41 protein-coding genes and 1 pseudogene are annotated in these 47,486 nt (G+C 43.0%); 7 read left to right on the forward strand and 35 right to left on the reverse strand.

The features are described from left to right. Positions 1 to 701 precede the first annotated feature (701 nt). The 12 genes from Q4486_RS14540 to urtA form a co-directional block, all read right to left on the reverse strand. A complete protein-coding gene (locus Q4486_RS14540; protein ID WP_067987828.1) occupies positions 702 to 902 on the reverse strand; it encodes a hypothetical protein in 201 nt (66 codons plus the stop codon). A gap of 40 nt (positions 903 to 942) precedes the next feature. Next, positions 943 to 1,590 carry an urease accessory protein UreG gene (ureG, locus tag Q4486_RS14545; RefSeq protein ID WP_303418461.1) on the reverse strand — a complete coding sequence of 216 codons (648 nt, stop codon included), beginning with the start codon at positions 1,588 to 1,590 and terminating at the stop codon, positions 943 to 945. Positions 1,591 to 1,653: 63 nt separating this feature from the next. After that, positions 1,654 to 2,379, reverse strand: a complete 726-nt coding sequence (locus tag Q4486_RS14550; protein WP_303519940.1) for an urease accessory protein UreF — start codon at positions 2,377 to 2,379, stop codon at positions 1,654 to 1,656. A 25-nt stretch (positions 2,380 to 2,404) separates the two neighbouring features. Further along, a complete protein-coding gene (locus tag Q4486_RS14555) occupies positions 2,405 to 2,848 on the reverse strand; it encodes an urease accessory protein UreE (RefSeq protein ID WP_303418463.1) in 444 nt (147 codons plus the stop codon). A gap of 44 nt (positions 2,849 to 2,892) precedes the next feature. Continuing rightward, the gene (ureC, locus tag Q4486_RS14560; protein ID WP_303519916.1) at positions 2,893 to 4,944 is read right to left on the reverse strand and encodes an urease subunit alpha; all 2,052 of its coding nucleotides are present in this window, start codon (positions 4,942 to 4,944) and stop codon (positions 2,893 to 2,895) included. A 28-nt stretch (positions 4,945 to 4,972) separates the two neighbouring features. Continuing rightward, positions 4,973 to 5,275 carry an urease subunit gamma gene (locus Q4486_RS14565; RefSeq protein ID WP_067869238.1) on the reverse strand — a complete coding sequence of 101 codons (303 nt, stop codon included), beginning with the start codon at positions 5,273 to 5,275 and terminating at the stop codon, positions 4,973 to 4,975. A 76-nt stretch (positions 5,276 to 5,351) separates the two neighbouring features. Then, complete coding sequence (locus tag Q4486_RS14570) at positions 5,352 to 6,272, reverse strand: urease accessory protein UreD (RefSeq protein ID WP_067869235.1); 921 nt, start codon at positions 6,270 to 6,272, stop codon at positions 5,352 to 5,354. A gap of 31 nt (positions 6,273 to 6,303) precedes the next feature. After that, entirely contained in the window at positions 6,304 to 6,999 is a 696-nt protein-coding gene (gene urtE, locus Q4486_RS14575; protein WP_303418474.1) for an urea ABC transporter ATP-binding subunit UrtE, read from the reverse strand. Next, positions 6,996 to 7,829, reverse strand: coding sequence for an urea ABC transporter ATP-binding protein UrtD (urtD, locus tag Q4486_RS14580; protein WP_303418476.1), 834 nt, complete (start codon positions 7,827 to 7,829; stop codon positions 6,996 to 6,998). The genes urtE and urtD overlap by 4 nt, the downstream gene beginning before the upstream one ends. Then, positions 7,826 to 9,004, reverse strand: a complete 1,179-nt coding sequence (gene urtC, locus Q4486_RS14585) for an urea ABC transporter permease subunit UrtC (RefSeq protein ID WP_303418479.1) — start codon at positions 9,002 to 9,004, stop codon at positions 7,826 to 7,828. The genes urtD and urtC overlap by 4 nt, the downstream gene beginning before the upstream one ends. Then, entirely contained in the window at positions 9,001 to 10,548 is a 1,548-nt protein-coding gene (gene urtB, locus Q4486_RS14590; RefSeq protein ID WP_303519942.1) for an urea ABC transporter permease subunit UrtB, read from the reverse strand. Before urtB ends, urtC begins: the two co-directional genes overlap by 4 nt. Before the next feature lie 354 nt (positions 10,549 to 10,902). Beyond that, complete coding sequence (gene urtA, locus Q4486_RS14595; protein ID WP_303418485.1) at positions 10,903 to 12,183, reverse strand: urea ABC transporter substrate-binding protein; 1,281 nt, start codon at positions 12,181 to 12,183, stop codon at positions 10,903 to 10,905. A gap of 501 nt (positions 12,184 to 12,684) precedes the next feature. Between urtA and Q4486_RS14600 the strand changes: the two genes are divergently transcribed. Continuing rightward, the gene (locus tag Q4486_RS14600) at positions 12,685 to 14,109 is read left to right on the forward strand and encodes a DEAD/DEAH box helicase (RefSeq protein ID WP_303418487.1); all 1,425 of its coding nucleotides are present in this window, start codon (positions 12,685 to 12,687) and stop codon (positions 14,107 to 14,109) included. 193 nt (positions 14,110 to 14,302) lie between these two features. Here Q4486_RS14600 and Q4486_RS14605 read toward each other — a convergent pair whose 3' ends face one another. The 3 genes from Q4486_RS14605 to Q4486_RS14615 form a co-directional block, all read right to left on the reverse strand. Next, positions 14,303 to 15,214, reverse strand: coding sequence for a response regulator transcription factor (locus tag Q4486_RS14605; RefSeq protein WP_303418490.1), 912 nt, complete (start codon positions 15,212 to 15,214; stop codon positions 14,303 to 14,305). Continuing rightward, positions 15,211 to 18,681: an ATP-binding protein gene (locus Q4486_RS14610; RefSeq protein ID WP_303519919.1), complete on the reverse strand. Its 3,471-nt coding sequence runs from the start codon at positions 18,679 to 18,681 to the stop codon at positions 15,211 to 15,213. Before Q4486_RS14610 ends, Q4486_RS14605 begins: the two co-directional genes overlap by 4 nt. 242 nt (positions 18,682 to 18,923) lie before the next feature. Next, on the reverse strand, positions 18,924 to 19,856 hold the full coding sequence (locus Q4486_RS14615; protein WP_303519921.1) for a LysR substrate-binding domain-containing protein: 933 nt from the start codon (positions 19,854 to 19,856) through the stop codon (positions 18,924 to 18,926). Between the two features lie 110 nt (positions 19,857 to 19,966). On the opposite strand from Q4486_RS14615, the gene Q4486_RS15775 reads away from it, so the two are divergent. The 3 genes from Q4486_RS15775 (at position 19,967) to Q4486_RS14625 (ending at position 21,844) form a co-directional block, all read left to right on the forward strand. Beyond that, positions 19,967 to 20,194, forward strand: coding sequence for a DUF1127 domain-containing protein (locus tag Q4486_RS15775; protein ID WP_368500066.1), 228 nt, complete (start codon positions 19,967 to 19,969; stop codon positions 20,192 to 20,194). Between the two features lie 97 nt (positions 20,195 to 20,291). Next, positions 20,292 to 20,867, forward strand: a complete 576-nt coding sequence (phnN, locus tag Q4486_RS14620; protein ID WP_303519923.1) for a phosphonate metabolism protein/1,5-bisphosphokinase (PRPP-forming) PhnN — start codon at positions 20,292 to 20,294, stop codon at positions 20,865 to 20,867. A 185-nt stretch (positions 20,868 to 21,052) separates the two neighbouring features. Beyond that, positions 21,053 to 21,844, forward strand: a complete 792-nt coding sequence (locus Q4486_RS14625; protein WP_303519924.1) for a sulfite exporter TauE/SafE family protein — start codon at positions 21,053 to 21,055, stop codon at positions 21,842 to 21,844. A gap of 80 nt (positions 21,845 to 21,924) precedes the next feature. On the opposite strand, the gene Q4486_RS14630 is transcribed toward Q4486_RS14625, so the two are convergent. The 12 genes from Q4486_RS14630 to Q4486_RS14685 all read right to left on the reverse strand — a co-directional run bounded on the left by Q4486_RS14630 (position 21,925) and on the right by Q4486_RS14685 (position 37,670). Next, positions 21,925 to 23,466 (reverse strand): PAS domain-containing methyl-accepting chemotaxis protein, encoded by a 1,542-nt coding sequence (locus Q4486_RS14630; RefSeq protein WP_303519925.1) that lies wholly within the window; start codon positions 23,464 to 23,466, stop codon positions 21,925 to 21,927. A gap of 527 nt (positions 23,467 to 23,993) precedes the next feature. Further along, positions 23,994 to 25,742, reverse strand: coding sequence for a BatD family protein (locus Q4486_RS14635; RefSeq protein WP_303519927.1), 1,749 nt, complete (start codon positions 25,740 to 25,742; stop codon positions 23,994 to 23,996). Beyond that, a complete protein-coding gene (locus Q4486_RS14640) occupies positions 25,739 to 27,778 on the reverse strand; it encodes a VWA domain-containing protein (RefSeq protein WP_303519929.1) in 2,040 nt (679 codons plus the stop codon). The genes Q4486_RS14635 and Q4486_RS14640 overlap by 4 nt, the downstream gene beginning before the upstream one ends. A 19-nt stretch (positions 27,779 to 27,797) precedes the next feature. Further along, on the reverse strand, positions 27,798 to 28,814 hold the full coding sequence (locus Q4486_RS14645) for a VWA domain-containing protein (RefSeq protein ID WP_303418512.1): 1,017 nt from the start codon (positions 28,812 to 28,814) through the stop codon (positions 27,798 to 27,800). Then, positions 28,807 to 29,283 carry a DUF4381 domain-containing protein gene (locus tag Q4486_RS14650; RefSeq protein ID WP_303519932.1) on the reverse strand — a complete coding sequence of 159 codons (477 nt, stop codon included), beginning with the start codon at positions 29,281 to 29,283 and terminating at the stop codon, positions 28,807 to 28,809. Before Q4486_RS14650 ends, Q4486_RS14645 begins: the two co-directional genes overlap by 8 nt. Next, positions 29,273 to 30,199 carry a DUF58 domain-containing protein gene (locus Q4486_RS14655; RefSeq protein ID WP_303519934.1) on the reverse strand — a complete coding sequence of 309 codons (927 nt, stop codon included), beginning with the start codon at positions 30,197 to 30,199 and terminating at the stop codon, positions 29,273 to 29,275. Before Q4486_RS14655 ends, Q4486_RS14650 begins: the two co-directional genes overlap by 11 nt. 19 nt (positions 30,200 to 30,218) lie before the next feature. Further along, positions 30,219 to 31,178 carry a MoxR family ATPase gene (locus tag Q4486_RS14660; RefSeq protein ID WP_303519943.1) on the reverse strand — a complete coding sequence of 320 codons (960 nt, stop codon included), beginning with the start codon at positions 31,176 to 31,178 and terminating at the stop codon, positions 30,219 to 30,221. Positions 31,179 to 31,438: 260 nt separating this feature from the next. Then, positions 31,439 to 33,439 carry a sigma-54-dependent Fis family transcriptional regulator gene (locus tag Q4486_RS14665; RefSeq protein WP_303519935.1) on the reverse strand — a complete coding sequence of 667 codons (2,001 nt, stop codon included), beginning with the start codon at positions 33,437 to 33,439 and terminating at the stop codon, positions 31,439 to 31,441. Between the two features lie 194 nt (positions 33,440 to 33,633). Beyond that, positions 33,634 to 34,602: a lipoyl synthase gene (lipA, locus tag Q4486_RS14670; protein ID WP_303519936.1), complete on the reverse strand. Its 969-nt coding sequence runs from the start codon at positions 34,600 to 34,602 to the stop codon at positions 33,634 to 33,636. A 106-nt stretch (positions 34,603 to 34,708) separates the two neighbouring features. Beyond that, the gene (locus tag Q4486_RS14675; protein WP_303418525.1) at positions 34,709 to 35,470 is read right to left on the reverse strand and encodes an ABC transporter substrate-binding protein; all 762 of its coding nucleotides are present in this window, start codon (positions 35,468 to 35,470) and stop codon (positions 34,709 to 34,711) included. Between the two features lie 15 nt (positions 35,471 to 35,485). Beyond that, positions 35,486 to 35,914 (reverse strand): cytochrome c, encoded by a 429-nt coding sequence (locus tag Q4486_RS14680; protein ID WP_303418528.1) that lies wholly within the window; start codon positions 35,912 to 35,914, stop codon positions 35,486 to 35,488. Between the two features lie 82 nt (positions 35,915 to 35,996). Further along, positions 35,997 to 37,670: a PQQ-binding-like beta-propeller repeat protein gene (locus Q4486_RS14685; RefSeq protein WP_303418530.1), complete on the reverse strand. Its 1,674-nt coding sequence runs from the start codon at positions 37,668 to 37,670 to the stop codon at positions 35,997 to 35,999. Positions 37,671 to 38,143: 473 nt separating this feature from the next. Between Q4486_RS14685 and pqqA the strand changes: the two genes are divergently transcribed. From pqqA to Q4486_RS14700, 3 genes are all read left to right on the forward strand, one after another. Beyond that, positions 38,144 to 38,218: a pyrroloquinoline quinone precursor peptide PqqA gene (gene pqqA, locus Q4486_RS14690; protein ID WP_303418570.1), complete on the forward strand. Its 75-nt coding sequence runs from the start codon at positions 38,144 to 38,146 to the stop codon at positions 38,216 to 38,218. Positions 38,219 to 38,507: 289 nt separating this feature from the next. Further along, on the forward strand, positions 38,508 to 39,095 hold the full coding sequence (locus tag Q4486_RS14695; protein WP_303418533.1) for a VOC family protein: 588 nt from the start codon (positions 38,508 to 38,510) through the stop codon (positions 39,093 to 39,095). Positions 39,096 to 39,178: 83 nt separating this feature from the next. Beyond that, positions 39,179 to 40,408 (forward strand): HupE/UreJ family protein, encoded by a 1,230-nt coding sequence (locus tag Q4486_RS14700; protein ID WP_303519937.1) that lies wholly within the window; start codon positions 39,179 to 39,181, stop codon positions 40,406 to 40,408. 86 nt (positions 40,409 to 40,494) lie between these two features. Here Q4486_RS14700 and Q4486_RS14705 read toward each other — a convergent pair whose 3' ends face one another. The 8 genes and pseudogenes from Q4486_RS14705 to Q4486_RS14740 all read right to left on the reverse strand — a co-directional run. Continuing rightward, complete coding sequence (locus tag Q4486_RS14705) at positions 40,495 to 41,298, reverse strand: ABC transporter permease (RefSeq protein WP_303418539.1); 804 nt, start codon at positions 41,296 to 41,298, stop codon at positions 40,495 to 40,497. Further along, positions 41,298 to 42,518, reverse strand: coding sequence for an amino acid ABC transporter substrate-binding protein (locus Q4486_RS14710; protein ID WP_303418542.1), 1,221 nt, complete (start codon positions 42,516 to 42,518; stop codon positions 41,298 to 41,300). Before Q4486_RS14710 ends, Q4486_RS14705 begins: the two co-directional genes overlap by 1 nt. Positions 42,519 to 42,538: 20 nt before the next feature. Then, complete coding sequence (locus tag Q4486_RS14715) at positions 42,539 to 43,534, reverse strand: PQQ-dependent catabolism-associated beta-propeller protein (RefSeq protein ID WP_303418544.1); 996 nt, start codon at positions 43,532 to 43,534, stop codon at positions 42,539 to 42,541. Then, on the reverse strand, positions 43,527 to 44,291 hold the full coding sequence (locus tag Q4486_RS14720; protein ID WP_303418546.1) for an ABC transporter ATP-binding protein: 765 nt from the start codon (positions 44,289 to 44,291) through the stop codon (positions 43,527 to 43,529). The genes Q4486_RS14715 and Q4486_RS14720 overlap by 8 nt, the downstream gene beginning before the upstream one ends. Further along, positions 44,288 to 45,067, reverse strand: a complete 780-nt coding sequence (locus Q4486_RS14725) for an ABC transporter ATP-binding protein (RefSeq protein WP_303519938.1) — start codon at positions 45,065 to 45,067, stop codon at positions 44,288 to 44,290. Before Q4486_RS14725 ends, Q4486_RS14720 begins: the two co-directional genes overlap by 4 nt. After that, complete coding sequence (locus tag Q4486_RS14730) at positions 45,067 to 45,954, reverse strand: ABC transporter permease (protein ID WP_303418552.1); 888 nt, start codon at positions 45,952 to 45,954, stop codon at positions 45,067 to 45,069. Before Q4486_RS14730 ends, Q4486_RS14725 begins: the two co-directional genes overlap by 1 nt. Next, positions 45,954 to 46,961 (reverse strand): ABC transporter substrate-binding protein, encoded by a 1,008-nt coding sequence (locus Q4486_RS14735; RefSeq protein WP_303519939.1) that lies wholly within the window; start codon positions 46,959 to 46,961, stop codon positions 45,954 to 45,956. The genes Q4486_RS14730 and Q4486_RS14735 overlap by 1 nt, the downstream gene beginning before the upstream one ends. A gap of 327 nt (positions 46,962 to 47,288) precedes the next feature. Continuing rightward, positions 47,289 to 47,486: pseudogene (locus Q4486_RS14740) on the reverse strand (pyrroloquinoline quinone biosynthesis protein PqqE); the annotation flags it as partial.

Raw genomic sequence — 47,486 nt, forward strand, 5'->3', positions numbered from 1 at the left:
ACGATGGTGAAAAACGGAACATACTGGGATGAAAAAATGGTCTAAATACTTGACTGGGAACCATAGTCACTTGTTAGGCTAGTGACTTTACCTAGAAATACCAATATAAGTGATTGTACTATATTGCTTTCCTTTGAACGAAACCACCCAACTTAAGACCCAACGACATACACTAGCTGACTATTTCCCTTTGTCTTTTTCTCTTTTTTGTCTTTTTCTCTTTTTTGCCTTTTTATCTTTCACCGACTAGGCGAGTTAACCTTTAGTATAAATACTCAGCGCTTAAAATACCGCTAGTATTTTATGAAGTTTCATTTCTTTTTCAGAGCTTTTAACTTTCTCTCTTTTTTTGCGCCTAACATTTGTATATACGGGGGTCCGTGTATCTACCCACACCGCTATTAATTAAAAATAGATGTAATTATTTGAAAAGGAAGGAGAAACTAAAGAATCAAATCGTACTCTTCCGTGACAAATCAAGCATGCGTATTAACAATTGATATACGGGGGTCCGTATATCTATCCATGCCAGGCATCCATCTCTCTGATTTATAACTATTTTTAACCTAAGCACGGTGACAATACAAGTTCCTTTCGCTCACGGGGTGAGCTCCTACATCAGCGTATTTCTGTAGGAGGCCAACCTTTGACCGAAGCCCTATTGAAGGTTGGCACCTCTTTTACTCGTTGGCGGGGATGCCTTAGACCTTTTTCTTGCCCATTCGACGAACGATAAAAATTAAGGCTAGAGACACTAAACCAGAGATCGCTAGGTGATCCGGCTCTGTCATAAAATGAACAATACCACTCATAATGCTGGCGTGTTCTGAGTGCGCCAGTGCAGGTAGTGATGTCGTTAATGCAGCGGCGCCAGTCAATGTGCTAATCGCTATTTTTTTCATTTTCTAATCCTTTCTTTCTTTAAATTTTTTGGCGGTTTATTTAAACAACAGCAACGGCAGGTGGTAAGGTTTTAGCCGTTAGCATGCCTTCGCTAATAATAAATTGGATAATATCATCTAAACCTTTCGCTTGTTTTAGATTAGCAAATACAAATGGACGTTCACCACGCATTCGCTTTGCATCGGTATCCATCACTTCAAGAGATGCACCAACAAGAGGAGCTAAGTCGATTTTATTGATAATAAGTAGATCCGATTTGGTAATACCCGGCCCACCTTTGCGTGGGATTTTATCACCTGCTGATACATCAATCACATAGATAGTAAGGTCCGACAGTTCAGGACTAAAGGTCGCGCTTAGGTTATCACCACCGCTTTCGACAAAGACGACATCTAGATCCCCATGACGTTCGATTAGTTGATCGATTGCGGCGAGGTTCATTGAGGCATCTTCACGTATAGCAGTATGGGGACAACCGCCCGTTTCTACACCGATAATTCTGTCTGCACTTAGTGCTTCGTGTTCGGTGAGAAACTTAGCATCTTCTTGGGTGTAAATATCATTAGTGACGACCGCTATATCATAATGATCTTTCATAGCGGCACAGAGTGATCTCAACAGTGCCGTCTTACCGGATCCGACGGGGCCACCTACGCCAACTCGTAGTGTTTGCTTTGGTTTACTCATCTATTGTTTACCTCTGTTGTCATTCTGTCGTTATTCCGTAGTTATTTTCTGTTTGTATAAATATTAAGAACGAAATAACCGTGAATATTGTTGTTCATGTAAGGCACTCGCGATAGCTAATGCGGGTAAGCCAGCGCCGATCTGTTCTTCTTCTATTGGCGCAGCTATTTTTAAGGCGCGGCTTAGTATAGGTTGCAGATCACCTAATAAGATCTGAGCTTGGGTCTGCCCTAGTGGTACTAGCTTAGTGGCCGCTGCCACTTGGTTTTCTAACCAAGACCATGCAAAACCTAAGGCTGCACTGGCGTAGTTGATCTTCCAATGGGCGGCGGCGATAGCAAATAGCGTTATAAAGCTAACCTCTTCAGGAATGCTGCCTCGGCCATGGGCAAAAGGCTGCTCTATATTTAAGCTATTGAGTAAGCGAACTAAGGCTTCGCCCATTGCGGTATCGGTTAGCCTAAGTTCTTTGCTTTCGCGACAAGCTAATACCAGATCATTTAAGCGTTTAACCTCGTCCCAATCTTTGCGGTTTGCTGCATCCATCAATAATCTAAGCGCTGGGAGATCTACTTGGGCGACCGCGTGCAATAACTGCATCTCCAACCATTCATGGACATCCATCTGTTTACCAAGCCAACCGCAATCAATGGCGTACTCCAAACCTTGAGAAAAGGAGTACCCCCCCACAGGTAAACTCGCACTACTAAGCTGCATTAAACGGAACAAGGCACGATCATTAGTTAAAATGGCCTCTGCGTCCTCAACAGACTTAGTCGTTGGCGTCATAGGTTCTGGCTGCAGCATCCTCGCCTTAGTGATGGGAGTGACCATGACTATAAGCTCCAGATTCAGGAACAAAGATCGCTTCTTCATGCGTAACGACTAAACCTAACTGTACTAGCATCTCCTCTAGTACATGATCGGGCTTAATTCTTAACCAACGCTCACCCACCTCTATTTTTGTATGACGGTTCCCTAAGTGGTAACAAGCACGGGAAAATTGGTGCCAATCATCACTCGATGCTAAGGCAACCGATTCAACAGCGCCCGCCACTTTGATATAACGTCCGCAGGTGGTTTTTAGATATTCGCCCACCAGCAAAGGTTTGCCGCGCTCAAGAAAAACACGCACCTCTTCACCTTGATCACTGATCAATTTAAGGCGGCCTCGATCACGCTGCTCATGGGTTAGCACTACACGGCTATCCGCTTGATGATGGCAGTGTGTGCCTAAACGTTCATAAACTTCTAACATCTAACGTCTCACTCTTTATTAAATCTCGCGCTTATAAAACAACCTTAAAACAGGGTATATAGCTGCGCTAAAGGCAGCTCTTCTGCCGGTTCACAGGTTAGCATTTCACCATCTGCGCGGACTTCATAGGTTTGTGGGTCAACCGTAATATCAGGCATCCAGTCATTGAGTACCATATCGGATTTGCTGATATTTCGTGTGTTTGCGCAGGCAGATAAACGACGCTGCAAGCCTAAGCTCTCGGCAATATTATTATCTAAAGCGGCCTGACTGACGAAAGTTACGCTGGTTTTAGCGGGTGCTGAACCACAAGAACCAAACATAGGACGATAGTGCACAGGTTGTGGAGTCGGAATTGAAGCATTTGGATCCCCCATCGGCGCGGCGGCAATCATACCGCCTTTAATAATCATGGAGGGTTTTACACCAAAGAACGCCGGTTTCCACAACACTAAATCCGCCAACTTGCCCGGTTCGATAGAACCTACTTCATGCGAAATACCGTGGGTAATAGCCGGGTTAATCGTGTATTTAGCGATATAACGTTTGGCTCTAAAATTGTCAGTACCTCCGGCTAGATCTTCTGCCAATAAGCCAAACTGCGTTTTCATTTTATGGGCTGTTTGCCAAGTACGGGTGATCACTTCACCAACACGTCCCATCGCTTGGGAGTCGGAGGAGATCATGCTGAAGGCACCTCGATCGTGGAAGATATCTTCGGCGGCTATGGTTTCTTTACGAATACGGGAATCGGCAAAGGCCACATCTTCAGGGATATTGCTATCTAGATGATGACAAACCATCAACATATCCAGATGCTCATCCACAGTATTTACCGTAAACGGACGTGTAGGGTTAGTGGATGATGGCATCACATTAGGATAGGAACAGGCCCGAATAATATCAGGCGCATGGCCACCGCCCGCTCCTTCTGTGTGGTAGGTATGGATAACACGGCCTTTAAACGCACCTATAGTGTCATCAACAAACCCCGATTCATTCAGCGTATCGGTATGAATCGCTACTTGTACATCGTACTTATCAGCAACGGTTAAACAGTTATCTATTGACGCGGGGGTCGTTCCCCAGTCTTCATGTAGTTTTAAACCACAAACACCGGCCTCAAGTTGTTCTTCTAACGCCTCAGGTAAACTTGCATTCCCTTTACCTAAAAAGCCTAAGTTCATCGGCATATTGTCGGTTGCTTGTAGCATTTTGCCAATATTCCACGGGCCGGGTGTACAGGTTGTTGCATTAGTGCCGGTTGCTGGCCCTGTACCACCGCCAATCATCGTAGTTACACCCGACATCAAGGCTTCATCAATCTGCTGAGGGCAGATAAAGTGAATATGCGCATCGATACCACCCGCGGTAAGGATAGAACCCTCCCCGGCGATAATTTCGGTTCCGGGGCCGATCACTATATCCACATTATCTTGTATATCCGGGTTCCCCGCTTTGCCTACTTTGGCAATGCGCCCCTCTTTAATGCCCACATCCGCTTTAACTACACCCCAATGATCAAGTATGAGTGCATTGGTAATAACCAGATCCATGGCGATATCGTTGGTAAGCTGGCTTTGTCCCATGCCATCACGAATCACTTTACCACCACCAAACTTTACTTCGTCGCCATAGGTGGTAAAGTCTTTCTCAACCTGAATCCAGAGATCTGTATTACCTAAACGAACCTTATCCCCGGTTGTTGGACCAAACATCTGCGCATAACTAGTGCGATCCATTGTTTTTGATGAGGTTTTTAATGAGCCGCCTGAAGATGACTCGTCGAGCTCAAGCGTTCCCATTACATCGCCGCGGAATCCATAGATCGTTTTACTGCCCGCATACTCAACCAATTCAACTTCACGGCCTTGGCCCGGCTCAAACCTTACCGCAGTACCCGACGCTATGTTCAGGCGATAACCTTTCGTCGCTTCACGATCAAATTCTAATGCGGGGTTAACCTCAAAAAAGTGATAGTGAGAGCCTACCTGTACTGGACGGTCGCCACTGTTTTCAACTCGGATGGTTTGCGTTTTACGGCCAGCATTAAGCGCTATGCTTCCCTCTGCTGCCTGAATCTCGCCTGGAATCATGGTTCTATCCTCTTCGCGCCATCAACATTTAGTTAATTGGGTTATGAACGGTGACTAATTTAGTGCCGTCGGGAAATGTCGCTTCCACTTGTACTTCGTGGATCAATTCCGGTACGCCGTCCATCACCTGCTCAGCTGTTAAAAGGCTTTTACCGTAGCTCATCAATTCAGCCACTGTTTTTCCATCACGTGCGCCCTCTATTATTTCCATACTGATATAGGCCATCGCTTCGGGGTAGTTCAGTTTCAAGCCACGGTTAAGACGTCGCTCTGCCAGTAATGCTGCCGTAAACACCAGCAGCTTATCTTTCTCTCTTGGTAACAGTTCCATTACTCACCTCTTTGGCCAGGTGTAATTAAATTTGGATGTTTCATTACAATTCATTGTTATGTTTTATAGCGGGCTTTTAGGTTGCCCAAATTCTTGGTTCGCACGCCTCCCGTTCGATCAACGCAGGTCGTAATAAACGCCAGCAACGAGTAAACAATAAGCGTGCCTGTTCCGAGCAATCACCTAAATACCTTATCTGCATAAATTCGCCGTTCAAGCTAACCGCAGCCAGTGCAGGCGGCGGGTTATTCGCTGCTTTTACCTTTGTTAATTCAGTACATTGCGTCTGCAAAGCGCTAAGTAGCTCATCGACTTGATTCTCACCTGAAAACGGGCCAGCAATGAGCAAGGCATTTACCGATCGGTTCGCTAAACCTGCACGGCTATGCATAAAATGATGCTGTTCTGGATTAAGTGATAAGGCTTCGCGTACTTTTAAACGTCCCGCTTGGAAGATCTGCAAACGCTGTGCTAATTGGCCATGGTTAAAGGGTTGCTGGCTGGCTTTTAGACCAAAACAGCTAATCTCCCAACCAATAAAGCGACTATTTTCAGCAAGATGAATATCTGTATGCAACTGAGTATGTGCGCCGGGGTAGATGATATTTTCTAAAGGTAACCATTCTAAGCTACTGCCGGATGCTAAACGCAATTGAATATGCTGAGTTTGCAGTGTTTTATCAGCACGGGCTTTATAAACCCGCCCCGCACCGGGAGTAGTGATAAGCCCATGGGCATTAGGTGACATATCTACATTGATACGTAGATCATCACCCGACACCATACCGCCGGGCGGATGAAGAAGGTAAAGATGAGCAAGATCTCTACCTTCTGGATAAAACGCCTTCTGCACATAAAGTGGGCCTTTATGAGCACAGGTTTTAAGAACTGACCCGCGGGTGGTTTTGCTTAACCCAAGGCTAAGTTCGGCTTCCCACTTTGACTCTTTACCTGTGTTAGGCAATCGTTCTGTTATAGGGTTTACCCAATTATTCATCTATATTCGAACCTAATTCCAAGGCTAATGCTTATACAGCAAGGTACTGTTTTATCAGTTCCTCACTTAGATTAGCCATCTGATCACTGGCAACCACACGGCCTTTTTCCATTAAGCGAAACTCTTTGCCTACCCTACGCGCAAATCCTAACTTTTGCTCGACTAAGATAACGGTTAGTCCCTCCTCCTGATTAAGTTTGAGGATAACATCACCTATCTGTTGCACAATATTAGGCTGAATACCTTCATTAGGTTCATCCAAGATCAACACTTTAGGTTCAATCACTAAGGCACGGCCTATCGCCAACTGCTGTTGCTGGCCCCCTGATAGATCACCACCGCGGCGATGAAGCATCTCCTTTAATACAGGAAAGAGTTCAAAGATCTTCTCCGGTATCTGTTTCGCTTTATCTTTACGTATAGGTAAGCCAATTCTAAGATTCTCTTCCACTGTTAAGGTTGGGAAAATATCTCGACCTTGAGGCACATAACCTATACCTGCCGGCGCTCTAAACTGAGCGGGTTTTGTATGCAGAGGCTCACCTTCAAGTAGAATTTCACCACTCTCGACCGGTAGCAAACCCATAAGGCATTTTAACAGCGTCGTTTTACCCACCCCATTACGTCCCATAATACAGGTACACGAGCCTGGTTTAATATCCAAATCCAAATCCCAAAGGATTTGAGTTCCACCATAACGTTGATTAACTTTTGAGATCTCTATCATGGTGCTTCTCCCAGATAAACTTCAATAACATCAGGGTTATTTTGAACTTGATCCATCGTACCTTCTGCTAGTACAGAGCCTTGATGCAGCACAGTAACAGTACGGGCGATACTGCGCACAAATTCCATATCATGCTCTACCACAATCACGGTACGCTCGCCGGCTAATGAGGTAAGTAACTCGGCGGTCCGTTCTGTCTCTTGGGCTGTCATACCTGCTACAGGTTCATCAATTAATAACAATCGAGGCTCAGCAACCAGTAACATACCGATCTCTAACCATTGCTTCTGCCCGTGCGATAAAGCCCCTGCTTGCATAAAGCATTGCTCTTTTAAACCAATCACATTGAGTACTTCATCAATACGATCAATTTCCGTTGGTGTTAATCGAGCAAATAACATAGGAATAACTGATTTTTGCTGTTTGAGCGATAACTCTAAGTTATCAAATACGCTATGGGCCTCAAACACGGTTGGTTTTTGGAACTTACGTCCTATACCTAACTGTGCAATATCGGCCTCATCATGCTGTAAAAGGTTAATGCTCTGGCCAAAATAAACACTGCCGGAATCGGGTGTTGTCTTACCGGTAATCACATCCATCAAGGTTGTTTTACCCGCGCCGTTGGCACCAATTAGGCAGCGTAACTCGCCATCATTTACATAGAGGTTCAGATCATTTAGTGCTTTAAAACCATCAAAGCTCAGATTAAGCCCTTCAACGTAAAGAATAACGTCATGGGAAACATCAACCGGCTTTTGCTCATCTTTTAAAAATGACCACACTTGGTCTCTACGCATTATTTCGCGTACATCAGTTAATGTACTCATGCGTCACCCCCTTTAATTGCAGGTGCGGTATCCACCTTATCATCTGTTGGCCTAGCATCATTATCGCCACCACCAGAACGGCGCTTGTTGACCATCTTTTGGTATAGACCCATTAATCCTTGAGGTAGATAAAGGGTGACAAAGACAAACAGCGCACCTAAAGCAAACAACCAACCATCAGGCATAATGGCGGTAAATTTAGTTTTCGCAAAGTTGACAAGCAGCGCACCAACAATCGCACCAATCAATGTGCCACGACCACCCACAGCAACCCAGATCACCATCTCAATTGAGTTAAGTGGTGAGAACTCACCGGGGTTGATAATCCCCACTTGAGGTACATACAGCGCACCGGCAATACCCGCAATCAATGCAGAGTAAACAAACAACCAGACTTTAAAACGCTCGGTACGGTAACCAATAAAACGTGCTCGACTCTCACCATCACGAATGGCAACAATCACTTTACCCATACGGGATTGTAGAATTTTGTGGCTCACCACTAAGATCACAGCTAAGAGCAGCGCAGTTATGGCGAAAAGCGTGACACGGGTTGTATCTGCTTGCAGATCAAAGCCTAAAATATCTTTAAAGTCGGTTAAGCCATTATTACCCCCAAAACCCATCTCATTACGGAAGAAGGCAAGCAATAACGCATAAGTTAACGCTTGGGTCATAATGGATAGATAAACACCCGTTACACGGGAACGAAATGCTAACCAACCAAAGACAAAGGCTAAAATACCAGGGACAAGCAAGACCATCAGCATCGCAAACCAGAACTGATCCATCCCCTGCCAGAACCAAGGCAGCTCAGTCCAGTTAAGGAAGACCATAAAGTCAGGCAGCTCTGGATTACCATAAACACCGCGATCACCGATCTGGCGCATAAGGTACATACCCATAGCGTAACCACCTAAAGCAAAGAATGCCCCATGGCCTAAACTTAATATTCCGCAGTAACCCCAAATCACATCAACCGCTAAGGCCAACATGGCATAACATAGGTATTTGCCTAATAAAGTGATGGTATAGGTGCTGACATAAAACGCTGAGTCTTCAGGCATCAATAGATTACCCATAGACGCTAACAACGTTAAGATAACTAAGATCGCGACAAATGGCGCAACTTTACTGTCACCATGTAAACGGCTAAAACGCATTAACTGGTTCATTCTGCAGCCCTCCCTTTCTGGGGGAATAAGCCCTTAGGACGTTTTTGGATAAAGAGAATAATAAAGATAAGTACAAAAATACTCGCAAGCACTGCACCGGTAACCGGCTCTAAGAACTTGTTCGCTATCCCTAACGAGAACGCAGCGACAAGGGTCCCCCACAAGTTACCCACCCCGCCAAATACAACGACCATAAACGAATCGATAATATAAGCTTGGCCTAAGTTAGGGCCTACGTTGGTCAACTGACTTAAAGCAACACCGGCGATACCGGCTATACCTGAACCTAAACCAAAGGTCATAGCATCGACCCAATCGGTACGAATACCCATGGCTTTTGCCATATCACGGTTCTGGGACACTGCCCGTACATTAAGTCCTAAGGAGGTTTTACGTAAGATAATCAGCAATAAACCAAAAACCAGAAGCGCAAAGGCCAAAATATATAAGCGGTTCAAGGTTAAGCTCAAAATAGGGTTAATTTCTAATGAACCACTCATCCACTCTGGTGATGCCACTTGACGGTTGAGGGGAGAAAAAACAGTACGGACTAGCTGCTGTAAAATTAAGCTAATACCAAAGGTCGCAAGTAAAGTTTCCAATGGGCGACCATGTAAATGACGAATAACACCACGTTCAATCAGAATACCGACACAACCAGACACAACAAACGCAAGGGGTATCGCAACCCATAGTGAATATTCAATCGCATTTGGCATCATTAACTGCACAACATAAGTCGTGTAGGCACCCAACATGATCATCTCACCATGGGCCATATTGATAACACCCATCACCCCAAAGGTAATGGCTAAACCAATTGCAGCTAATAGAAGAACCGAACCTAAACTTAAACCAAAGAAGAGCTGATCAATAAAACCATAAAACTCTATCTTCTCATTAATCTGTTTTAGTGCTTTGGCTGCGGCTACTTTAACTTGTGTATCAGTATCATTTTCAGCAAGTTTTACGAGTTTATTTCTCGCATCACTTTCGAGGCTATCGGCCATAATATTAACGGCGATCAATCGTTCGGCTGGATCTTTCGAGTCCGCTTGATATAAAGCCAATGCCAAATCAATCATAGCCTGCACATCTTCATCCGCTTCATTTACACGGGCGGCTGTTAAGGTAGCGATAGTGTCATCTGACAGATGTGTTAACAGGGCTTGCACCGCAGCTAAGCGCTTATCGGCGTCAGGATGAGAGATATGTAAACGTGCTATAGCTTGCTTTAAAAAGCCACGAAGCTTGTTGTTTACACGAATTTTTTTGAGCTGGCTCTTACTTACATCGGCCAACTGCTTTTTGCTTAAAACACCTTGCGCCGTTAATTCGCCATCAACCGTAGAGATGATAACTACCTCTTTACTGGCTTTAACAAAATACAAATCACCTTCTAGCATGCCTTTAAACATCGGCAGCATATCTAAGCCGCCTAGTGTTTCTAGTTGCTTAAGTACAGGCAGCGCTTTACTTAGCTTGACCTCTGTTAAATTTGTTAAAAGCCCAGCAACAGAAACTGGCTCTTCAGTTTCTACCATTGTTGCTGAAAGTGGGGGGGAGGAAACTGCCGCGACAGTTGCGGGATCAGCATCGACCTCTATTGGCTCATTTGCATAAACCGATGTTAGGGACGCAGCAACATAGCAGCACAGTGTGGCAAACAGACGTCTCACGTGAATTCTCCTGTATAGACCGCTGAGTCCGATTTGTGGGTAAAAAGTAACCGTAGTATCAGCGAATCAGGAATGGGAAGTGGCTACACTTAATCAAAGAGAACCACTTATTAACGTAGTTAAAGCTTATATTTACTTGGCAAACAGGCTTCGTAAAACTTGTGGAGGTATCCGTCACTTTTCATGAACGAGATACCTCCACTACTTACTACTGGTCGTTTATTTAGAACCAGAACACTCTTTAGTTACGGTGTTGTAGTTACCGCACTTAATAGGGCTAGTCCAATCAGAGATCAGATCTTTAGAACCTGGTAGGAAATCAGACCATGCATCACCGGCAACAACACCATCCGTTTCCCAAACGACTTCAAGCTGACCATCATCCTGAATTTCACCGATCAGAACTGGTTTGCTCAAGTGGTGGTTTTTGTTCATTACAGCCATACCACCGGTAAGGTTAGGGGTTTCCTGACCGATCATCGCCTGCTCTACTGCGTCAACATCTGTTGTGCCCGCTTTAGTAACCGCGTTAGCCCACATGTTGAAACCTATATAGGTTGCTTCCATTGGGTCGTTAGTTACACGTTCTTCACTTGTAAATGCTTTCCACTGTTTAATAAATGCAGCGTTCGCATCATTTTCAACACTCTGGAAATAGTTCCAAGCAGCTAGATGGCCCACAAGCGGTGTAGTATCTAGACCTGAAAGCTCTTCCTCACCTACGGAGAAAGCCACGACAGGAATATCTTCAGAAGAGATACCTTGGTTACCTAGCTCTTTATAGAAAGGAACGTTTGCATCACCGTTGATCGTAGAAACCACGGCTGTTTTCTTACCTTCACCACCAAACTTTTTGATATCCGATACAATTGACTGCCAATCAGAATGACCAAAAGGCGTGTAGTTAATCATGATATCTTCAGCCGCTACGCCTTTAGCTTTAAGGTAAGCTTCAAGAATCTTATTGGTTGTACGTGGATAAACATAGTCGGTACCTGCTAGAACCCAACGTTCAACACCAAGGTCATTAGCAAGATAATCAACCGCTGGAATAGCCTGCTGGTTTGGCGCTGCACCTGTATAAAATACATTTTTAGATGACTCTTCACCTTCATACTGAACAGGATAGAACATCAATCCGTTTAGCTCTTCTAACACAGGTAGTGCAGATTTACGTGATACAGATGTCCAGCAACCGAAGATTACATCTACTTCTTCTTTTGTTAGTAGTTCACGTGTCTTTTCTGCAAATAGAGGCCAATTAGAGGCAGGGTCAACAACAACGGCTTCTAGCTGTTTTCCTAACAAACCACCCTTTTTGTTTTGCTCTTCAACCATCATTAGGACAGTGTCTTTCAGTGTTGTTTCACTAATAGCCATAGTGCCTGATAGCGAATGTAATACACCTACTTTGATCGTTTCAGCCGCGATAGCGCTAATACTGATCACTGAAGCACCTAATGAAAGTGCAACCCCTGCCGCAATACTTTTAAGTTTCATATCTGCCCTTCCCCTGATTATAAAATTAGCTACACTAGTCAAACCGCTTTCAATAAAACGGCTTCTTTGTGCGATGCAATAAGGCTATTCCATATAAGTCCGAACAGGTATGAGGTGATTGACGCACACCTATACGTCATTTGACGTATATAGTATGAGAATACGCCGTCAGCCGTGCTTTTTCGCAGCTCAAATTGAAGTTTTATCAATCCTTGCTACGCCTAAGCGCCGATCAGTGCTATAATTGTGCGGTTCCGAAGATCAAAGCGAACGAGTCTTAAAGCTTTAATTACTCTAAAAGACCTGTTGGCACCGTGTTTCAAGCACTTCCTAGCATTTATGCAGGGGCCTTCAGAGAGCTTTAGATAGAGTGAATCCTTCCTTTCACATCGATTCTAGATAACAAACAAATAGAATTAACACTGCGATAGCACTTATTTCGAACTGCGCGTTCGATTAAGTTTTAATGCAATTCTGTAAATACCATATAGAGAGCAACAAATGAGTTTTGCCGACCTGGGCCTTTCACGCCCAATTTTGGATGCCGTTTCCGCTAAAGGATACGACACCCCATCCCCTATTCAAGCAGCAGCCATTCCTGCCGTCATTCAGGGTAGAGATTTAATGGCTGCCGCACAGACCGGCACAGGAAAAACAGCAGGCTTTACGTTGCCTCTTTTAGAACGTTTAAGTACGGGCACGCCAGCACAAGGGAATCAGATTAGAGCGTTAATATTAACGCCAACCCGCGAACTGGCAGCGCAAGTTGCTGAAAGCGTAAGTGATTATTCAAAGAATTTACCATTACGCTCTGCCGTTGTATTCGGTGGCGTAAAGATCAACCCGCAGATCGCTAAACTGCGCGGCGGTGTAGATATTCTTGTTGCGACCCCTGGGCGTTTACTTGATCTATACAACCAACGCATTATTAAGTTTTCTCAGTTGGAAGTTCTTGTGCTTGATGAAGCCGACCGTATGCTAGATATGGGCTTCATTAATGACATTAAAAAGATCTTAGCGGTCCTACCAAAGCAGCGCCAAAATCTTCTTTTTTCCGCAACCTTTTCTGCAGAAATACGAAAGTTAGCAAAAGGATTAGTTAATGATCCTGTAGAGATTTCAGTAACACCGGTCAACTCTACAGCGACAACGGTAACGCAGTGGATTTCACCCGTTGATAAAAACAAGAAAGCACCCGCACTTATTGAGCTGATTACAGCTAATGGCTGGGAACAAGTGCTTGTTTTCTCACGTACTAAACATGGTGCAAACCGCCTAGCTAAGCAGTTAGATGCAGCTAACATTACCGCCGCAGCTATTCATGGCAATAAAAGCCAAGGCGCACGCACAAAAGCCTTATCTGAATTTAAAAGCGGCGCAATTAAGGTCTTAGTAGCTACAGATATTGCAGCCCGCGGTTTAGATATTGATCAACTACCCCATGTAGTGAACTTTGATCTACCGAATGTGCCTGAAGATTATGTCCATCGTATCGGTCGTACTGGCCGTGCCGGTGCATCAGGTGAAGCGGTATCTTTAGTTTGCGCTGATGAGTTTGAACACTTAGCCGCAGTCGAACATTTGATTGGTAAGATACTTGAGCGTAAAGAACTGAATGGTTTCTCTCCGGTACATCCGCTACCTGAATCAGATCTAAGCAAGAAACCAAGCAAAAGAAAGCCAAGCCAGAAACGCGGCGGCAGTGGACATAAAGATGGACAGCGTTCAGCAGATAATGCACGCGGCCATAAACCACAAGGTAAAAACAAAACCCATCGTTCTAGTACATCGAAACCAAGAACCGCTAAAGGCAGCGATTCTAGCTCAAACAGAAGCTCTCAAGGTGCAGCAAACACGAGTGCACCAGCGAATAATCGTCCTACTCGACGCGTTAGAAAAAGACCTGCAACCCAGTCTGCTCGTTAATTAACGCCAGAAAAGCCTTAGTTTATATCTGAGGTTTACTATAAAGCACTTAGCCTGATCGCGTTAGACTTGGCTAGTGCTTTATTATTTAGGGCCTGAATAGTTTAGATTCCGTTGTGTGATGAAGGCCAGATCAACCATAAACCTTAACCATCAAACTTCCCTTCTCTCTTAGCGCTACCTCTCAATATTTCTACTCTGTCGCTAAAACCCTTAACGCAACACCTGCCGCAGCGGTTCTATTCTCTACCCCTAATTTAGGGAAGATCTGCTCAAGATGTTTATTCACCGTTCTAGGACTCATCTCAAGAATCTCAGCAATCTCACGGTTCGTTTTGCCATTAGCAATCCAATGCAGCACTTCCGATTCCCGTTCCGTAATGGATAGCTTACTTTTTAAAAGTGTTGAACCTGTAGGCCGATTTCCATCAATCAGCCTAACCAATATCTGATCGTTATTTTGATAAGCGACAAGTTTAAGCTCTAAAGGATAACTAAGGTTTTTCACCTTTAATGTTTGATTTTGAGCAAGTTCAGGCTGCTCAAGCCAGCGCTGTATTTGTGGGGTCAGCTCTTTAGCTTGTCGCAGTGAGTCGATTCCCGCCTTAGCTAGTAAAGCGTGAGCTTGTGGCGTTCCCCATAACATTAGACCTTGCAGATCCACAGTAACTAAGTGCTGCCCACTACTATCAAGGGCTGATTCGACACTGACCGCCTGACGCGCATTAGCCAAATGGACACGCATGCGAGCCAATAATTCACTTGGATTAATAGGTTTTGTAAGGTAATCAACCCCTCCCGCCTCTAGCCCTCGAACAACATCACAGGTATCTGTTAAACCTGTCATAAAAATCACGGGGATTGAAGCTAGTGAAGGGTCAGCTTTAAGCGCTAAGCAGGTTTCAAAACCATCCATATTAGGCATAATCGCATCTAATAAGATAATATCAGGCCGTATCCTTTTTGCGATCGTCAGCGCTTGGCGTCCCTCTAGAGCAACCAACACATCCATACCCGCGTGCTCTAGAGCATCATTAATAAGGCTCAGTGCGTCAGGTGAATCATCAACCACCAGCACGATCTCTTTCCCTAGAGCGGTATTCATAGCGTATATGCCTCGATGTGTTGTGCGAGTTTTTCAAATTGAAATGCTTGAGATAAACCTTGTAGGTGCCCAAATGCTTCAGCGTTCAAAATGCCCTCTTCATCAATCTGCTGTAATATATTATTAACACCTTTTTGATAACCCATTTCAGCATAGGCTTTAAGCTCTAACAACAGACTATGTTTAGGAAGGTTTTTAACCGGCGGCCTTTCCGCTAAACCGGTCTGATTCTTCAAGTTATCAGTTGAAGCTCCTCCATTAGCTTCTAAATCAACTTGCAAGCTACTTGGAACAACAATTTCTAGAGATTCAGTACGGTACACCCAATCCAAATCAAGGTGCTGAGCAAGCTTATCAAGCAGGAGATGATTACCAACAGGTTTGACCAGATAGTCATCATAAACCGCTTGGTAGTTTGCTTGTTGATTATATTCTTGCGCATCGGCAGAGAGCATTATTATCGGCTGTTTATACCCTTCCTCTCTTAACTGACTTGCAAGCTCTAAGCCACTCATTCCAGGCATTGAGATATCAAGCAAGAATAGATCAGGCCTCATCTGCTTAACCAACTGCAAACAGCTGTAAGCATCATGGGCTTCAACAGTATTAAACCCTAAGGGAACCAGTAAATCTGATAATAAACCTCGCAGCACAGGATCATCATCCACTAAACAGATCGTTCTTTGAAAACCTTCATAGCCTATGGCTTTGCGTAATTTAGGCTCATCCACATGCGCACTATCAACCCAAGGTAATAATAAGCTAACCCTAAATTCGGACCCTTTATTAAGCTTACTATCAACCTGAAGATCTCCCCCCATAATCTCCGCTAGAAGTTTTACAATTGTAAGCCCTAATCCTGTACCCGGAAGGCTTGCCGTATCTCTATTGCGAACCCTTTCAAAAGGATCAAAAATACGTTGTAGATGGTCTTCATCTATTCCCGGGCCTGTATCACGGATACAGAATTCCGCTACTTGGTTGCGGTAGTTTATTTCAAAATCGATGTTACCTTGGGGCGTGTATTTAATCGCATTTGAGAGAAGGTTAATTAAGATCTGTCGTAACCGCTTTTCATCGGTAATAACAACATCAGGTAAAGGATTATTGATTCGACAGGTAAATTTTAGATGCTTTTGTTCCGCTTGTACGCCAAACATTTGTGCCAATTGATCAATAAGTTCAGGTAGTTTCACTTGATTACGGTATAGATCTAATCGGCCTGCTTCTATCTTTGATATATCAAGTAAACCTTCAATTAAATCAGTCAAATACTGCCCACTACGATGAATAATCTTTAAGCCTCGTTTATGCTCATCTGCAATACTTTCTTTCTCTCCCAGTAACTGCGCATAACCTAAAATTGATTGCAAAGGAGTACGAAGTTCATGACTGATACCTGTTAGATAACGACTTTTAGCAGCATTTGCTCGCTCAGCATGTTCTTTAGCCTGCTGTAGCTCTTTATCCGTCTGCTCATGGGCATCGATCTCACGGGTTAGCTTTAAGCTTTGACGATTAGATTCTTTTTGCGCTGTGACTCTACTCTCATGGGCTAATAGAAAAACCCATGTAGCAACGCCTGAAGCGATAAACAAGGTAATAAATAAAGAGATAAAGGTTTTTTCAAGCAGCATAATTTCTGCTGCGTTGGCAGGCTTCATCTGAATATAGATCAGCAACAGCAACCCGCCCAAAACGAGGTTCACACTAAACACCCAAGTGATAAACCGCCCTAATCTAGAGTAGATTGAGCGTACAGCCATAGGGGGAAGATAACGGTATAAATTTTTTAATACACTTTGTGAAAAACCTGTTTTTGGCTTACAGCCATCTAAACAACGCACATCCAATGAGCAACATAATGAGCAGATCGGCTGCTCATAAGCGGGGCAATAAGCCATATCCTCCAATTCAAATTTGTTCTCACAAATACCGCAGGTCAATGTTGTTAATGCTGCCGGATGTATACGCTTTTCTTTGCTCAAGAAATGGCTCAGATTGCTTGATTCTCTAGCGATGTAATAACGTCCCTTGGTCAGCCATGCGATCAACGGCACACAGATAAAGCAGGAGAGCAAAGTAACAAAATGACATAAAGGCTTAGCCAGCTCCCCTAGCAAGCCCAAGTAGGCAAGCATACCCAATATGGTTGAAATCAGCATAGAGCCGATGCCTACAGGGTTAATGTCATAGAGGTGGGCACGTTTAAACTCAATATTTTTAGGGCTTAAACCTAAAGGTTTGTTAATTAACAGATCCGCTGAAAGTGACCCCAACCAGCCCAGCGCAAGGATAGCAAAGGTACCTAAAATCGCTTCTAAGGCTTGGTATATACCCAGCTCCATCAATAATAAAGCTATAGATACATTAAAAACCAACCACACCACTCGGCCAGGGTGACTATGGGTTAAACGGGAAAAGAAGTTTGACCAGGCGATAGACCCTGCATATGCATTAGTCACATTAATCTTCATCTGACACAGGATCACCATGACCGCCGCGAGAATCAACGAGATAACAGGTGATTCCGTTAATGTTAGAAACACTTGCTGATAGAGATAGGTAGGATCTGTAGCTTGCTCAAATGGCATTAGCTGAGTAAAGGCTAAATAAGCTAAAAACGAGCCTAATAACATTTTGATAAACCCAACCCAGACCCAACCAGGGCCAGAGAGCACTAACCAAAACCACCATTGTTTTCGATTTTCTTGGGTTTTAGGTGGCATAAAACGTAGGTAATCGGCTTGTTCGCCTATTTGCGCAACTAAGGCAATAAAAATAGATACAGCAGACCCAAACAACACTAAGTTAAAACTATCTCCTTGCGGCGCTTGCGGGGCTACAAATTCAGTCCAGCCCTTTAAACTATCGTATTCATAGATCAACACTACTGCCAAGGCTGAGCACTGTAAGAGCAGCCATATATATTGAGTGCCTACCTGAAATTTACTGATTGCAGTAATACCGTGGGTCACAATAGGGATAACAGCAACCGCACAGATAACATAGCCAATAAATAACGGAATCCCGAGCAAAACATTTAAAGCGGAGGCGAGAATAGCGGCTTCAATGGCAAAGAAAATAAAGGTAAAGGAGGCATAGATAAGCGAGGTAATAGTAGACCCCAAATAACCAAAGCCAGCACCACGGGTAAGTAGATCTATATCTAGACCATGTTTCGCGCAGTAATAAGCTATAGGAAATCCGGTAATAAACAGAACTAAACAAACAGCCAACATGGCCGTGATGGTATTAGTAAAGCCATAACTGAGAGTAACCGCCGCCGCTAAACCTTCGAGAGCCAAAAACGAAGCCGCGCCAAGGGCAGTCATCCCTACCTTGGAAATGCTCATATGACGACCACCCACCGCAGTAAAACGCAGTGCATAGTCCTCTAATGTTTGGTTTGCTACCCATTTATTGTAATGTCGCCGCTCTTTTAAAATACGCTGCGAAGCACTCATACTCACCCACCACTAGAAAATGCCCACAGAAAAGCGCACCACTAAAGAGCGATTGCGCACAAAAACAATGCATTCAATAAATAACATCATCAAGATCAAGCAAACCTAAGTTGCTTGTATATACGCCAGACCCTTTATATAGCGAGAACGCGATCAAATTGAGCACGAAATTCTATAATTTGCATTTAATTAGTGCAGTCTTCATGCCAGTTATAGATCAACCAGCAGTAAACAATTACACGCTAAAGCCTTTGTAATTGCAGCCCTGCTTTCTGTTTATAGACTTGCCAAGTGCTTTCGATCACCGATACTTCGTTAATAATCCATTGGCTAAACACTTTCACTTTATGCCGCTGAAAATAAGATTCAGGTGCAACTAAGTAATAACTAAAAACAGAATGCCAATAAAAATTAACAGGGCAAACCAACTGCCCTCTCTGAATTAACTCAAATGCCAAACTGTAACGAATTGGAGCAACGCCTTGACCATTAAGGGCTGCATTCATAAGTAGGCTTGAATCCTTTACTTGTAAAGCGACTTTACTGGATCCGCCAAACATAGCTTTAAAAGCATTATTTAAAGTCTCTAATTCCTGTGAGCTATCCAAAAGAATAGGCATCTCATCAATCGTCCTCTCTCCCCTATTAAGCTGTTCTAATAACATGGGATGGCAAAGTGGCAAGATATAATCATTAGCGATCATTCGCTCCTCTAATCCCACAAACCCTCCAGAACCAAACCGAATAGCAAGGTCTTGAGAGTCATCACTAAAATCATGTAAATCTAGAGAGGTGGAAACAAAACAGCTCAAGTCGGGATGCTGTGTCTGAAAGGCGCCTAATTTAGGAATTAACCACTGAGCAGCAAACGAGGGAATGGACGTGATTTTCAATTGATGGGGAAAAGAGTCCTGCTCCAAGGTTTTACTACCCTCCTCAATTAAAGCAAAAGCTTGCTGAATATAAGGTAATAGCCTATGAGCAGATGGGGTTGCCCTAACTTCTCGATTAAGGCGTAAAAATAATGGCTCACCAAAAAAATCTTCTAACAGCTTTATCTGCTGACTAATGGCCGCTTGCGTTACATTGAGCTTTTCTGCCGCTAATTTGAAGCTGCCACTCTCTGCAGCGAACTGAAATACTCTGAGTGCTTTTAAAGGTGGCAACCTAGTCATAGTTAATTTTTTCTTAAGTGAATTTAAAAATATATCGTTTGTCAGTATAGCAACCAAACCCTCAAAATAGACGAAAAACCAACAAAAAAACCTATTTTCAGGGGGATACCATGATACTTTTATCTAGATCATACTTAAAAAGCCACTTAGAATCGCAATTTCAGATAAGTTTTAATTTAAATTCGGTTCTACAGAATATAAAACAGCGATTAGAACTGTGGCAGCATAATTATCAATCCAGAAAGCAGTTAGCCAGACTAGATGCTGATCAACTAAGAGATATAGGGCTCACTCTTAAGCAAGCAAAACTAGAATCTGAAAAAGTATTCTGGAGATAACGAGAGCCGCAAATTAGAAATAATATAAGCCAATGCAAAATATAGTCTATTTATCCTGTATAAATAGAGTAAATATCAGCGGTTATTAAGGATACTAATGAGCGGACATTTGTACTATCTCATGGGCGCATCAGGATCGGGAAAAGATTCTCTTCTCCAAGGTTGTCGCCAACGATTGGAACATAGCCATAATGTATTTATTGCACACCGCTATATTACACGCGCCGTTAGTGCCGGTGGCGAAAACCATGTTCACTTAACTGAATCAGAATTTGAGTTACGCAAAAATAATGGAATGTTTTGCATGCACTGGGCCTCCCATGGACATCTATATGGCATAGGGAAGGAGGTAGAGATATGGATCGCCCAAGGACATCGTGTGATTATCAACGGCTCTAGAGGCCATTTAGCCGAAGCTAAGGAGCGCTTCAAATCTATTACACCGATCATGGTCACTGTAGAAACGGAGCAATTAAAAAAACGGCTTATTCAGCGAGGGCGAGAATCACTGACTGAAATAGATCAGCGTCTCAAACAGCATGCATCACTTCTCCACCTACTACAGGATGATTCAATGCAATATATTGACAATAACAACTCCCTTGAAGCAGGTATAGATGCATTAATGAAGATCATTACTACGGAATCTACTCTCTCTTTAGCCGAAACTTAACGTCCTATAGGAGCAGGTATTATAACTGGGCGGAGTGCTCGACTGATCACCCTCTACCTATCCCTACTTATATAACCTAAAATCCATTCACTAGAGCAGAACTACGTATAAATACGGGTTCTAGTTGTTCCCTAAAATGCGAAAATGCTCAATTAAATCTCTATTTACTTAATGACTACCCGCTTATGACTTTCGAATTATTAGTACTTTTTATTGCAGGCTTTTTAGGTGGGATTTTAAATTCCGTGGCCGGTGGAGGAAGCTTTATCACCTTCCCAGCTTTACTATTTGCTGGTGTCCCCCCCATTATCGCTAATGCCACAAATACGTTTGCATCCAGCGCAGGCTATATCAGCGGAACCTTTGCTTTCCGTAAAGAAATTATGGCGCATAAAACAGAGCTACTAAAAATAACTATTCTGAGCTTAATAGGCGGAATTGCTGGGGCCTGGCTATTACTACAAACCCCTGAAGCCGTTTTTATGGAAGCTGTTCCTTGGCTCTTACTATTCGCAACACTTCTCTTTATCTTTGGCGGACAACTAAACAGCTCACTAAAAAAGCTGGCGACTATACATCGACATGCATCATCTATGGGAACTCTGTTACTGGCACTTTTACTGCTGGGCGTTGCTATTTATGGAGGCTTTTTCAATGCGGGCCTAGGTATCATTACATTAAGCTATCTAGCCCTTGCAGGTTATAATGATATTAACGTGATGAATGGACTGAAACTCTTAGTCTCTTCTTTAGTATCACTCATTGCTATCATACTGTTTATGATTGATGGGGCAATTGATTGGTATTCAGGAACTATAGTACTTTTAGGCTCCCTTGCCGGTGGGTATGTTGCCGCAATCTTATCCAAAAAGCTTCCGCAACAAGCCGTACGACTATTTGTTATTTTTGCTAGCATTGCTATTACCGCTTACTTTTTTTATGACACTTACGGTAGTGCATTTTCAGGTCTAAATTAGTAGCAACCATTTTTCAGGCTATATAAAGCAAGATGTAAACCTCCGTTTTTGGCGAATGGTTTACATCTATCTAGCTATTTTTATATAGCTTTTAACATAGATTTTAAATCTACAATCAAGGTTGCAAGCTCTTCTGATGATTTCATCATCTGTTTAGATATATCACTATTTTCAGTCGCAACTTCACGAATATTACAAATATTCCTACTAACCTCTTCTGCAACGGCACTTTGCTCTTCTGACGCTGCAGCAACTTGAGTGGACCTATCCGTAATATTGACCATAGCACCGTTCACATCATCAAATGAACGGCCTGCATTTTCTGCTCTTTCAATATTCGAGTGTGCATATTGATTACAACGGGTCATAACGTCTACTGTCGATGATACTTGTTGTTGAATAGAATCAATCGTTGCTCTAATCTCACCTGTAGACTCTTGCGTGCGCTGAGCAAGCACTCTAACCTCATCTGCCACAACAGAAAAACCGCGCCCCTGATCTCCCGCACGTGCGGCTTCAATTGCAGCATTTAAGGCTAATAAATTAGTCTGTTCTGCGATACTGTTGATAATATTTACAACCTGCTCAACCTCTGCTGCTTTTTCTTTAAGTACTTCAGATGAATGGCTAGCATTTTCAACTTCCCCGACTAGGTCTTTAATACCATCAATCATATCTGCAACAATAACCTTCCCTGTATTAGCTAATTGAGCAGTTGATTGGGTTGCCTCAGAGGTTTGCGCAGTATTCTCAGCAATTTCATGCGCAGTCGCAGACATTTCTGTAGCAGCACTCGCTAACATATCACTTTCAAGATTTTGCTGCGTAATACCCTGTGATGTCTTTACAATAGAATGTTGAGTTTCTGTCATAAAATGACTCAACATATCGATACTATCTTCTACTCGTCCAATCACTGCTCGAAGTCGCGATTGCATCATAAAGTTCGCCAGTTCAGCAGAACCCACTTCGTTCATACCACTGGTCATTGCATACTGTGCTAAAGAATTATCATAAACCTCTTGGCTATATTGCCTAATTCGATTAAGAGGCTTTATGAGGTAGTAGTTTGAAAGCAACATCAGCAGACAACAGCCAGTAACAACTAAGCCCTTCACGGCTTCGCCTAATGGGCTAAAAGTAACAGCAACAATTGCTACACAAAAAAGTATTGAGAACGATGTAACTTTTTTTACGAGGCTTTTAGGTTTAATAGACACTGACTTACGCGATAACTTAGCATAAGTTGATTCTGCGCGAGCAACCTGCTCATCTGTAGGTTTTGTGCGAACTGATTGGTAGCCTACCTTTACCCCCTCTCTATCAAAAAGAGGGGTAACATAAGCTTGAACCCAATAGTAATCACCATTTTTACAGCGATTTTTAACTAAACCTACCCAAGGTTTATTGCTGCTAGCATGAGACCATAAATCATTAAACGCAGCCGAAGGCATACCCGGGTGGCGAACAATATTGTGTGGCTGGCCAATTAATTCATCAAGGCTATATCCTGCTATTTTACAGAATTCAGGATTAGCATAAGTGATCTCACCTTTAAGGTTAGTTGTAGAAATCAACCTTACATCGCTTGCGTATTTCTGTTCATTGTTTGTGCAATGCATCCCAAACTCCTGTATAGACCAAACATTCGGTCTTTCCTTAATTAATAACAATCACTCAAATTACTGCAACGCACATAAAGCTAGATATCAGACACTACCATTAAGTATGGTACAGCCTATTAAAAACTAAGCACAAGTAACAAACAAGTGATAGATGAACATAATATTATCTTTATATTTCAACGGATTAAAAAACACACAAAGACAGCCCAAAAAACACCTTTCGATCGTACAAGCTACATATATAACAAAAAATAGAATGATGCATCGCAACAGCAATAATAAATTGATACAAGTCAATTTCCACTTAGCGATGCACTAGAGATCAAGCCTAAATAAAAAGCCACATTAAGCTAGGGAGCTTTTCCCTTTGACTAGCGGACAAAATAATAGCGATAAGAAAGGTAAAAGAGAGGTAGTTATAGAGAGAGTTATAGAGAGAGTTATAGAGAGAGTTATAAAGGTTTTTCTACTTGATCACTTAACCAGAAAATCTGGCGTTTCTGGTTAAGTGATAATCCGTTCATTTAACTAGGGACTAAAGGCGCTAAACCCTCAGCTTTACTAGATCTATCCACTGAACTGTAATTTTTTATTACACACCAGAGCTTCTCACCCTCCCAGTTCGAACGCTCTTTATTATAACAACACCGATTGAGCTCATTAATTAAATCGCGGCCTTCGGTAGAGAGCTTTAACTGCAAGCTATTCAAATTAGTACAGCCTGGGAACCTTACCTGTCCCCACGCTAACAATGCATCACGTGCAGATTGAGGGTTGTTCGTTTTACAGGCCTGATGCAACTTATTTAAACTAGAACTTAAACTAAGCGCCTGATGATCTTTATTAGTTTTAACCTCGCCCCCTTGCTTTTTAGAACGTTTATACCAAAAAGCTGTTATAAAACTCCCTAAAGCAGCCCCAAAAATCACTAGAGCAGCGATAAATAACCACGACGTTTTCGCCTGAACCGGTTCCATTGGTATTGATGGCGTATCCCCCTTCAACAAGGGCTGTGCTTTTGTTGTCTGAGCGGAGTTCAGTACAACACCATCATGAGATAATGCTGCATTAGGCTGCAGACTCGCGCTTTGATCCAGATTTTCTGTTGCTTTACCTGTGTCAGAAGGCGCAACACTGATAATCTGTTTTTCTAAAACAGCCACCTCTTCTTGATTGGTCTTTGTATTCCACCAAGCGACCCTTATTTCAGGTAAAACAACGTCCCCTTGCTGGCTAGGAATGATGGTGATCTCTTGTGTCATATTCACACTGAGCTCATTATCTTTCTGCTCTTGTTCATAAATAGGCTTAGCCGCATATTGCTTAATACCTGAAACCTTTGGTAGAACAATCTCAGTCAGCTGATCTTGTCCAACGCCTTTAGCTACAAGCTTAATCGTCCGAGTAACCGGCTCACCAACCTTCCATCCTTCACTACTGACTTCACTCTCAAGGCTTAATCCACTTGCCGCTAACCAATTCTTGCCACTAAAGTTTTCAGGTATAGGTGCCACATCTACCTTATAACTATCGGCAGAGATAAAAATACGCCGCATAGCCCGTGGATCATTCATAGAACGAAAAGGAGTATTCCCCCCATTTAGGCGACGAACTTCTGCACTAAGTTTTGCGCTATCAATCTCTAATGTCCCACTCTGTTGTGGTGTGATCAGCCAAGACTGCTCAATGACTAATAACTCACGGCCATTCAACGTTTCCCTATATTGACGCTGTTCACCTAATGTCTGAATAAGCGCCTTACCTTGTTTTATGGTCGGTTCTTGGAAGGATGCGTTATAAATGCGTTGCCCTAAAACAAGATTCATCTGATAAATAATCGGTTGCTGAACCATCGGTGATTTGTCAGATAAGGTTGATAAAAGCTCAACCCCACCGTCAGCAGCGGATAACTGTTTTACCGGCTTAACCTCAATACTATGTGCTTGGCTTTTCTCCCCCTCTAAGGTCAGTGGAGGAATCGTTAATTTCCCTGCACGCTTAGGTGCTAAGGTAATAATCAACTTAGTGCTACTTTCCAAACTCCCGTTGATAAATGTGGTACTCGATTGATGACTACGGCCAATAATTTCGAAGTCTTTTTCTAAAGGGGATAGATCTAATTGGCTAGAATTATTTTGAGTAAGGTTAAGCATTAATAAAAAGGTTTGGCCCTGTTCCACTACATTTCTATCTACCTGACTATCTATAGCTGCATATACCTGAAAACTGACCAGTAGCGTAAATACTATGGATACTAATTTAAATAATCTCACCACTGTTTCTCCTCTACTGCTTGCCCATTAGGCTGCTGACGATATTGATAGATAAACTTCCGTCGCCATAACCCCGCAGGATCATCCTCTACTCTATTTAATAGTTGCTGCCTTGCTTGCTGCTCCTCATCAAGAGGCTGGCGGTCTTGCTGGGAACCTTGTGCGCTCATATTTTCTGTCGGATCATTATTTTGATCTTCAGTTTGTTCGTCTTCAGTCTTATTCAATGCAGAGGCTTTTTGCGCCTCATTTTTTAATTGTTGATCGATCTTATTTTTTACTGCTTGCTGTAACTGTTCGTTTGCTGCAGTTTGCTCGTCATTATTCTGTCCATCTCCGGAAGATCCCTGATCACCCGACATATTGTTTTTTGCATGCTGCTTAGATGCTTTAGATTGATCGTCAAAGCCGCCATTCTGCGCATTCCCGTTTTGAGATGAACCCTCTTGCGGCCCACCCTCTTGGCTACTTTCATTTTTAGACGTCTGCCCCTCAGAGTCTTGAGAGTTTGCCCCTTGAGCATCTGTACTTTCGGCATGATCCTCTTGTGAAGCACCCTCTTTTTGATCACTTTTTGACTGATCATTATCATTTTTATTAGCTTGTTCCTGCTGCTGAAGCAGTTGCTCTACAACCTCTTTATTATGCAAAGCATCATCAAAATCAGGCTTCATCTTAAGCGCTTTTTCATACGCACTAAGTGCGGTATCTAACGCGCCTAAACGAGTCAATATATTCCCTTGGTTATACCAATCAGCAGCGGTTTCAGGCTCACCTAAAGCATCTAATGCTTGTTCATATTGCTGGCTTTCATAATGAGCTAACTGCTTCCAGTGGGGGTTTTTAAACTTTGCTGCAGCACTTTGCTTATCACCTGAACGATAAAGTTCCAAAGCTTGCTGATCTTGTGTTTGCCACAGGTCTTTCCACAACGACCCTTCGTTATTGACAGGGGCACTAACCTCCACTCCTTCAACAATAGGATCTGCTTGGAGCTGACCGCTATGTCCCATAGCCATAAACAGCATACTAGGCAGCAACAAAGGCATTAACAGCGCAAGAATTCCTTTACGAAAAACCATTAAAACTAAAGGCAAAGCTAAAAGCACAAACCATGGCCCTTCGCTCACCCACCTATCTATTTTTTCGTTAGATTCTGTTGGACGCTGATCCCCCCGCTGGAATTGAGCAATCAGATTATTAATATCTCGGTCATCGGCGGTTATCATTTGCGCTTCACCGCCCCCTAAGCTGGCAGATTCCTGCATAAGATCGGCTTGGGTTTTAGCGATAACAATCTGCCCATTTTGATCTTTTAATACGCCTCGCTCTGTTTTTACGGGCGCACCTTGCTCAGTTCCAACGGCTAATATAGAAATCTGTCGCCCCTGACTTCTCAGCCGTGTTGCTGTAGCTGCAATCTGGACAGGTAAGACCTCATCACTAATCAATAAAATATTGCCTTGGCTGATACCCGCTTGGCTTAGAAGTTGATCAGCAAGGGCAATCGCTTTATCCGCACGACTGCCTTGAGCAGGCATAATTTCGGGGGTCATCGCCGGTAATTGCGCCAATATAGTATCGCTATCATCCGTTAGAGGGGTCACACTAAAAGCATCAGCTGCATAAACTAACAACGCAACCTCCGCATCAGGCATTCGCCTAAGTAGATCTTCGATTTTAAAACGCGCACGTTGCAAACGGCTTGGTTTAATATCTTCAGCATTCATCGATGCTGAAAGATCCAATGCAATCACTAACGCATCGCCTTGCTTAAATACCGGCTGCGGCTGTTTTTTCCATACGGGCTGGGCCGCAGCAACAATCAAAATTAAGGCTGCAATCAATAAACTAATCGGTAGCCATGGCGAGCGCTCCTCCCCTTTCTGTTCAAGAAAAGGGAGAAGTTCGGGATCACAAACGGCTTGCCAATGGGTCTGATTAATACGTTTATTTACCGTGAAATAAGCAAGAACCAATACGACGGGTATCAACAATAGCCAGTAGGGCTGTAAAAAATGAAAATCAGCTAGCATAGTTTAAGAACCTCCATCGTTACCCTCTCCCTACTCGATTGGATAACAACATCAACCATAAAAGCCCCAATAAAAGGCCCGCAATTAGGGGCCAATGATAAAGCGGATCTATCGGACGGAAGAATTCATTATCTTGCGCTATAGGCTCAAGCTCATCTAACAACTCATAGATCTCTGCCAGCTGATCAATATCACGCGCTCGGAAGTATTTACCTCCGGTCTTCTCAGCAATAGACGTAAGTGTTGTTTCATCAATATTACTGGTCGGGGAGGAGGCCTGTATGTATGAGTTAAAGCTTGAGAGTGAATTTAAAAGACCTAAGCGGGTATCTGCGCCAACCCCGATAGTATAGATTTTCAATCCCTCTTTTGCCGCTAACTCTGCCGCTTCCGTAGGCGCTAATACACCAGCATTATTGGTACCATCAGTTAGTAAGATCAGAACCCGCTGTTTGCTATCAGATTGCTGGAAACGCTTGACCGCAAGACCTATTGCATCACCAATAGCCGTAGACTTTCCGGCTAAACCTATCTGTGCTTCATCGAGTAAGGTTTTTACCGTTTCACGATCATGAGTTAATGGCGCTTGCACATAAGCCTGCTCACCAAACAAAATTAATCCAACGCGATCCCCCTGTCGTCGTTCAATGAAGTCCCCCGCAACAATTCGGGTAGCAACAAGGCGATTAATCAACTGTCCGTTGAGCTCAAAATCCGTTTCAAACATACTTTCAGACAGATCAACAGCCAGTACTAAATCTCTACCCTCTAATTGCTGTGGGATAGGTTCACCTAACCACTGTGGTTTTGTCGCAGCCGCGACCAACAGTAACCACACAACAAAAGCGAGAATAAACCCGCTGTAGCCCTTACGACCCACAATATTACTCTGTCCAACTACGGCCTTTTCCATTTGTTCAATAAAAGGAACATTAAGCGCATTTTTACTAACCCCTGTTGCAGGAGGCATGAAAGCTCTGACTAAAAAAGGCAGTGGTGCAAGTAACCATAACCAAGGCCAAGCAAACTCAAGCATACTTAGCTCCCTTGACCTGTTTGATCCACTGCCGACAAAACTGAATTAACCGGGTGTGATCAATTCTATCTGAACGTTGTCGCTGATAAGGGCCTTTGGCCAATAGTTCACGTGCGATCTCAACAGAAATACCGCCCGTATCTTGCAGAAATTGACACCAATTATCGCCAGACAAACTAGCCACCTGCTCCCGTGGATATAGGGAGAGCGCTAATCTTTTTAACAAACTATTACTCTGCATAATCAATTGATTAGTGTCTTGATGCTGTGAATAAGCCTGTTCGATACTCTTCAATTCTCGTAGAGCATAACGTCTTGGGTCACTCAACTTTTTACGCAGGTAGCGAGCTAAATACACTAACGAAATGAGCACGATTATTAACACAACCCACCAGCCATAAGCTAATGGCCACCAACCTATCGCCTCCGGCATCTGCATATCGCGCAAAGGAATTTGGCTATAATCCATTTTGCCCTCCGCTCATTGTAAACAGTGGATGATGGTTACTTTGCCAATGAGCAAACTCGACCCCTCTCAAATTATGTAGCTGTTCTAACAAATCTATACGTTGTTGAAATTGAGAGTAATACTGAGCTTGCTGTTGAGTATTAGCATCCACTACGACTTCACGCCCCTCACCGATAAAACGATAGTCTCTGCCTGATGGCAACTGAGCTTCTAACGGATCAGATATAAGTACCATTTTTAATTCACAGCGCTGGGCTATACGCATAAGGTGCTGCTGAAGGGTAGAATCAACATCATGAAAGTCACTGAACATATAAATAATAGTGCCACTACTTAGTAGTGATTCCACTTCCATTAATTGCTCTGCAAAAGAAGCATTGTTAGTGGTTTCTGTAGCGCCATGACTAAAGGCTGTAGATAAGGCAGAGATCATCTGCATCACTTGCTGGCGATTGTTGGTAGGCTTAAACAAACCACTCGCGCCATCATTAAGAATACGCCCCCCCACTCGATCACCATTCGCAATAGTAGTCCAAACCACCATTGCCGCAGCGTAAGCCGCTAACACAGACTTGTAATGACCTCGCGTTGCAAAATGCATAGGCTGGCGAAGGTCTGTTAAGACAAAGACAGGACGTTCCCGCTCTTCCCGATAAAGCTTGGTATGAGCTTTTCCCGTACGTGCCATTAAGCGCCAATCCAGATGCCGAATATCATCACCGGGTTGGTATTCGCGCACATCATCAAACTCCATACCCCGACCACGAATATGACTCAGATGGTGGCCCTCACGAATGGCCATTCGCTCGTGCTGACGACCTCTAGCAGGTGGCCAGTGGCGTAAACTTACCAACTCATCTAGCGTTAGTAAGTTACGGGCAGCAGGAATGGGCCTTGGACTGTCTCCCTGAAACATATGAACTACCGCCTATCCGCTATGGTACAGCTACACGAGCAATCAGCTCAGCTATCATTTGGTCTTTGTCTAACCCTTTAGCCTCAGCCACATAACTCAAGCCGATACGATGACGTAATACGCTAGGCGCGATCTCTTGAATATCATCAGGGGTTACAAAATCACGACCGGCTAACCACGCTTTAGCTCGAACGGCACGATCTAATGCAATCGTCGCTCGCGGACTAGCACCAAAAATAAGGCTTCCTTTAAGGTCGTCGCCGTAGAGCTCAGGCTGACGTGTCGCCATAATCAAAGCAATTAAATAATCCTCAAGATTCGGCGCCATATAAGTTTCCATAATGGCAGATCTAGCACTAAAGAGTTCATCTTCAGTCAATGCAATTTCAGCAGATGCCATTTGTCCATCTAAGCTTGCAGTATGCTCATGGCGCACAAGGCGGAGAATCTCTTTTTCCTGTTCATGGTCTGGGTAATCCACCCTAATATGCAGCATAAATCGATCCAACTGCGCTTCAGGTAGAGGGTAAGTCCCCTCTTGCTCTAATGGGTTTTGTGTGGCCATTACCATAAAGAACTTGGCTAAGGGATAAGTTTTTCCTGCCACCGTGACCTGGCGTTCAGCCATTGCCTCTAAAAGCGCTGATTGCACTTTAGCGGGAGCTCGGTTGATCTCATCAGCCAAAAGTAAGTTACAAAATAGAGGACCGGGGCGAAAGCTAAACTCACCCTTCTGAGTGTTATAGATCTCGGTACCGGTAATATCGCTCGGTAAAAGATCTGGCGTAAACTGCGCTCGATGAAAAGTACCTTCTAAAAGATCACTTAATGCATGGATCGTACGTGTTTTAGCCAGCCCTGGCGGCCCTTCTAACAACACATGTCCGTCAGTGAGTAGTGCGATGAGTAGATACTCGATAAGTTCATCTTGAGCTACAACACGTTTTTTTAATGCATCCGACAGCGCAATCAACTTCATTTGTAACGTTGTCGTATCGACAGTCCCTGTTGCTACTTCTGCTGTCATATATTACTCCTAGCACCTTTTAAATATTAAAATTCAACGAGTTATCTATAATATATTAGGTCAATTGTTTTTATTTCAAGCACCGACCAACATAATCTGACTATAGATTTGAGAAGAAGTTTCAGATAAAAAACCTGACGTTTAACGCTTAACAGATAAAAAAAAGCCATGCATTTCAACATGGCCTATTTAAAATTATTTAAGGGATAAATTTACTGCTCTGAGAGTTGATCCTCACTCAAAAGACCATACTTTTTGATTTTACGATGTAGGGTCGATCGACTAACTCCCATTGCTTTTGCTGCACGCGTAACTACCCAGCGATGCTGTTCCAAAATACTTTCTAACTGCTCTTTTTCTGAAAGCCTGCCAGAATCACTAGCAATAGATAAAACACGTAACGGCGGTACTGTGTTCACATCCTCATGCTCTTTTTGTAACAGCGCTTCGCTAGAAAAAACCTCATCAGGCAAATCATCTAGGCGTATCATATCTCCTTCTTTCATACATAGCGCATACTGAAGGACATTTTTAAGCTGCCTAATATTTCCAGGCCAGCTATATTGACTCAAAACGTCCATGGCTTCTGGATGAATTTCCACTTGATCAACCTCCCCCTCATCAAGACAAAGAGCCTGCAGCACTTTATCAATGATAACTGGCTGATCACTACGCTGTCGTAAACTAGGCAAAGTAACTTGGAAACCACCTATGCGATAATACAGATCTTCCCTAAACTCTCCCCGTGCAACATACTCTTTTAAATCACGGTGGGTCGCACAGATCACGTTCAAACTAACACCTACAGGCTCATGCTCACCTAAAGGAATTATTTCACTTTCAGCCAGTACACGTAGCAAGCTAGCTTGAAGCTCTAATGGCATATCACCAATTTCATCAAGAAATAAGGTACCGCCATCACTCGCTTGTATCTTACCCATCTTGCCGGCTTTAAGACCACCCGTGAATGTGCCCGCACCATAACCAAACAACTCACTTTCAATCAAAGACTCAGGAATAGCGGCGCAATTAAGTGTGATAAACGGTTTATCTGCTCGATCACTACTATTATGTAGTGCTCTTGCCCACACCTCTTTACCTGTTCCCGTTTCACCTTGTAAAAGGATACTAATACCTTTGTTAATAATTCTCTGGCAGCGAGTTGCTTGCTTAAGTAGTGTTGGCTCTTTCCCGGCCGCTAAAATGAGTGGTGTATTAACGGGAAGATTACTATCAACCTCTAACGGTTTAGCGGTCGCAGTTCTCGGTTGGTGACTCTGAATTTGATATGCATTATTTTGTAAAAAATTCGCATGGAATTTATACGGTTTCCCCATGACTTGCATATAGTGTTCGACACTACCGGAACCTGCGGCTTCCAGTTGCTCAAAGCTTAAATTAAAGACATCTTGAAATTTTTTACCGACAATTTCATAACGATCACGACACCCTAATGTCAAAAGAATAGGTGTCGTCGCAGCCACAATGGTACCGCTGTCATTAACAGCAACTAGCGCTTTGGTAATAGACACAACAGGGGAAACCGAAAAGCTGACAACACGCTGATTATGATAAGCATCTTTAAACACCAATGCTTCAATTTCATCAGCGGTCTCACAGACCATATTTAATGCTAACGCCTGACCAAGCCGATTACCATTGGCAAATGTGGACGCGTCAATAGCACCAAACGGCGTACCATCAGGGGAGATAAGTGGGGCAGCGGAACAACTAAAGCTTTGTAAATTATTACCGTAGTGCTCTTCAGCATAAACAGTGACGGGACTACATTCAGTTAAGCATGTTCCGACCCCATTGGTCCCAACAATACTTTCTGACCACAAGGTGCCCTGCCTAAGTCCTTTTGCAACTAAATCATGACCGACACTGGATTCGGCAAACGATTTAACCGCTACACCCTCTTCATTAGTAATAAGAACCGTATAACCGCTATTTTTGGATAAGGTTCTTATCTTATCGAATACGCCGATTGAATCACTCAGTAGCTTTTCTAAAGGCTCGCGACGTTCTTTAAACTCAGAGTCGGTAAGCGATACAAATTTCACATCAGCATGCTGCGAAATTTTGTATCTATCTCGGCACCTTTCCCAAGAGTTTTCAATGTATCTATCAGTTAAAGCATCTTCGTTCTTTGGAGGATTTCCAGCGTGAAAACCCTTTTCATTAGAATGATCTACACTTTTAGAAGACATCTTTCCACCTGCTCATCCCCGCCCCGCTAAAGTACTACACAAAAGTACTACAATGAGGACAAGGTATTTTTTTTATATTTATATGCGTCAGTCTGCGGCACTTTAGGACAAATAATCAACAGTTTTTTGTATTAAAGTCACCACTTAGGCTATTTTTTCAGCCTAACAATCATTTTTACAGCACAAAAACTCCATTAAATTATAGCTTTGATATTGTCTTCGAATGCATACTCGTCAGCATGGTAAGACGATCTCACCAAAGGCCCACATGCTGCGTGCACAAAACCCATCTCCATAGCCATATCATGTAGCCGATCAAACTCCTCCGGAGTCACATAGCGGTCAACAGGTAGGTGATGTTTACTTGGCTGCAAATACTGCCCTATTGTAATCATGTCGACATTCACATCACGCAGGGCTTGCATCACCTCATAAATTTCACTTTCACTCTCGCCTAAACCAAGCATTATGCCGGATTTAGTCATAATCTCAGGATGCTCGATTTTAAAACGCTTAAGTAAGGTTAAAGACTCTTCATAGCTAGAACCTGGACGGATTTTTTTATACAACCGAGGTACAGACTCTAAATTATGATTAAGGACATCCGGCACACAATCCGTGAACTGAGCTATAGCCTCATCTAACCGCCCTCGAAAATCCGGCACTAAACACTCGATTCTGATGCTTTCGCTACGTTGACGGATCTCTTCAATACAGGCAACAAAATGCCCTGCACCGCCATCACGCAAGTCATCTCGGTCCACTGAGGTTATTACTACATACTTCAGCCCCATACTGGTCACAGCTTCAGCAAGCTTAGCGGGCTCATCATTATCAAGCGCATTCGGGCGGCCATGTGCCACATCGCAAAAGGGGCACCGACGAGTACAGATATCCCCCATGATCATAAAAGTAGCTGTTCCTTTACTGAAACACTCATAAAGATTAGGACAACTCGCTTCTTCGCAGACTGACGCCAAACTGTGTTGTCGTAAGGTCTGTTTAATCTCATTAACTTGAGATGAATCGTTATAGCGTACTCTGAGCCAATCAGGCTTTTTCAGCTTTCCCTCTTCCGTTGTCGGTATAATTTTAACGGGAATACGATCTACTTTATCCTGACCTCGTTGTTTAATTCCCTGCTGAATACTTACTTTCTGCATAACAATGCAAACTCCAAAAATAAAAAAAGGAGCGCGGAGTGCGCGCTCAAAAGTTCTGCTTTGGGAGCGCAGAAGCGGAGATGACAACAACATTCATCGCAAATCCTCAAAGAGAGGAAACACCATACTCATTTAAAAGCTCACCTAGTGTTCCATCTTTTTTAAGATCAACTAAGGTTTGGTTAAATGCCGCACGAGTATTCTGATCGGCTTTTCTTAAGCCCAACGCATAATCGTAATTTAACTGAGCATTTAATATTTTTTCTGCATCGACCTCGACCAACTGCAAGCCATGCTGACGCTGAAACCAGCCACTAGATACATTACTCACTACAGCAGCATCAATTAAGCCATCAGCAAGCGCCTGTAAGCGACTAGCCTCATCAGCAAACCGTACAGCTATACCTATCTGCTTTGAGCTAAGTGCGTGCGAAGCGATACTGCCAGAAGAAACCCCAACCACCATAGCCCCAAGATCATCAAGGTTTTTAATGGTTGGCTTATTTTTTAACGTAACAAGTTTAAACTCTAGGCGCAGGTAGGGATCCGAAATCAACATATACTTAGAATCACCATCGCCCAACCGAGCAACACCTGAATACAGATCACAACCTACTTTCTTTGCTTGGCGCCTAGGCATAATCCACGAAACATTGAGCGCAACATCTAGTTTTTTAGCAATCGCTTTAGCAACATCAATTTGGAAACCTTTAGGTTTTTCTGCTCGTGCAGAAAAAGGCATTTGAGCTGGATGAGCGCATAAATGCAGCTCACCCTTTTCTAAAATCTGTTCAATTGTTCCTGCTGACGCTAGAGGGCTCAGGACAAAACAACTCAACACAGTTAATTTTTTTATTGTTGTAAACATTTTGAGTCTCCAAACTTATTTTTCTTCACTTAAAGACAATATATAAGTCACCAACTCCCAACGTTGTTCAGGTGTAAATGTTCTTTTCCACGGTGGCATAACAAGTGAGCCCCGTTTTTTACCTTTTGTGATCGTTTTGAAAAGGTAGTCAGCGTCGAATTCTCGGCCTTGTAACTTACGCGCTTTACCGCCTGATCCTTCATATCCATGGCAATAAACACAGGTCTGATTAAAACGTTTTTCACCAATAGCAACTGAAACACTTTCTTTACTAAATACTTTCGCTTTCATTGCGGCGATATGTTCGGGCGTTTCTTTATCTTTTTTCTTTTCGGTTTTACTCTGATCATCAACGGGTGGAGCTACGGCATAAGCAACACCACTTGTAAGTACAAGTGCTAATAAACCAATACGAATAGGTGTGAAAATATTTTTATTATTCATCGTTATCTACTCCCAATAGATAGCTTTTACAAAACAGAGGAGATGGCTGTACTTCACCATCTCCTCATTACAGCTCAGCGAACTAATCTTCCAAGGTAAATGCAACCAACGCTGCACCACCCGGTAAGCCACCTACTTCAGGAAATGCACTCGCCATAAAACCAGGCGCATGAGATCCGAAGCCTGTTGAAGCAAGGATATACTGCTTACCATCAACCGAATAACTTACGATACCGCCACGAATACCTGAACCGGCATTAAACTTCCAAACTTCCTTACCGTTTTCAGCATTGTAAGCGTGGATAACACCATAAGGGTCGCCATTGAAGACTAGATTACCGCCAGTGGTCAGCACGCTACCTAGACCAGGTAACGGATAATCAATAGACCATTTCAATTTACCGGTAATAGGATCACGGGCATCAAGACGAGCAGAGGCTTTTTTGCCAGGAGGTGGAACAGCAACCAGTTTGCTAACACCTAAATAAAGGCCGGCAATACCGATATTTTCATGTTCCTGAGGGGCTGGTACAACGATGTTACAAACTTCCATCGCATTGGTGTACCACAAACCTGTATTAGGATTGTATGCACCATGGTTCCAGCTACGTGCGCCTAGAAGATAAGGACATATAGTGGTTTCTTCACCAACAGGCATCGCCTTACGGCCAATTAACTCGCCTGTTTTAGGATTAATCCCTTTAGTGAAGGTGATGTTCTCAGCCAATGGCCAAACATTTTCCACTTCACCCGTGCTCTTTTCGAGTACGAAGACATAACCACTTTTATTCAGGTGAACCAGCACATCTTTGCCGTTATGGTTCAGGCTAAGTGCTTCATAAGCTGCGTCATAATCCCAAACATCATGCGGAATCTCTTGACGAGCCCACTTCAACTTACCTGTTTTAGGTTCAAGCGCCAAAAGGCTGGCACTGTGCTTGTTATCGCCTTCACGTTCAGCACCATAAAAGTCAGGCGCGGCGTTGGCTGTACCGATAAATATAGTATCGCTCTTGGCATCATAGGTACCGGGTAACCATGCACCACTACCACCGACTTCGCCCGAATCACCAGGCCAGCTTTTCGGATCATCCTTTTGAAGAATATCAAAGGTCCACATCTTTTCACCGGTAATAGCATTTACCGCGAAGATTTTACCTTGCGTTGGCTGATCACCACCGGTAGTACCACCGAACAGCACATCACCTGCGAGCTGTGGTGGAGATGAGAAAAGACAGCCGTAACATTTTTCTAGATCAGTAATCTGAGTAGACCACTTCTCTTTACCTGTTTTCTGGTCAATCGCAATAAAACGACCATCCAAAGAACCGACATAAACATTACCATGGCCTACAGTTACACCACGGCTGGCTGCGACATAAAAAACTTCATCTACGATTGAATCAAGGTCTGGCTGATAATGCCAGATGGTTTTACCTGAAGCTGCATTTACAGCGAATACATTATTATTAGGGCCTATGTAATAAGCTACGCCATCAATAACGATAGGAGTCGCTTGTAGACCCATCTCGATATCACCAGGCTGGTGAATCCATGCAACTTTTAACTTATTAATATTACCTACATTAATCTGATCTAACGGACTAAAGCGCCATGCATCAGAGGTTCTGTGGTATTGAGGCCAATCATTGGGATTTTCTGTAGCGGGGCTCGCTGCAACCGATGTAGTTGCACCAGACAATGCAATACATGATGCGATACTTGCAGATAGCACTAGTTTTTTTATTTTAATCACTTCTCGTTCTCCATCTATCGATATAATGCAAACTTACACTTAAGCGAATAAGTCCACCCTCATATGTACAACTCAAGCAGCAAAATGCAGGCCAGAAACAAAAATACGAATCTATATCATTGATATATATGGATAATAAAAAACCTCACAGACTGAATAAAATCATTAAATGTCGGAAGAGCATGGGTTATACGTCACAAACTGTATCAATCAATGGAACAGTCTGTAGTGGTATATTTAATAATCCTCATTCACATGGAAATAACGACTAATCCCAACCCCACATAGTAGAAACCTAGCACTGGCCTAGACTACCTTACTCCAAAACAAGCCTCACAAGCAGAAAAACAGGTTCTCAGCTAACAAAGAGTTTTGAATTAGCCTTCGGCATAATTATTGCTTTCGCCAATAGTGACTTAATCGTCATAAAAATGATTATTAAAAACAAGAATCAAAATTGAAGGAGTATTTTTATGAACTGGACAAAACCAGCCTATACAGATCTTAGAATTGGATTTGAGGTAACAATGTACTTTGCAAACCGTTAAGTAAACGACTGAAACATACGTGCCCGCCCCTGTTTATGCAGGGGTTCTAAGATTAATGCCCTCCTTATTAGAAATAACCACTGCAACCAATAAAGACGGTCTGCCTCAGCCCCTGAAACAGTGTGATTCAAAACCTTGACACACACTGACCCAAGCCATGCTTTAAGTGTTATAGAATTCCATTATCAGCAGTAAATACGTGGCCTACAGAGCATAAAAAAACAAGCTGAGAACTGGCATAAAAAGTGTATTTCTCTATACAAACACTAGTAAAACATGGAGTACACAAATGAAAAAAACAAAAATAATTACAGCATGCCTATTCCTTTTAGCCTCGTTTGCACAAATAGCTCAGGCGGGAATGCCAGGAATGCGCGGCGTTCAACATTTAGGGCTCACTGTCCCAAACGTAAAGGAAGCAACGGCATTCTTTAAAGATGTCATTGGCTGTGAGTCATTTTTCTCCATTGGCCCATTTGGACCTTTCGACGATGATTGGATGACAGAAAACCTTAATGTTCATAAGAAAGCGGTCATAAAAACAGCCCACCTTATGCGTTGCGGTAATGGCCCGGCTCTAGAAATTTTTGAATATTCCGCACCTGATCAAAAACAAACACCTCCTCGCAATAGTGATATAGGCGGTCACCATCTTGCATTTTATGTAGATGATATGAACGAAGCTGTCGCATTTTTAGAGAAGAAAGGCATCAAAATCTTAGGTAAGCCTCATACATTTACCGATACAGGTATGAAAGATCTGACTTGGGTTTACTTTATGGCGCCATGGGGAATGCAGCTTGAAATTGTGAGCTACCCATTTGGCCAAGGTTATGAAAAAGAAACCGGTCGTAGAATGTGGGACCCGCGCTACTAACAGATACTTCACTCTACTATTTGAACCCTATTCATAGCCCCTCCATTTTAAGGCGGTGCTATGAATAGAAGGTGGCCAAAATAATGAAAAAAATATTCGCACTATTTACACTACTATTCTGTTCAATCGCTCAAGCGCATTTCACACATTTTGAGCCCCGTATCATTCATCTTTATCAAGATAATCAAGATACTATTGCCTTAATGCGTATGCCCCTACCTCTAGTCCTTCTCGACAACACATGGCAAGGTATAGATAGCAATCAAGACCTACCGTTCACAGAACAAAGAGCAGCACCTGAAGGGAATGATTATTTTATTAAGCATGATGAAGTGCGAATAACGCTTGATCGTTTAAAAAACTACATCAGCCAAGGCTACACATTCACAAAAGATGGCGTTACTCAGCCCTTCTCTGTTGAACAGATTCATATTTTCAATACCGACAGCCGCAAGCCCTTTAGCAATCTAGATACCGCATTAGAGAACTTTAGCGGCGAACTGGCGATCACTCCTGATGCAACTAAGCTCTTTGATTCAGGCATTGATATTCAATTACGCTTGCCGCATACATCAATTGTCGAAAATGATATTACGATCACAAGCTATTTAGGAGATAAGTTTAACGCCATCAATCGATTAGCCAACATCATTACTCTCCACATAGATGAGCAGCAGATCTCTGAAACTACCGTCGGGATTTTAGACTACTCCTCTCAGCACCAACCTACGCTTTCTCATAAATTAATGAGCGGATTTAAGGATGGGTTTAGTCACATATTGATTGGCCTAGACCACGTGCTTTTCGTCGTTCTCTTGTTTTTTAGTGCACCAACATTTTTAAGACTTTTATCACTCGCTACGGCCTTTACTATTGGTCACTCATTTAGTTTATTTGTGGGAGATAGCGCGCCGATCTCATCCCCCCTTTTCACCCCAGGCATCGAACTCTTAATTGCTCTAACCATTGGCATAACAGCCATCGCTCTGCTTTTTAATAAAGCACAACATTTAGGCACAACTCCCCTACTTATTATCGGCGTTATCCACGGCTTTGGCTTCTCATTTGTATTTAGTGAACTGGCGCAGGAGGGAGCTCAAACTAGCCTTATTAACCTGTTCGGTTTCAATCTTGGAATAGAGGCGGGACAGTTATTTATCTATGTAGTGATTTTTGCATTGACTTCACTGCTCAGTAAAAAGCTGATATTCAACAAACCGCTTCCCTATTATGTCTCTATAGGTACGCTCGCCATATCAAGTTACTGGATAGTCACTCGCGCTATTCCTCTCGTAGAATACGCAGCAGCCTAAGAAGAGAAGAGAAGAGAAGAGAAGAGAAGAGAAGAAACATCTTAAAACAAAAATTCAGAGCCAGGATAACCTGACTCTGATTTTTTTTACCCTTTACGGCGCGTGATAACACCTTTCTGAGGATCATAACCAATCACGGCCAGAACAAAGAATAAGATAAAACATCCACTTACTACAGCAAGCGCAGTGAGACTCAGCTGTCCATACAAGGCAAAGCGTACTAACTCAACTGCGTAGCTAAATGGATTATATTGCGCCACTTGATAAACAACCTCAGCTCCAGACTCCTCCAGCTTCCATAAAGGATAAAGTGCTGGCGAAATAAAGAACATAGGGAAAATAACGAAGTTCATCATGCCGGCAAAGTTTTCAAGCTGCTTGACGGATACAGATAACAACAAACCTAAAGAACCAAGCATCAACGCTGATAATATAAAGGCTGGAAGCGCTGTGAACACACCCATAAACGGTATATCTACATCAAATAACCAACAGATTACTAAGAAAGCATAGACCTGCAATAGAGAAAGTAATGTACCAGCTAATAGCTTACAAAATAGAATATACCAACGGGGTAGCGGTGCCGTAAGCAATAAACGCATCACCCCTACTTCACGGTCATACACCATTGTTAATGATGATTGCATGCCATTAAAAAGCATCACCATACAAAGTAAGCCCGGTGTTATATAAACATTATATTCAATATAGGATTCGTAAGGCGGTATAACCGCTACGCCAAATACATTTTGAAACCCAGCAGCAAACACCAGCAACCAAAGTGCCGGACGCACCAACGCAGAAAACAAACGTCCTTTCTGACGAAGAAACTTACCAGTTTCTCGGGCAGATAATGCAGTGAACGCATTGAAAGCATGCGATGTATTCATTATTTAGCTCCTGACGCAGTATTTTTGGACAAATCACACTGCCCCTCTCCACGATCATTACCTAGTACATCTAAATTATTTACAGGGTGTAAAAAGCCTTCAACTGGGGCACGGCCAATCACTCGATTAAGTGATGTTAAAAATATAGGCTGTCTCAGCTGATGATTCCAAGGCTTGAAATTAAGAGGGTAACCTTTAGCACCATCCAATTTAAAATCTTCAGCTAATAAGGTATTTAACAGCAGATCAGGTGCGAAGTTTTCTTGTCGCAGAACACCTTCGGCGATCACTTTCACGGCCATCCAAGCGGACCAGTCATAGCCGGTCATTTGACGCTTACCTTTTTTGAAAAAACGTTTATTTACCTGAGGTGCGCCATTTCGTTCCCATGCCCAATGCCACCAATCAGCGACAAGGCCTGCAGCACCTACGACCGGACGCGGCTGGATAATTGAGTACGGTACATCTACTGCAAATTCACCACTATGATCAACAACATAGACTACATCGTAATCATCTTTAGCTGTCAGTAGAGAGATATTATTACGGTAGCGTTGACGCGGGTCATTACCCAACTTAAACGGTTTTTCATTAACTATATCAACACCAAACTTTTTCGCTGATACTTGTAAAGACTGCAAATAGCGTGAATCTGCTTCGCTTTCACTGTAAAGCACCAATACCTCTTTCCACTTTTTGGAAACAAGATATTGCGCCATAGCATCAGTCAACATACTTCGACTGGGTGCTATATGCAGTAAATTAGCTTGGCAATATTCACTACGTAGATCGTTATCCAAGGCACTTAAATTAAATAATAAGCTCTCTGGATTTTGGATGGCTTTAGATACAAGCCTAACCCCTTCACCTGGTAGATCTAATAAAAAGAATCGCGTTCCTTGCGCTTCTAATTCTTCGATAAGTTTAGGTAAGGCACTCAGTTCAGAAACCGCTTCGCGATCAAGTTCAAATTTAACCCCTTTTTTCTGAGCGGCAAATCTTGATTCTTTTATCGCAAGTTTTGCGGCGTCATTTAAACGCCCCCACGGCTGAGCCTGATACCGAGCATCGATAATGTTATCTCTATATCGAGGATCTTCTTCATACTCGATCAGCGCAATGCTAAGGGTCTTCAACTCATCTGCTGACATCACCAAAGGAGAACCCAAAAGGGTTAACACTGAGATGCAACAAGCCAAGAACGGTCTAATTATTTTCATAAACTGAATGCCTCCCAATCTTAGTCGTCTACAACAACATCATGAGGCACTCGGCCTGCTGGTACTGATTTGATAACCTTTAATTTCGCAGTATCAATCACTGCAAGATCATCACTCTTACCATTTGTGACATAAAGTCTGCTCTCATCATTATTCAGACTAATACCCCACGCGCGCTTGCCAACAAGAATATAATCCAACACTTTATGAGTCGCTGTCTCAATAACGGCTACATGGTTAGCGTTACCTAAAGTCACATAAGTAAGCTTGCCATCTTTAGTCATTGCCATACCTACTGGCGAGATGCTCTCAGCGCGCATGCCTTTAGGAGCAAAACTTAGCTCAGCGGTCTGCTCATAAGTTGTAGTATCAAGAATGGTGATCGTGCCGCCCACCTCGTTACTCACCCAAAGCTCTTTCAAATCAGGTGTTAGTTCCATTCGGCGTGGACGGTTACCCACAACGATGTTCTCGATAATTTCTCTGCTTTCAACGTCAATCACATGGATCATATTCGCGACTTCAGATGCCACATAAACTAAGCGGTTATCAGGGCTAACTAATACACCTTCTGGCTCTTCGCCTACTTCAATCTCAGCAACTTTTTTGTCTGCTTCCAATGAGTAAACCGTTACAAGACCGTCATCTTCATTTGAAGCATAAAGAAATTTCTCATCCGGTGAGATGTCAAAACGGTCTGGATCTTCACCTATATCAATACTTTTTTTGACTTTTAGCGCAGCCACATCAATTACATCAATGGCGTCATCATCACCACAGGCTACATAAAGAAGAGAACCATCTTTACTTAGCTGCATAGCACGAGGACGTTCACTGGTTTTAATCTCAGTAACTTTGTTCATACCCTTGGCATCAAAAACAGTGACCACATCATCTTTTTCACTGCTCACGAAAACATAGCCTGATTTAGCTTGAACATGAGCCGCAACACTCAACGACAAGGCTAACGCACTGGCCTGCAATCCAAATTTCATTCCTTTCAAAAACTTATTCATAAGCGACTCCTATTTCTTTGTTATTATTAATCAATTGTGAAAATGCATCTGCGAGGGACAAACTAGGTTCAATCCCCTGCGACTGTAATTGTTCGGGGGAAGACTCAGCTAATATCTTGCCTTTATCTAATACGATCACACGATCAGCAGCTTGAACTTCTTCCACTATATGCGTACTCCATAACACGGCGATTTCCCGCTCTTTACAGAGTGAAAGCACATGGTTTACAAGTGATTTGCGTGATTCAGGATCAAGACCTACAGTTGCCTCATCCATCAACAAAACTTTTGGCTGATGTAATAAAGCACGAATAAGTTCAATCTTACGGCGGTTTCCGCCACTCAAACCACGTACTTGTTTATCTCGGACCGCCTGCATATCAAAGCGCTCTAATTCACTATCAATGCGCTCTTCTGCCAACTTTCGGCTTAGCCCATGAAGTAGACAATGAAATTTAAGATTGCCATGTACCGTCAGGTCTAAATCTAATGTTGCTTGTTGAAACACAACACCCAAGGTTGATAAGGCACCAATGGGGTTACGACTAATATCGTGCCCGCACACATGAATCTGGCCTTCATCACTATTAAACAAACCGGTTAACAGCTGGAACAACGTGGTTTTACCTGCCCCATTCTGGCCAAGCAGGCCTATGAACTGAGCTTGTTTTATAGACAAATCTATCTTATTAAGTGCTGTTAGCTGACCATAACTTTTACTAACACCAACTAACTCTAACGCTGCAGGGGTATTCATATAAAACCTCCTGAAAATGACTCATATTCAATACCGTCGGCCTGTCCTTCTAACAAGCCAGGGTTTTGACTGAGTAGATGTTTTTTCCAATTCTGAAAATGGATATCCTCATCAGCCCGTGGTCGAGGAAGATCAACTTCCTTATCAAGTAGTACCGTGCCGGGGGATGAAGATAAGAAAATGATACGATCAGACAACTGAATCGCTTCATTAAGGTCATGCGTAACAAAAACAACCGTAGTTTTATGCTCTAACCACAGCTCAACTAAAAGAGATCGCAAGCGGTGGGCATTAGGGGCATCAAGAGAGATAAAAGGCTCATCTAAAAGCAAAACATCTGGACGAGTTAAAAAAGCCCGAGCAATACTCACTCGCCGTTGCATACCACCCGACAGCTGCTTTGGATAACAATCTGATTTACCTTTTAAGCCAACCTTATCCAGCATCTTTTCTATCTCAAACGGTGCAGAATCAGGCATAACTAGACGAAGGTTATCAGCGACAGTAAGCCAAGGCATTAGACGCGGTTGCTGAAAAATATAACTCAATTTACAAGGAGGGCTACCTGCCAAAAGCTGATCATTAAATCGAATAGAGCCGTCTTGAATAGGTTCTAGCCCTGCGATCATATTCAACAATGTGCTTTTACCCGTTCCTGACGGGCCGACAAGAGAAACAAATTCCCCCTGTGAAACGTTAAATGCAAGAGGGCCTAATACATCAGGCATATTTTTCGCGTAAGATTTCCGTTCAATAGCGATCTTAAGATTAACCATTACAGTCCCCCCTTATAGCGACCATTATCGCCCGCACCGCTGTCGTTATAATTTCCTCTCGCTATATAACGGTCTAAAGGACGCATCAATAGCCCTTCAATAACCAAAATAATTGCTGCAAAAGCTAAGGTGTATGCCAAGATACTGGCAATATCGAAGAAGTGAAAAAAGGTACCTAGCTGGAAACCCACACCATCACTGCGACCTAAAAGCTCAACAACAAGGACAACTTTCCATATCAATGAAAGTCCTGATCGAGCTGACGCCATGATGAACGGATAAAGCTGAGGTAGGTAAACTTTGAAGAAACAACGAAACGGAGAGACTTTAAAAACTTGAGCGACTTGAAGCAGGTCTCTATCTACTACTCGAGCCCCCTCTCTTACCATCACGATCACGGTCGGAATTTTATTAATTGCTACAGCAGTTATAGCCGCGGCTTCGACTAAACCAAACCAAACGTAACATAAAATTATAGTGACAAGAGCCGGTACATTCAGCGCAATCACTAACAACGAATCCCCCGCTTCATTCAAGCGAGGAAACGCTCCCATAACGATGCCGATCATTACGCCAAAAAACATAGCGATACAAAAGCTTAATGCAACACGGTACAGCGTAACCATTAAGTGATACAGCATGTCACCATTAACCAAATGGGACTGTAAACTAGAAAAAACTTGGACTACGCTAGGCACATTATCGCTAGCCAAAAAAAGAGCCGTACACTGCCAACCTAATAGAATCACACCTAATGGAATTAGCCATCTAAGCAAAGATAGTGACATTACTTTGACCTTAGATGTCTGATTAGACTCTGTTTCACTCTCTGTCTTAAGCTTTTCTAAATCACGACCTTGAAACGTACGACTGTGGCTGTGACGCATTATTTAGCGCCCCCAGCTTCCAGTTGTATTACGCCTTCATTCTGATCAGGCAACCAAAACAATGTACGATCTAATTGCTCTGCGCCCCCCGTCAATGCAGCACCACCTTCTTTAGCCATAATGCTATACAAGCTATCAAGTGCATTTAATTCGCTTAATCCAAATTGACGAAGCACACCTTCTCGGTAACTTTGCTTAAGCGCCAGAAAGACTTCATCACTTTCCACCCGCATAAGAGGTCTAATACGCTGCCACTCTTCATCTGACGTCAATAAAATATGGCGAGCTTGTTGTGATGCGATCAAAAACTGGCCTAAAAGCTGCTGATTCGCTTTGCGCCACTCTTCGGAGAACACCCAACCGACAAGCGGTACTTGGGTATCAACGCCTAAGCCTTTAATAATCTCATCAACCGTAATAATCGGCTTAAAACCCCGAGCCTTAAGCTTTGCACTGTAATGCCAAAAGTTCAGGCTTAATGCTAACTTTCCGTCATACATTAATTTGTTTAACAACGGCGGCGCGGCAAAAACAGGCTCTATAAGCTCTTTTAGATCTCGTCCCAAATACTGTTTGCTATAGGCTTGCAATAACAACCAGCTTTTATCTACGGAACCGCCAGCAATTCCAACCCGCTGACTATAGAGATCGCTTAACGAATGAACAGCACTATCGGGTTGGGCGTATAAGCCTCCAGCTGCCGCTGATACCGGCGAGAAACCAAACATGCGGTTATTAAAACGCTGACGATTCACCCAGATCCAATCACTAAACATTAGATCAACGGCTTTACTTTGTAGGGCAACAGCACTTGAATCTTTGCCACCTACAGGCATAACAGCCAGCGTGAAATTATTTTTTTCATCAAGGTGGTGGTGACGGATAACATCCATCTCCCAATTGACAGTACCATGCTGCAAAGTTGCAACACGTACATCCGGATAGTCTTCAGCACTAGCCTTCAAAGCAATAAAGGCGATTAGTAATACAATTAAGTAATGTGGCATAACCTTATCTTTTTTATTTATTGTTGTTATCAGTAAGCCCATAAATGCATAACAAGAAGATCGCTACATGGATAACCATCAACACTGCGCAATTAGGCTTTGCTTTAGTATTCAGCAACAACTAGGCCAACCCCAAAAATCCTTATGATTAGGGCGTTTCAAAAGGAATTGCTACAGTATTAGCAACAGAGTGTCGCAAACAAAAGAAACATATGACCCAGCAAATACCAACAAGTGTCGCAATAACTACTCACTTGACGACTAACAGCAGGACTTTAAATAACAAAAAAGGCCCAAACCCTCAGAAAGAATGGGCCAATTAGAGCCTTAACCTTTAGCAAATACTTTAGAGTTACGTTCATTTCTGAAGGTAAACTCATCAGGATTATTAACCACCGCTTCCGCACGTTCCCGCGCTTCTTCGATCAGGTGATGATGCTCCGACTTAGCACAGACCGGATCCGCATTGTACATATCCCCTGTCAGCATAAAGGCCTGACAGTGACAGCCACCAAAGTCTTTATC

Source organism: Neptuniibacter sp. 2_MG-2023 (assembly GCF_030547495.1).
GTDB lineage: Bacteria > Pseudomonadota > Gammaproteobacteria > Pseudomonadales > Balneatricaceae > Neptuniibacter.

Excerpts from the sequence above, each read along its gene's own strand:
- urtD (WP_303418476.1), bottom strand. The coding sequence starts at position 7,829 with ATGAGTACATTAACTGATGTACGCGAAATAATGCGTAGAGACCAAGTG.
- Q4486_RS14695 (WP_303418533.1), top strand. The coding sequence starts at position 38,508 with ATGAAAAAAACAAAAATAATTACAGCATGCCTATTCCTTTTAGCCTCG.
- urtA (WP_303418485.1), bottom strand. The coding sequence starts at position 12,183 with ATGAAACTTAAAAGTATTGCGGCAGGGGTTGCACTTTCATTAGGTGCT.
- Q4486_RS14665 (WP_303519935.1), bottom strand. The coding sequence starts at position 33,439 with ATGTCTTCTAAAAGTGTAGATCATTCTAATGAAAAGGGTTTTCACGCT.
- Q4486_RS14640 (WP_303519929.1), bottom strand. The coding sequence starts at position 27,778 with ATGCTAGCTGATTTTCATTTTTTACAGCCCTACTGGCTATTGTTGATA.
- Q4486_RS14705 (WP_303418539.1), bottom strand. The coding sequence starts at position 41,298 with ATGAATACATCGCATGCTTTCAATGCGTTCACTGCATTATCTGCCCGA.
- Q4486_RS15775 (WP_368500066.1), top strand. The coding sequence starts at position 19,967 with ATGATACTTTTATCTAGATCATACTTAAAAAGCCACTTAGAATCGCAA.
- Q4486_RS14605 (WP_303418490.1), bottom strand. The coding sequence starts at position 15,214 with ATGAATACCGCTCTAGGGAAAGAGATCGTGCTGGTGGTTGATGATTCA.
- urtC (WP_303418479.1), bottom strand. The coding sequence starts at position 9,004 with ATGAACCAGTTAATGCGTTTTAGCCGTTTACATGGTGACAGTAAAGTT.
- Q4486_RS14615 (WP_303519921.1), bottom strand. The coding sequence starts at position 19,856 with ATGACTAGGTTGCCACCTTTAAAAGCACTCAGAGTATTTCAGTTCGCT.
- Q4486_RS14700 (WP_303519937.1), top strand. The coding sequence starts at position 39,179 with ATGAAAAAAATATTCGCACTATTTACACTACTATTCTGTTCAATCGCT.
- Q4486_RS14555 (WP_303418463.1), bottom strand. The coding sequence starts at position 2,848 with ATGTTAGAAGTTTATGAACGTTTAGGCACACACTGCCATCATCAAGCG.
- Q4486_RS14680 (WP_303418528.1), bottom strand. The coding sequence starts at position 35,914 with ATGAATAATAAAAATATTTTCACACCTATTCGTATTGGTTTATTAGCA.
- Q4486_RS14610 (WP_303519919.1), bottom strand. The coding sequence starts at position 18,681 with ATGAGTGCTTCGCAGCGTATTTTAAAAGAGCGGCGACATTACAATAAA.
- Q4486_RS14630 (WP_303519925.1), bottom strand. The coding sequence starts at position 23,466 with ATGCATTGCACAAACAATGAACAGAAATACGCAAGCGATGTAAGGTTG.
- Q4486_RS14710 (WP_303418542.1), bottom strand. The coding sequence starts at position 42,518 with ATGAAAATAATTAGACCGTTCTTGGCTTGTTGCATCTCAGTGTTAACC.
- Q4486_RS14650 (WP_303519932.1), bottom strand. The coding sequence starts at position 29,283 with ATGGATTATAGCCAAATTCCTTTGCGCGATATGCAGATGCCGGAGGCG.
- Q4486_RS14675 (WP_303418525.1), bottom strand. The coding sequence starts at position 35,470 with ATGTTTACAACAATAAAAAAATTAACTGTGTTGAGTTGTTTTGTCCTG.
- ureC (WP_303519916.1), bottom strand. The coding sequence starts at position 4,944 with ATGATTCCAGGCGAGATTCAGGCAGCAGAGGGAAGCATAGCGCTTAAT.
- Q4486_RS14625 (WP_303519924.1), top strand. The coding sequence starts at position 21,053 with ATGACTTTCGAATTATTAGTACTTTTTATTGCAGGCTTTTTAGGTGGG.
- Q4486_RS14720 (WP_303418546.1), bottom strand. The coding sequence starts at position 44,291 with ATGAATACCCCTGCAGCGTTAGAGTTAGTTGGTGTTAGTAAAAGTTAT.
- Q4486_RS14730 (WP_303418552.1), bottom strand. The coding sequence starts at position 45,954 with ATGCGTCACAGCCACAGTCGTACGTTTCAAGGTCGTGATTTAGAAAAG.
- Q4486_RS14600 (WP_303418487.1), top strand. The coding sequence starts at position 12,685 with ATGAGTTTTGCCGACCTGGGCCTTTCACGCCCAATTTTGGATGCCGTT.
- Q4486_RS14715 (WP_303418544.1), bottom strand. The coding sequence starts at position 43,534 with ATGAATAAGTTTTTGAAAGGAATGAAATTTGGATTGCAGGCCAGTGCG.
- Q4486_RS14660 (WP_303519943.1), bottom strand. The coding sequence starts at position 31,178 with ATGAAGTTGATTGCGCTGTCGGATGCATTAAAAAAACGTGTTGTAGCT.
- Q4486_RS14735 (WP_303519939.1), bottom strand. The coding sequence starts at position 46,961 with ATGCCACATTACTTAATTGTATTACTAATCGCCTTTATTGCTTTGAAG.
- Q4486_RS14645 (WP_303418512.1), bottom strand. The coding sequence starts at position 28,814 with ATGCTTGAGTTTGCTTGGCCTTGGTTATGGTTACTTGCACCACTGCCT.
- Q4486_RS14550 (WP_303519940.1), bottom strand. The coding sequence starts at position 2,379 with ATGACGCCAACGACTAAGTCTGTTGAGGACGCAGAGGCCATTTTAACT.
- Q4486_RS14540 (WP_067987828.1), bottom strand. The coding sequence starts at position 902 with ATGAAAAAAATAGCGATTAGCACATTGACTGGCGCCGCTGCATTAACG.
- urtE (WP_303418474.1), bottom strand. The coding sequence starts at position 6,999 with ATGATAGAGATCTCAAAAGTTAATCAACGTTATGGTGGAACTCAAATC.
- lipA (WP_303519936.1), bottom strand. The coding sequence starts at position 34,602 with ATGCAGAAAGTAAGTATTCAGCAGGGAATTAAACAACGAGGTCAGGAT.
- Q4486_RS14725 (WP_303519938.1), bottom strand. The coding sequence starts at position 45,067 with ATGGTTAATCTTAAGATCGCTATTGAACGGAAATCTTACGCGAAAAAT.
- Q4486_RS14570 (WP_067869235.1), bottom strand. The coding sequence starts at position 6,272 with ATGAATAATTGGGTAAACCCTATAACAGAACGATTGCCTAACACAGGT.
- Q4486_RS14565 (WP_067869238.1), bottom strand. The coding sequence starts at position 5,275 with ATGGAACTGTTACCAAGAGAGAAAGATAAGCTGCTGGTGTTTACGGCA.
- ureG (WP_303418461.1), bottom strand. The coding sequence starts at position 1,590 with ATGAGTAAACCAAAGCAAACACTACGAGTTGGCGTAGGTGGCCCCGTC.
- Q4486_RS14655 (WP_303519934.1), bottom strand. The coding sequence starts at position 30,199 with ATGTTTCAGGGAGACAGTCCAAGGCCCATTCCTGCTGCCCGTAACTTA.
- phnN (WP_303519923.1), top strand. The coding sequence starts at position 20,292 with ATGAGCGGACATTTGTACTATCTCATGGGCGCATCAGGATCGGGAAAA.
- urtB (WP_303519942.1), bottom strand. The coding sequence starts at position 10,548 with ATGGTAGAAACTGAAGAGCCAGTTTCTGTTGCTGGGCTTTTAACAAAT.